Annotated in this window: 36 protein-coding genes and 1 pseudogene; 25 read left to right on the top strand and 12 right to left on the bottom strand. The window is 56.8% G+C overall.

Annotated elements, in window-relative coordinates; all coding sequences use genetic code 11:
* Window positions 1-33 precede the first annotated feature (33 nt).
* Window positions 34-1,632 (bottom strand): ABC transporter substrate-binding protein, encoded by a 1,599-nt coding sequence (locus tag JWR17_RS10600; RefSeq protein WP_299830931.1) that lies wholly within the window; start codon window positions 1,630-1,632, stop codon window positions 34-36.
* 362 nt (window positions 1,633-1,994) lie between these two features.
* Here JWR17_RS10600 and rpmB point away from each other — a divergent pair, with 362 nt between their 5' ends.
* The 4 genes from rpmB (at window position 1,995) to JWR17_RS10580 (ending at window position 5,326) form a co-directional block, all read left to right on the top strand.
* Window positions 1,995-2,231, top strand: a complete 237-nt coding sequence (gene rpmB / locus JWR17_RS10595) for a 50S ribosomal protein L28 (RefSeq protein WP_219063049.1) — start codon at window positions 1,995-1,997, stop codon at window positions 2,229-2,231.
* A gap of 11 nt (window positions 2,232-2,242) precedes the next feature.
* On the top strand, window positions 2,243-2,398 hold the full coding sequence (gene rpmG, locus JWR17_RS10590; protein WP_297835398.1) for a 50S ribosomal protein L33: 156 nt from the start codon (window positions 2,243-2,245) through the stop codon (window positions 2,396-2,398).
* A 211-nt stretch (window positions 2,399-2,609) separates the two neighbouring features.
* Window positions 2,610-4,103, top strand: coding sequence for an aldehyde dehydrogenase (locus JWR17_RS10585; protein ID WP_299830929.1), 1,494 nt, complete (start codon window positions 2,610-2,612; stop codon window positions 4,101-4,103).
* A gap of 77 nt (window positions 4,104-4,180) precedes the next feature.
* Window positions 4,181-5,326 carry an MFS transporter gene (locus JWR17_RS10580; protein WP_299830927.1) on the top strand — a complete coding sequence of 382 codons (1,146 nt, stop codon included), beginning with the start codon at window positions 4,181-4,183 and terminating at the stop codon, window positions 5,324-5,326.
* Window positions 5,327-5,339: 13 nt separating this feature from the next.
* Here JWR17_RS10580 and JWR17_RS10575 read toward each other — a convergent pair whose 3' ends face one another.
* On the bottom strand, window positions 5,340-6,761 hold the full coding sequence (locus tag JWR17_RS10575) for a PLP-dependent aminotransferase family protein (RefSeq protein ID WP_299830925.1): 1,422 nt from the start codon (window positions 6,759-6,761) through the stop codon (window positions 5,340-5,342).
* A gap of 179 nt (window positions 6,762-6,940) precedes the next feature.
* Between JWR17_RS10575 and JWR17_RS10570 the strand changes: the two genes are divergently transcribed.
* Entirely contained in the window at window positions 6,941-7,174 is a 234-nt protein-coding gene (locus JWR17_RS10570) for a DUF1127 domain-containing protein (RefSeq protein WP_299830923.1), read from the top strand.
* Window positions 7,175-7,199: 25 nt separating this feature from the next.
* Here JWR17_RS10570 and JWR17_RS10565 read toward each other — a convergent pair whose 3' ends face one another.
* Window positions 7,200-8,513 (bottom strand): FAD-binding oxidoreductase, encoded by a 1,314-nt coding sequence (locus tag JWR17_RS10565; protein ID WP_299830921.1) that lies wholly within the window; start codon window positions 8,511-8,513, stop codon window positions 7,200-7,202.
* Window positions 8,514-8,661: 148 nt separating this feature from the next.
* Between JWR17_RS10565 and JWR17_RS10560 the strand changes: the two genes are divergently transcribed.
* The gene (locus JWR17_RS10560) at window positions 8,662-9,015 is read left to right on the top strand and encodes a YkgJ family cysteine cluster protein (protein ID WP_299830937.1); all 354 of its coding nucleotides are present in this window, start codon (window positions 8,662-8,664) and stop codon (window positions 9,013-9,015) included.
* A 12-nt stretch (window positions 9,016-9,027) separates the two neighbouring features.
* Here JWR17_RS10560 and JWR17_RS10555 read toward each other — a convergent pair whose 3' ends face one another.
* Window positions 9,028-9,516, bottom strand: a complete 489-nt coding sequence (locus tag JWR17_RS10555) for an Lrp/AsnC ligand binding domain-containing protein (RefSeq protein ID WP_299830919.1) — start codon at window positions 9,514-9,516, stop codon at window positions 9,028-9,030.
* Between the two features lie 155 nt (window positions 9,517-9,671).
* Here JWR17_RS10555 and dadA point away from each other — a divergent pair, with 155 nt between their 5' ends.
* From dadA to JWR17_RS10525, 6 genes are all read left to right on the top strand, one after another.
* On the top strand, window positions 9,672-10,973 hold the full coding sequence (gene dadA, locus JWR17_RS10550; protein WP_299830917.1) for a D-amino acid dehydrogenase: 1,302 nt from the start codon (window positions 9,672-9,674) through the stop codon (window positions 10,971-10,973).
* Window positions 10,945-11,298: a RidA family protein gene (locus JWR17_RS10545; protein WP_299830915.1), complete on the top strand. Its 354-nt coding sequence runs from the start codon at window positions 10,945-10,947 to the stop codon at window positions 11,296-11,298. The genes dadA and JWR17_RS10545 overlap by 29 nt, the downstream gene beginning before the upstream one ends.
* A 126-nt stretch (window positions 11,299-11,424) precedes the next feature.
* On the top strand, window positions 11,425-12,498 hold the full coding sequence (alr, locus tag JWR17_RS10540; protein ID WP_299830913.1) for an alanine racemase: 1,074 nt from the start codon (window positions 11,425-11,427) through the stop codon (window positions 12,496-12,498).
* Window positions 12,499-12,659: 161 nt separating this feature from the next.
* A complete protein-coding gene (locus JWR17_RS10535; RefSeq protein WP_299830911.1) occupies window positions 12,660-13,208 on the top strand; it encodes a cupin domain-containing protein in 549 nt (182 codons plus the stop codon).
* Between the two features lie 190 nt (window positions 13,209-13,398).
* Window positions 13,399-13,827 (top strand): c-type cytochrome, encoded by a 429-nt coding sequence (locus JWR17_RS10530; protein ID WP_299830909.1) that lies wholly within the window; start codon window positions 13,399-13,401, stop codon window positions 13,825-13,827.
* A gap of 221 nt (window positions 13,828-14,048) precedes the next feature.
* Window positions 14,049-15,992 carry an acetyl-CoA hydrolase/transferase C-terminal domain-containing protein gene (locus tag JWR17_RS10525; protein ID WP_299830907.1) on the top strand — a complete coding sequence of 648 codons (1,944 nt, stop codon included), beginning with the start codon at window positions 14,049-14,051 and terminating at the stop codon, window positions 15,990-15,992.
* 102 nt (window positions 15,993-16,094) lie between these two features.
* Here JWR17_RS10525 and JWR17_RS10520 read toward each other — a convergent pair whose 3' ends face one another.
* A complete protein-coding gene (locus tag JWR17_RS10520) occupies window positions 16,095-16,667 on the bottom strand; it encodes a xanthine phosphoribosyltransferase (protein WP_299830905.1) in 573 nt (190 codons plus the stop codon).
* Between the two features lie 46 nt (window positions 16,668-16,713).
* The gene (rep, locus tag JWR17_RS10515) at window positions 16,714-18,723 is read right to left on the bottom strand and encodes a DNA helicase Rep (protein WP_297839002.1); all 2,010 of its coding nucleotides are present in this window, start codon (window positions 18,721-18,723) and stop codon (window positions 16,714-16,716) included.
* Window positions 18,724-18,926: 203 nt separating this feature from the next.
* On the opposite strand from rep, the gene JWR17_RS10510 reads away from it, so the two are divergent.
* Entirely contained in the window at window positions 18,927-20,600 is a 1,674-nt protein-coding gene (locus JWR17_RS10510) for a bifunctional diguanylate cyclase/phosphodiesterase (protein ID WP_299830903.1), read from the top strand.
* Between the two features lie 71 nt (window positions 20,601-20,671).
* Here the strand turns inward: JWR17_RS10510 and JWR17_RS10505 are convergent, their stop codons facing one another.
* Complete coding sequence (locus JWR17_RS10505) at window positions 20,672-22,069, bottom strand: NorM family multidrug efflux MATE transporter (RefSeq protein ID WP_299830901.1); 1,398 nt, start codon at window positions 22,067-22,069, stop codon at window positions 20,672-20,674.
* Between the two features lie 152 nt (window positions 22,070-22,221).
* Here JWR17_RS10505 and JWR17_RS10500 point away from each other — a divergent pair, with 152 nt between their 5' ends.
* Complete coding sequence (locus JWR17_RS10500; protein ID WP_299830899.1) at window positions 22,222-23,142, top strand: LysR substrate-binding domain-containing protein; 921 nt, start codon at window positions 22,222-22,224, stop codon at window positions 23,140-23,142.
* A 190-nt stretch (window positions 23,143-23,332) separates the two neighbouring features.
* Complete coding sequence (locus tag JWR17_RS10495; protein ID WP_299830897.1) at window positions 23,333-25,309, top strand: methyl-accepting chemotaxis protein; 1,977 nt, start codon at window positions 23,333-23,335, stop codon at window positions 25,307-25,309.
* 143 nt (window positions 25,310-25,452) lie between these two features.
* Here JWR17_RS10495 and ehuA read toward each other — a convergent pair whose 3' ends face one another.
* The 4 genes from ehuA to ehuB all read right to left on the bottom strand — a co-directional run bounded on the left by ehuA (window position 25,453) and on the right by ehuB (window position 28,586).
* Window positions 25,453-26,247 carry an ectoine/hydroxyectoine ABC transporter ATP-binding protein EhuA gene (gene ehuA / locus JWR17_RS10490; protein ID WP_299830935.1) on the bottom strand — a complete coding sequence of 265 codons (795 nt, stop codon included), beginning with the start codon at window positions 26,245-26,247 and terminating at the stop codon, window positions 25,453-25,455.
* Window positions 26,248-26,330: 83 nt separating this feature from the next.
* On the bottom strand, window positions 26,331-26,987 hold the full coding sequence (gene ehuD / locus JWR17_RS10485) for an ectoine/hydroxyectoine ABC transporter permease subunit EhuD (protein WP_299830896.1): 657 nt from the start codon (window positions 26,985-26,987) through the stop codon (window positions 26,331-26,333).
* Window positions 26,984-27,643: an ectoine/hydroxyectoine ABC transporter permease subunit EhuC gene (ehuC, locus tag JWR17_RS10480; protein WP_299830894.1), complete on the bottom strand. Its 660-nt coding sequence runs from the start codon at window positions 27,641-27,643 to the stop codon at window positions 26,984-26,986. The genes ehuD and ehuC overlap by 4 nt, the downstream gene beginning before the upstream one ends.
* Before the next feature lie 82 nt (window positions 27,644-27,725).
* Complete coding sequence (ehuB, locus tag JWR17_RS10475) at window positions 27,726-28,586, bottom strand: ectoine/hydroxyectoine ABC transporter substrate-binding protein EhuB (protein WP_299830892.1); 861 nt, start codon at window positions 28,584-28,586, stop codon at window positions 27,726-27,728.
* A gap of 335 nt (window positions 28,587-28,921) precedes the next feature.
* Here ehuB and JWR17_RS10470 point away from each other — a divergent pair, with 335 nt between their 5' ends.
* From JWR17_RS10470 to JWR17_RS10440, 7 genes are all read left to right on the top strand, one after another.
* Window positions 28,922-30,316, top strand: coding sequence for a PLP-dependent aminotransferase family protein (locus JWR17_RS10470; RefSeq protein ID WP_299830933.1), 1,395 nt, complete (start codon window positions 28,922-28,924; stop codon window positions 30,314-30,316).
* A 114-nt stretch (window positions 30,317-30,430) separates the two neighbouring features.
* Window positions 30,431-31,402 carry a hydroxyectoine utilization dehydratase EutB gene (gene eutB, locus JWR17_RS10465; protein WP_299830890.1) on the top strand — a complete coding sequence of 324 codons (972 nt, stop codon included), beginning with the start codon at window positions 30,431-30,433 and terminating at the stop codon, window positions 31,400-31,402.
* A gap of 31 nt (window positions 31,403-31,433) precedes the next feature.
* A complete protein-coding gene (gene eutC, locus JWR17_RS10460) occupies window positions 31,434-32,426 on the top strand; it encodes an ectoine utilization protein EutC (protein ID WP_299830888.1) in 993 nt (330 codons plus the stop codon).
* A 60-nt stretch (window positions 32,427-32,486) separates the two neighbouring features.
* On the top strand, window positions 32,487-33,677 hold the full coding sequence (gene doeA, locus JWR17_RS10455; protein WP_299830886.1) for an ectoine hydrolase DoeA: 1,191 nt from the start codon (window positions 32,487-32,489) through the stop codon (window positions 33,675-33,677).
* Between the two features lie 3 nt (window positions 33,678-33,680).
* A complete protein-coding gene (gene doeB / locus JWR17_RS10450; RefSeq protein WP_299830884.1) occupies window positions 33,681-34,682 on the top strand; it encodes a N(2)-acetyl-L-2,4-diaminobutanoate deacetylase DoeB in 1,002 nt (333 codons plus the stop codon).
* Window positions 34,683-34,751: 69 nt separating this feature from the next.
* Window positions 34,752-36,233, top strand: coding sequence for an NAD-dependent succinate-semialdehyde dehydrogenase (locus tag JWR17_RS10445; protein ID WP_299830883.1), 1,482 nt, complete (start codon window positions 34,752-34,754; stop codon window positions 36,231-36,233).
* A complete protein-coding gene (locus tag JWR17_RS10440) occupies window positions 36,230-37,612 on the top strand; it encodes an aspartate aminotransferase family protein (protein WP_299830881.1) in 1,383 nt (460 codons plus the stop codon). Before JWR17_RS10445 ends, JWR17_RS10440 begins: the two co-directional genes overlap by 4 nt.
* Before the next feature lie 277 nt (window positions 37,613-37,889).
* On the opposite strand, the pseudogene JWR17_RS10435 reads toward JWR17_RS10440, so the two are convergent.
* Window positions 37,890-38,750, bottom strand: a pseudogene (locus JWR17_RS10435) (ATP-binding protein); the annotation flags it as partial.
* A 712-nt stretch (window positions 38,751-39,462) separates the two neighbouring features.
* On the opposite strand from JWR17_RS10435, the gene JWR17_RS10430 reads away from it, so the two are divergent.
* The 3 genes from JWR17_RS10430 to JWR17_RS10420 form a co-directional block, all read left to right on the top strand.
* Complete coding sequence (locus JWR17_RS10430) at window positions 39,463-40,131, top strand: hypothetical protein (protein WP_299830879.1); 669 nt, start codon at window positions 39,463-39,465, stop codon at window positions 40,129-40,131.
* Complete coding sequence (locus JWR17_RS10425) at window positions 40,128-40,304, top strand: hypothetical protein (RefSeq protein WP_299830877.1); 177 nt, start codon at window positions 40,128-40,130, stop codon at window positions 40,302-40,304. The genes JWR17_RS10430 and JWR17_RS10425 overlap by 4 nt, the downstream gene beginning before the upstream one ends.
* Window positions 40,305-40,685: 381 nt before the next feature.
* Window positions 40,686-42,722: hypothetical protein (locus tag JWR17_RS10420; RefSeq protein WP_299830875.1), on the top strand; the 2,037-nt coding region annotated here is incomplete at its 3' end.

The following is a 42,722-nucleotide window of genomic DNA, read 5'->3' as shown; positions in this document are numbered from 1 at the left end:
CGCAGGCAAGCCTGCTCCCACAGGGTAGCACTGTTATTTCAGGGTCACGTGGGAAAAGTCCTGCCGTCCGAACGGACTGACCTGATAACCCTGTACGTCTTTGCGAGTCAGCGCGGCGGCGGTCGGGTGCGCCAACGGCAGCCACAGGGCCTGCTGCTGGATTAGCGTTTGCGCCTGCCGATACAGGTCGATGCGCTGGGCTTGATCACTGGCGGCCTTGCCTGTGGTGATCAGCTTGTCCAGCGTCGGGTCACAGTAGCGCGAGAAATTGGTGCCGGACGTCACCGCCGCGCAGGAAAATTGCGGGGACAAGAAGTTGTCCGGGTCGCCGTTGTCACCGGCCCAGCCCATGAACAACAAGTCATGCTCGCCGGCCTTGGCGCGACGAATCAGTTCGCCCCATTCGATCACCTTGATCTCGGCCTTGATCCCGACCTTGGCCAGGTCGTCCTGCAGCAACTGGGCGCCGGCGCTCGGGTTAGGATTAAGCAGACTGCCAGACGGTCGGGTCCAGATGGTGGTGTTGAAGCCGTCCTTCAGGCCGACTTTGGCCAGCAGTTCACGAGCCTTGGCTGGATCGTGCGAATAGCCGGGCAGGTCTTTGGCGTAACCCCAAGTGTTTGGCGGATAAATGCCGTTGGCCGGTTCAGCTGTGTCTTCAAACACCGCCTTGAGATAAGCCGGCTTATCGAAGGCGAGGTTGATCGCCTGGCGCACTTCAGGCTTGTCCAACGGTGGGTGCTGACTGTTGATCGCCAGGAAAGCCGTCATGAACGCAGCATTTTTGACGACGTTCAGCGCTGGATCCTTGCTGGCAGCCTGAATATCCAGTGGCTTGGGCGACAGGGTGATCTGGCATTCATTCTGCCGAATCTTCTGCAGCCGCACGTTGGCGTCCGGGGTGATGGCGAATACCAAGGCGTCTGCTGCAGGCTTGCCGGCGAAATAATCCGGGTTGGCGGCGTAACGCACCACGGCGTCTTTCTGGAAACGCTTGAACACGAACGGGCCGGTGCCGATCGGCTGGCTGTTGAGTTTTTCCGGGGTGCCAGCCTTGAGCAATTGCGCGGTGTATTCGGCGGAGTAAATCGACGCGAAACCCATGCTCAGGGTCGCGAGGAAGGTCGAGTCCGGGTGTGTCAGAACGAAACGCACCGTGAGTGCGTCAGGTGCTTCGATGCCTTTGATCAACGCCGGCAGTTGCATCGATTGCGCATGCGGGAAGCCGCTTTGGGCGACTTTATGCCACGGGTTGGCCGGGTCGAGCATGCGCTGGAAGCTGAATTGCACGTCTTCGGCGGTCAGGTCGCGCGTCGGATTGAAGTATTCGGTGTGGTGAAACTTCACGCCTGAGCGTAGCTTGAAGTCGTACGTCAGGCCGTCGTCGGAAATTTTCCAGCTCTCGGCCAGACTCGGCACCACCTTGCCGCTTTGCGCGTCGAACTCCACCAGCCGGTTCATCAGCACGTCCGCTGAGGCGTTGGTGGTGGTCAGCGAGTTGTATTGCACGACGTCAAAGCCCTCGGGGCTGGCCTCGGTGCAGACGCTGAGCGTGGTCGCCGCCTGAGCCATCATTGGGCAGAGCAAGGGGGCGAGCAGAAGGGGTAGGGCAGCGAAACGCGTAAGACGCATGGCAATATTCCTGTCAGATAGGGCCCCATCTGCGGGCGCAGTCTGGTAAGGGACTAACCCTAGACTATGCATCGGCGCAGGACAATCGGTCTGGTGCGACGAGTGGTCGATTTCCTGCCGTGGCCCGCAATGACTGAGCCGATGGCCAATAAACAGGCTGCGCGAAAAGGGTTATTTACATGCGTTGTTGTTGCATCGCAGGGTTTCTGGTATAAAGCAGCGCTCTTTTCTAGGGGCCCGGTTCCTTCGTTTGTAGGTGTAGCCGGTAAGACCCCTAAAGAAACGCGGCGCCTGGCGCCAACTGAGAGATTAAGCGGCCAACCCATGCCGGGTTGGGCATGTGGTTTTTAGAGGGCTGAGACATGTCGAGAGTCTGTCAAGTTACCGGTAAGGGTCCGGTGACTGGGAATAACATTTCCCACGCAAACAACAAAACCCGTCGTCGTTTCCTGCCGAACCTGCAGCATCACCGCTTCTGGGTCGAGTCCGAGAATCGTTTCGTGCGTCTGCGCGTATCTGCTAAAGGCATGCGTATCATCGACAAGCGTGGCATTGATGTCATTCTTCTCGAAATCCGTGCCAATGGCGCTAAGGTCTAAGGGAGAAAGTCATGCGTGAATTGATCCGTTTGGTGTCGAGCGCTAACACAGGCCATTTCTACACCACCGATAAGAACAAGCGCACTACTCCGGATAAAATCGAAATCAAAAAATTCGATCCGGTAGCTCGCAAGCACGTGATGTACAAAGAAGCCAAAATCAAGTAATTGATTTTTCCTTCTTACGAAAGAGCCCGCCTGAGAAGGCGGGCTTTTTTGTACCTGAAATTTGTGATTATGTTGAATAAAATGAACGGCAGGTCGCCGTTTCCCCATAAGTGTCAAATATATTGGAAATACCCGGTGCACTTGGTTTAGGGTGATCATTGTTTTTAGCGGATGCCATCCGTATCCAAAAATACAACAGGAGGACACTCGAATGACCACCCTGACTCGTGCTGACTGGGAACAACGCGCCCGCGATCTGAAAATCGAAGGCCGCGCTTACATTAATGGCGAATACACCGCTGCCGTTTCCGGTGCCACTTTCGAATGCCTCAGCCCTGTCGATGGCCGTCTGCTGGCGCAAGTTGCCAGCTGTGATGCCGCTGACGCCCAGCGGGCCGTGGATAGCGCTCGCGCTACCTTTGATTCTGGGGTCTGGTCGCGTTTGGCTCCGGTAAAACGCAAAGCTGCCATGATCCAATTCGCTGCTTTATTGGACGAGCATGTAGAAGAACTGGCGTTGCTCGAAACCCTCGATATGGGTAAGCCCATCAGTGATTCGTTGAACATCGATATTCCAGGTTCGGCTCAGGCCTTGAGATGGAACGGTGAAGCAATCGATAAGATTTACGACGAAGTAGCCGCAACGCCTCATGATCAGTTGGGTCTGGTGACCCGTGAGCCCATCGGTGTGGTCGCGGCCATCGTGCCGTGGAATTTTCCGTTATTGATGGCCTGCTGGAAACTCGGTCCGGCACTGTCTAGCGGTAACTCGGTGATACTCAAGCCATCGGAAAAATCGCCATTGACCGCCATTCGCGTGGCCCAGCTGGCGGTTGAAGCCGGCATCCCGGCAGGCGTGTTTAACGTGTTGCCAGGCTATGGTCACACCGTGGGCAAGGCGCTGGCGTTGCACATGGACGTCGACACCCTGGTATTCACCGGCTCGACCCGCACCGCCAAGCAGTTGCTGATCTATTCCGGCGAGTCGAACATGAAGCGCGTTTGGCTCGAAGCGGGAGGCAAAAGCCCGAATATCGTTTTTGCCGATGCGCCTGACCTGCAGGCGGCAGCCGAGTCGGCCGCCAGCGCAATTGCCTTCAACCAAGGGGAAGTCTGCACCGCCGGCTCCCGCCTGCTGGTCGAACGCTCCATCAAGGATCAGTTTCTGCCGCTGGTGATCGAAGCGTTGAAAGCCTGGAAGCCCGGTAATCCGTTGGACCCGGACACCAACGTCGGGGCGCTGGTCGACACCCAGCAAATGAATACCGTGCTGTCGTACATCGAATCGGGTCACGCCGACGGCGCCACATTGGTCGCAGGCGGTAAGCGCATTATGCAAGAGACGGGCGGTACGTATGTCGAGCCGACCATTTTCGACGGTGTGACCAACGCGATGAAAATCGCCCGAGAAGAAATTTTCGGCCCGGTGCTATCGGTGCTTGCGTTCGATACCGCTGAAGAAGCCATTCAGATCGCCAATGACACGCCGTATGGCCTGGCGGCAGCCGTGTGGACCGCCAACCTGTCGAAAGCTCACCTGACCGCCAAGGCCTTGCGTGCGGGCAGCGTGTGGATCAATCAGTACGATGGCGGTGACATGACCGCACCGTTCGGTGGCTTCAAGCAATCAGGTAATGGCCGCGATAAATCACTGCACGCGTTCGATAAGTACACCGAACTGAAGGCGACCTGGATCAAGTTGTAATCCCGGAACCCCGAGTCAGGCCCTTCGCCAACAAGTTGGCTGCTACAGGCGAAGGCTTTTTATGGATCTAATAAAAAATGCGTTGGGCTACTTATTTTGCTGTCCTGGCTTCGGTGCTGAGCGTCGGCCTGGCCCTGGGTGTCAGCATGCCGCTGGTCTCGCTGCGGCTGGAAACCTGGGGATATGGGGCTTTCGCCATCGGCGTCATGGCGGCGATGCCCGCCATTGGAGTTCTGGCTGGCGCTAGCGTTGCCAGTCGCCTCGCGGCGCATTTCGGCACGCCGCTGCTGATGCGTCTGTGCCTGTGGGGCGGGGCGCTGTCCATTGGTTTGCTCGCCTTGCTACCGAGTTATCCGGTTTGGGTGGTCTTGCGGCTGTTGATCGGGGTGATTCTGACCATCGTATTCATCCTTGGCGAAAGCTGGATCAATCAACTGGTGGTCGAGCGCTGGCGCGGTCGCCTGGTCGCCCTTTACGGCAGCAGTTACGCCCTTAGCCAACTGGCGGGGCCGTTGCTGTTGGGCGTGGTCGGAACGGAGGCCGATTATGGATTTTGGCTGGGCGCCGGGTTGTTAATCGTTTCCCCGTGCTTACTGCTGGGCCGCACTGGCGCTCCCAGCACCGAGGCATGCAACGTGACCTTCAACGACCTGTTCGGGTTTTGTCGAGGGCTACCGGCGATTGCCTGGGCGATTGCGCTGTTCGCCGCATTCGAAGCCATGATCCTGACGCTGCTGCCCATTTATTGCCTGCAACAGGGTTTCACTCCAGAAATCTCGTTGTTCATGGTCAGCACCGTGGTGGTCGGCGATGCATTGTTGCAGCTGCCGATTGGCGCCCTGGCTGACCGGATATCCCGACGAACCCTGTTCTCGGGGTGTGCGCTGATGTTAATGCTGTCGAGCCTGGCCGTGCCGTTGCTCATCGACACGGCATTGATCTGGCCGGTTTGGGTGCTGTTTGGTGCCAGCGCTGGCGGACTGTTTACCCTGTCGCTGATCCTGATCGGCGAGCGCTATCGCGATGACGCGCTGGTGCGTGCCAACGCTCACGTTGCCCAGCTATGGGGTATTGGCTGTTTGTTGGGGCCATTGGCCGCGGGGGCTGGCAGCCAATGGGTTAGCGGTCATGCATTGCCGCTGCTGATGGCGGCAGGCGCGTTAGGTCTGGTGATCCTGTCCCTGCGCCGGGGTGCGTTCGGTGTGCAACCGGCCATGGCCTAGGGGCGAGTGGCGGTCACACGGTTTCGCTCAGCAAGCGCGCTATGGTTGAGCCTACCGTTTTCACAGCGTTTTCAATCTCGGCGGTGGGCTTGGACGCGTAATTCATTCGCAGGCAATTCCGATATTTTCCCGCTGCTGAAAAAATACTGCCTCCCGCCACCTGGATGCCTTGGCCGAGCAACGCGCGGTTCAGGCGTAACGTGTCGAAATCCTCTGGCAGCTCGATCCACAGCATAAAACCACCTTGGGGTCGGCTAACCCGTGTGCCCTGTGGGAAATAGCGCATGACCCAGTCAGTCATTTGATCGCGACTGCGTTGATATTGCCCGCGCATCCGCCGCAAATGCGGTTCGTAATGCCCCTCCTCGAGGAACTCAGCGATGGCCAATTGAGGCTGGGTGGCAGTGCAGCCAGTGCTGATGTACTTCATGTGCAGCACTTGTTCCAAATAACGACCGGGCGCGACCCAGCCAATGCGCACCCCTGGGGCGAGGGTTTTCGAAAACGAACTGCACAGCAGGACGCGGCCATCTTCGTCGTAGGACTTGATCGTCCGCGGTCGCGGGTAGGTGTAGGCCAAGTCGCCGTACACATCGTCTTCAATGATCGCCACGTCATAGCGCTGAGCCAGGGTCAGCAAGGCCTTTTTATGCGCCTCGGGCATGATGTAGCCCAGCGGATTATTGCAATTGGGGGTCAACTGAATGGCTTTAATTGGCCACTGCTCCAACGCCAACTCCAACGCTTCGAGGCTAATGCCGGTGATGGGGTCGGTCGGGATTTCCAGCGCTTTCAAGCCGAAGCCCTTGAGCATCTGCATCACCCCATGGAAGCTCGGTGAATCCACCGCAACGATGTCCCCAGGCTTGCAGATCGCGCGGATGCTGGTGGACAGCGCCTCGCTGCAACCCGTTGTGATCACCAAATCATTGGTCGTGAGCTGGCATCCGGAGTCCAGCAACAATCGAGCTATCTGTTCCCGCAGGCCGTGGGTGCCGTAAATGTTGTCGTAATACAGGCTGGCCATGTCTTGTCGGCGACTGATGGTCGCCAGCGAGCGCAACAATGGCTTCAGCGTTGGGCTGGTGATATCCGGCATGCCACGGCCTAGCTGAATCACGTCCTTGTTCGGCACCACGCGGATCAATTCAAGCACTTGGTCCCACTGGGAAATTTCCACTGGCCGTAGTGCGGGGCGTCCCACGGCGGGCAAGGCAGGGGCTGTGCGGCCTACCGGCACGAAATAGCCCGACTTGGGCTTCGGCGCTGCCAAGCCGTTGTCTTCCAGCAAACGATACGCCTGCTGCACGGTACTCAGGCTTACCCCGTGTTCCAGGCTTAATGCACGCACTGAAGGCAGGCGGTCGCCGGGGCGATAGAAGCCATTTTCGATGCGCTGACCAAGCAGGTCGGCGAGGTTGACGTAGAGGGTCATAGCGTACTCTCGACAGATTACCGTTGCGGTTGACCAGTACAGATTCCAGCAAAATACAGGATTCAGAGCGTCTTACATACATTCTGTATGGAAGAAATTAACATTTTTTGCATCTGTAATGAGTTTGCTTCCTTCGTCATGATTTAGCCATAGGTAAATCGGCAACGGAGGGTAAGAAGATGAACGGGATAAGCGATGTACGGCTGATGCTGCACGGTCAGGAATTGCTGGATGCGCGGGGGCTAGCGATCAATCTGAGCTGCGCGCCAGCGTCCAGCCGCTGGGGTGTTTTCCGCCATCGCTGGGTCACCCGTAAGGTGCTGCTTGAACTGGACGCCGATCAGTTGCGGGACATTGGTATTACCCGGGAGCAGGCCCGTACTGAAGGCTTGAAACCCTTCTGGCGGGTCTGACTAGCCGGCAGATAAATCCGGCTGATCAGCGCAGTTCCTTTAACCTGTGCCACAACATGCCCAGTGCCAAAAGCGGCGAGCGTAGCGCTTTGCCGCCAGGAAAAGTCATGTGTGGCACTTGGGAGAACAGCTCGAACCCACCGCTGTGCTGGCCGCTGATGGCCTCGGCCAGCAGCCGACCGGCCAGGTGCGTAGCGTTCAAGCCATGGCCAGAATAGGCTTGGGCGTAATACACATTGGGATGACCGCTGAGCCGGCCAATCTGTGGCAAGCGATTGGCGCCGATGCCAATCATTCCACCCCATTGGTAGTCGACTCTGGCGCTAGCCAACTGCGGAAACACCTCCACCATTTTCGGTCGCATGTAGGCCGCAATGTCCTTCGGGTCACGTCCCGAGTAATGACAGGCGCCACCGAACAGCAGGCGCCGATCCGCTGAAAGCCGGTAATAATCGACCGTCACTCGTTGGTCGCAGACCGCCATGTTCTGCGGCAACAGCTCATTGGCCTGGGCAAGGCTCAGCGGCTCGGTCGCGATAATGTAGCTGCCAGCAGCCAAGACTTTGCCGCTTAGCTCAGGGTTCAGGTCATTTAGATAGGCATTGCAGCCCAGCACTAGAGTATCGGCGCGCACGGAGCCGCGGGCAGTGTGCACGTGAATGTGCGGGCCGTAATCGATGCGGGTTACCGTGGAGTGCTCATGTATCTGTACGCCCAGCATCTGCGCAACACTCGCCTCGCCAAGCGCCAGGTTCAACGGGTGGAGGTGACCAGAACCCATGTCGACCAAGCCGCCAACGTAACGGTCTGATCCCACCACACGGTGCATTTCGTTTGCTTGGAGCAGCTGCAACTCATGGGCGTAGCCAAGGGCTAGCAATTGCTCAGCCTCTTCGGCCAAGTGAATCAAATCGCGGGGCTTGTTGGCGAGGTCGCAGTAACCCCACGTCAGGTCACACTCGATCTGATACCGCTGTATGCGCTGGCGCACGATGTCTACCGCTTCCAAACCCATTACTTTCAGCTGACGCACGCCCTCGCTGCCGACCACCGAGCTGAATTGTTCCAAACCATGACCGACGCCACGAATCAATTGCCCGCCATTACGCCCGCTGGCGCCCCAACCGATTTTGCGCGCTTCCAGCAAGACCACGCTCAAGCCGCGCTCGGCCAGTTCAATGGCCGTATTCAGCCCGGTAAAGCCGCCGCCCACTACGCAGACGTCAACCTTCAATTCGCCCGCCAGTGCCGGATGATCCGGCTGCGCATGGCTACTGGCGGCGTAATACGAGGCGGTGTGCGGGTCGCTGGCAAGCGGCTGCTGAACGCGGGCGTTCATGTTGTTTTTCCTGTTTGTGATGTTTGGAAATCTTGACGCAGCATAGGCGTCAGCGCTGGCGACGATCAAGGTTCGGCTCGGTGGCGCTGTCCCATGGGGCTCAAGTGAGGCAAAATCCCGCCTGATGTTTCTTTCGGTAATCGCTTCGATGAGCTGCAACAGCCAGAAAATTCGCTTTCTTCGCCAGCAGATCCCGTCATTCGAATGCGTGCCGGGGTGCCACGATTGCTGTGGGCCGGTGACGACGTCATCCGAGGAAATGTCTCGTCTGCCGCGCAAGACTGCCGCCGAGCAAGAGGCCGCGATGGACGAATTGAACTGTGTGCACCTGGGTCCCAATGGTTGCACGGTGTATGAAGAGCGTCCGCTTATTTGCCGGCTGTTCGGTACAACACCAACCTTGCCATGCCCCAACGGCCGCCGCCCGGTGGAGATGATTCATCCCCGCACCGAGAAGATGGTGCATGAGTACATCGCCAGTACCCGTCAGGTTTTAGTCTGAACGCTGCGGGATTTACTCAGGAATTGGCAGACTCAAGCTTTCCTTCACTTCTTCCATGACGATGTAGCTCTTGGATTCGCGCACGTGGGGAAGTTTAAGCAGGATGTCGCCGAGCAATTTACGGTACGACGCCATCTCTGAAATCCGTGCTTTTACCAAGTAATCGAAGTCGCCGGACACCAGGTGGCACTCCAGCACATGGGGTAATTTCAGCACGGCGCGACGGAATTCTTCGAAGGTATCGCCTGACTTGTAATCCAGGCTGATTTCAACGAAAACCAACAGGCTTGCCTTAAGGGCTTGGGGATTCAGGCGGGCGTTATAGCCCATGATGATCCCTTCACGCTCAAGCCTGCGCACCCGCTCGGTACACGGCGTGGTGGACAATCCCACGCGCTCCCCCAGCTCGGTAAATGAGATTCGGCCGTCCCCTTGAAGGATGCGCAAAATATTGCGATCGATTTTGTCCAGCTCACGTTTGGTCTGGTGCTGAGTCCGCATGTGAAACCTCCTCTACGAAAGGCGTTATTGCCGAGAATTATCGCCAAATATAGGTGTTTATATAGTGAAAGGCACTGCCCATTGGTTTTTATACTGGGCATATCTTTGCTCTTAAGCATAAACGTCAGCGGATATCCGCGATTGGGGGATTTATCATGCGAGTTCTGGTCCTTGGTAGCGGTGTGATCGGTACGACGACCGCCTATTATCTGGCTCGCGCCGGGTTCCAGGTGACTGTGGTCGATCGCCAGCCCGCGGCGGCCATGGAAACCAGTTTCGCCAATGCCGGACAAGTCTCTCCTGGCTATGCATCGCCATGGGCGGCCCCAGGCGTACCGCTTAAGGCCATTAAATGGTTGCTGCAGCGCCACGCGCCACTGGCAATCAAGGCCACTGCCAACATCGACCAATACCTGTGGATGGCGCAGATGCTGCGCAACTGCACGGCCAGCCGTTATGCCGTGAACAAAGAGCGCATGGTGCGTCTGTCCGAATACAGCCGTGATTGCCTGGATGAACTGCGTATCGAAACCGGCATTGCCTACGAAGGCCGCAGCCTCGGTACGACCCAATTGTTTCGCACCCAAGAGCAACTGGATAACGCCGCAAAAGACATTGCCGTCCTGCAGCAGTCTGGCGTGCCCTACGAACTGCTCGACCGCGCGGGCATTGCTCGGGTTGAACCGGCACTGGCGGGCGTGACCAATATCCTCGCCGGGGCATTGCGTCTGCCGAACGATCAGACCGGTGATTGCCAGCTGTTCACCACTCGCCTGGCCGAAATGGCCATTAAGTTGGGCGTTGAATTCCGTTTCGGTCAGTCCATTGAGCGGCTGGACTTCGCCGGCGCCCGAATCAATGGCGTGTGGATCGATGGCAAGCTGGAAACCGCTGATCGCTATGTGCTGGCACTGGGCAGTTATTCGCCACAATTGCTCAAGCCGTTGGGAATTCGTGCTCCGGTGTATCCGCTTAAAGGCTACTCGCTGACGGTGCCGATCACTAACCCGGCCATGGCACCAACATCGACCATTCTCGACGAAACGTACAAGGTCGCGATCACCCGTTTCGACAACCGCATTCGTGTGGGCGGCATGGCGGAAATTGCCGGTTTCGATCTGACGCTCAACCCTCATCGGCGCGAAACGCTGGAGATGATCGTCGGCGACCTTTATCCTCAGGGCGGTGATGTGGCGCAAGCCAGTTTCTGGACCGGCCTGCGCCCAACGACGCCCGACGGTACGCCGATTGTTGGCGCCACACCGTTCAGCAACCTGTTCCTCAATACCGGCCACGGCACACTTGGCTGGACCATGGCTTGCGGCTCGGGTCGTTTGTTGGCTGATTTGATAGCCCTCAAAACACCTCAGATCAGCGCTGAAGGCCTCGATATATCTCGCTACGGTAAAACCCGGGAGATCGTAAAACATGGCAATCCTGCGCCAGCTCATCAATGACCGCATGAGTCAGATCGTCGTCCACAACGGCACCGTGTATTTGGCCGGGCAAGTGGCCGATGACATGACCGGCGACATCGAGCAGCAAACCCGCGAGGCATTGGCCAACATCGAGCGCTTGCTGGATTTGGCGGGTACCGATACCTCACGGATTCTCTCTGTGACTATCTACCTGAAAGACATCGATGCGGATTTCGCCGGAATGAACAGCGTTTGGGACAAGTGGTTGCCAAAGGGTAACGCACCGACTCGCGCCACCGTTGAGTCGAAGCTGTGCGAGCCAGAGATCCTGGTCGAACTGTCAGTGGTTGCAGCGCTGCCTTAATTCATTAAGTAAATGCTCTGTAGGAGCCAACGTGTTGGCGAGCTTTTTTGGCGGTGTCAGATACGCCGCTCGCCAACAGGTTGGCTCCCTACAGGTTATCTCTACTCACCTCAGAATCCCGCCGCCATGCGTCCAGCCCGCGCTTTGATCGATCTGCAAGCCCTGCGTCATAACTATCAGCTAGCCCGCCAAACCAGCGGTGCCAAAGCGCTCGCGGTGATCAAGGCCGATGCCTACGGCCATGGCGCCGTGCGCTGTGCCCAAGCGCTGGAAGCCGAGGCCGATGGATTTGCCGTGGCGTGCATCGAAGAGGCGCTGGAGCTGCGCGAGGCGGGGATTCGGGCACCTGTTTTGCTGCTGGAGGGATTTTTCGAGGCCAGCGAGCTGCCACTGATCGTCGAGCACGATTTTTGGTGTGTGGTGCATTCCCTGTGGCAACTCGAGGCCATCGAGCAAGCCAGCATCGCCAAACCGCTAACGGTCTGGCTAAAGCTGGATTCGGGCATGCACCGGGTCGGCCTGCACCCCGCCGACTACATGCCCGGTTACCAGCGCCTGCTCAGCAGTGGAAAGGTCGCGCATGTCGTGCTGATGACCCACTTCGCCCGGGCCGACGAACTGGACTCCACGCGTAGCGACGAACAAGTGGCGATATTCACAGCCGCTACCCAAGGGCTGAATGCGCCGATCAGTTTGCGTAACTCGCCAGCGGTAATGGGTTGGCCAACCATCCCAAGCGATTGGGTGCGCCCCGGTATTTTGCTGTACGGCGCTACGCCATTCGATCAGCCGCAAAGCGTGGCCGCTCATCTGCAGCCGGTCATGACCCTGGAATCGAAAGTCATCTGCGTGCGCGATTTGCCTGCTGGCGAGCCTATTGGTTATGGCGGTGGGTTTGTCACGGATCGGCCGATGCGTGTCGGCGTAGTGGCCTTGGGTTATGCGGATGGTTACCCGCGTCACGCGCCCACAGGCACTCCGGTTGCCATTGACGGCGCGCCGAGCCGTCTGCTCGGTCGTGTGTCCATGGACATGTTATGCGTAGACTTGACCGATGTGCCTCAGGCGGGGCTTGGCAGCCAAGTCGAATTGTGGGGTAAAAATGTGCTGGCCAGCGACGTTGCCGCCCACGCCGGAACCATTCCCTATCAGATTTTTTGTAACCTGCGCCGCGTTCCGAGGCTCTATTACGGCGTCTGACCGGCAGCGATTCGCCGGTGCTGTCCCTCTGTTGATTTCCCCCCGATAAGCGGATGGGACTTTCACCAATTGGTTAGCGGTCGAAGTGTTGTAAATACTGAACGCTATGGCCATCATGACGTTCATTTCGACCACACCTGACCAATAGGGGGACTCCAGCATTGGACGTCGGTGAACGACTGCAATCCATTCGCAAACTCAAAGGTCTGTCCCAACGTGAGCTCGCCAAGCGAGCGGGCGTGACCAACAGCACTATTTCCATGATCGAGAAGAACAGCGTCAGCCCATCGATCAGTTCTCTGAGGAAAGTGCTGGGCGGCATACCGATGTCCATGGTCGAGTTCTTTTCAGAAGAACCGGAGCAGGAAAACCCGACCCAGGTGGTTTACAAGGCCAGCGAGCTGATCGACATTTCCGACGGTGCTGTCACCATGAAACTGGTGGGCAAGGCGCACCCAAGTCGGGCTATCGCATTTCTCAGTGAGATCTATCCTCCAGGTGCAGACACCGGGGATGAAATGCTCGTTCATGAAGGCGAAGAAACCGGAATCATGCTTGAGGGCCGGTTGGAGCTGGTAGTAGGTGCCGAGACGTTCATCCTCGAGGCGGGCGACAGCTATTATTTCGAAAGCACCAAGCCCCATCGCTTCCGTAACCCGTTCGACGAACCGGCGCGACTAATTAGCGCAGCGACGCCGGCGAATTTTTGAATTAAATTACACCCTGTAACGAGAGGCGCGCTTCTCGGACAGAAGCCTGTAGCGTCCATCCCAAGGCCTGAGTTCCGATAATGTCCCCTGCGACTATGGGGTTGTTTCGGAGCTGCCGGCTAACCGTTATACTTGCGTCCGCCCCGAAGCTGTGGACTGGGGCGTGACTAGTCACCATGAGGGTGTAAGCGTGAACCTAATTAATAAGATACTGGCAGTACCCGCCGTCGTATTGGCCCTTTGGGCCGTTGCCGCCCAAGCTACGGTCACTGACGATATTGCCAAACGTCTGGAGCCAGTAGGACAAGTCTGCGTTCAAGGCAAGGAATGCGCAGGGATGGACGTTGCTGCATCGGCTGGCGCTGGCGGCGGGGCAAAAACCCCGGACGACATCATTGCCGGTCACTGCAACGCCTGCCACGGCACCGGTCTGCTGGGTTCGCCGAAAATCGGTGATGCGGCTGACTGGGGCAAGCGCGCCAAAGAACAAGGCGGCCTTGATGGCCTCTTGGCAAAAGCCATCACCGGGGTCAACGCGATGCCGCCTAAAGGCACCTGCGCTGATTGCTCTGATGCAGAGCTGAAAGCCACTATCTCGCAAATGTCTGGTCTGAAATAATTCAGTTCGACAAAAAAGTCGGCCTCGGGCCGGCTTTTTTTTGCGCGGCTTTCCGTCTGAAACCCCTTCAAGCGCGCTCCTGCAGTGGCGAGTTTGCTGCGCGACAGCGCGCAATCCCCTTATAGATGTTTACCAATGAATGAATCGCGGCTCTGTCCTTTGCAGTAAACACCCGGCAAGCTCGGTCCAACCTGAAATCAAGGATGTACCGGGAGGGTTAAATGCCGCAGTCACGCTCCGCTGAACATGCTGTCCAACACGCCGTCGACCAAGTACTCGCGCAACTGCCCGCCCACATCCACATGGGCCTGCCCCTGGGATTGGGCAAACCCAATCTGTTCGTCAACGCGTTGTACGCACGGGTCCGGCAACTGCCCGAGCGGCAACTGACAATTTATACCGCGTTGTGCCTTGGGCGTCCGGAGATAGGCGAGGGGTTGCAGGGCCGCTTTCTTGGACCTTTCGTCGACCAGGTGTTCGGTGATTATCCAGAGCTGGATTTTCTCGCTGCTCTGCACCGCGACAGTTTGCCGTCGAACATTCGTGTCCAGCAGTTCTTCATGCTGCCGGGCAGCTTGCTCAACAGCCACGCCGCGCAGCAGGACTACGTCAGCAGTAATTACAGCCATGCCGCGCGCGACATTAATGCCAACGGCTTGAATCTGGTGGCGCAGCTGGTGGCTCGCGATCCACTGCGCACTGGCCGCGTAAGTTTAAGTTGCAACCCCGACGTGACCCTCGACTTGTTGCCAATGATTGCCAAACGCAGGGCGGCCGGTGAGACCATCCTGTTGCTCGGTCAAATTCATGCCGACCTGCCGTACATGCCCGGCGATGCAGAACTCGACGTGGGTGATTTCGACCTGTTGCTGGAGGACGAAGACCACAGCACGTTATTTTCCACACCCAACATGCCGGTGGGTTTTCAGGACCATTTCATTGGTTTGCACACCAGCACCCTGGTGCGCGACGGCGGCACGTTGCAGATTGGCATTGGGTCCATGGGCGATGCGTTGACCGCAGCATTGCTGGCTCGACACGCGGATAATGGTAGCTACCGGAGCCTGCTCGACGCGTTGGACGCCACCCCCTCTTGGCAAGGGTTGGTCGAGCGTGAGGGAGGTATGCAACCGTTCGTTCAAGGCGTGTATGGATGCAGTGAGATGTTCGTCAATGGTTTGTTGGTGTTGGTCGATGCCGGTATCGTGCGGCGCAAGGTGTATGCCGATATCGACCTCCAGCGCCAGGCTAACGCCGGCACCCTGGACGAGACGTTACACCCCGACGGAGTCATGGTTCACGGTGGGTTTTTCCTCGGACCGCGCAGTTTTTACCAGCGCCTGGGCGAGTTCTCCATGGCGCAGAAAAGCCGTTTCAACATGACGGCAATCAGTTACATCAACGAGCTGTACGGCAACGAAGAGCTCAAGCGCCTACAGCGTCGCGATGCGCGCTTCGTTAACAGCGCGTTCAAAATGACCTTGATGGGGGCGGCCGTCGCCGATCAGTTGGAAGACGGGCGCGTGGTCAGCGGTGTTGGTGGTCAATACAATTTCGTCGCTCAAGCCCATGCGCTGGAGGGCGCGCGCTCGGTGCTGATGTTGCGCAGCTGGCGGGAGTCCGGTGGCGATGTCAGTTCCAATATCGTTTGGGAGTACGGCCATACCACCATTCCCCGGCACTTGCGCGACATCGTGGTCACCGAATATGGCGTCGCGGATTTGCGCGGAAAGACCGACGCGAATGTGATTGAGGCACTGCTGAACATCAGCGATTCACGCTTTCAAACCGGCTTGATCGAACAGGCGCAGAAAGTTGGCAAACTGCCCGCTGATTTTAGACTGGACCCGCGCTGTACCGACAACACCCCCGAGCGACTCCAGGCGTCGCAGGCACGGTATGCACATCTCTTTCCGGAGTACCCGCTGGGGTGTGATTTCAGCGCTGAAGAAAAGGACTTGCTGCGCGCGCTGAACTGGCTGAAAAGCAAATTCAAACTGACCGAGATTGTGCAACTGGGCAAGGCGACGCTGGACGCGCCAGAGCCCGGCGCATACCCCGCCCACCTTGCGCGCATGCAACTGGCAGAGCCACAGGGTTTGAAGGAGGAGCTGTTTCAGAGATTGCTTCTGGCGGGGTTGCAGGCTACAGATTCAGCTATGTGAGATACCGTCTCGCCAACAAGTTGGCTCCTACAGATTATTTTTAAGTCAATAAGTTAAGCGTTGTTTGATAAGAGCCAACGTTTTGGCGAGAGGTCCTTCAGCTCACTCCAAAAACGTAACCACTCCGCCCGTCAACGACTTGACCCTGGCCAAGGACTCGACGCGATAGCCCTGGGCATCCAGTTCAGCGCGGCCGCCCTGGAAGGATTTCTCGATCACGATGCCGATACCAGCAACGCTGGCGCCGGCCTGTTTGATGATTGAAATCAGCGCCTGGGAAGCTTTGCCGTTGGCCAGAAAGTCATCAATGATCAGCACGCGGTCGCTGCTGGTCAGGTGCCGAGGCGAGATCGCGACGGTGCTTTCCACTTGCTTGGTGAACGAATACACCGTCGCCGACAGCAGGTTTTCCGTGAGGGTCAATGACTGATGCTTACGCGCAAAAATCACCGGCACGCCCAGTTTCAGCCCGGTCATAACCGCCGGGGCAATGCCCGACGCTTCGATGGTGACGATTTTGGTGATGCCCGAATCAGCGAACAGCGTGGCGAACTCATTGCCTATCAGCTGCATCAGCGCCGGGTCGATCTGATGGTTTAAAAACGCGTCCACCTTCAGTACGTGGTCTGAAAGGACGATGCCCTCGTCACGAATTTTCTGATGCAGTGCTTCCACGATGTTTCCTCAGGCGGCGCGAATGCGCGCAGTAATTAATCAAGATTCAGCGTTTGAGCATGGCGCGGATATCGGCCAGTGCTGTGTTGCCGCGAACGGCTTTTACTTCCACTGGCGTGTCGTCGTTGCCTTCCCAGGCGAGGTCATCGGGCGGTAACTCATCAAGAAAGCGGCTCGGCGCACAATCGATGATTTCGCCGTATTGTTTGCGCTTGGCGGCAAACGTGAAGGCTAGAGTTTCCCGTGCACGGGTGATGCCGACGTACGCCAGACGGCGTTCTTCTTCAACGGTATCGGCTTCGATACTGGAACGGTGCGGCAGGATTTCTTCTTCCATGCCCATGATGAACACGTATGGAAATTCCAATCCTTTGGACGCGTGCAACGTCATCATCTGCACGCCCTCGGCGTTGTCCTCTTCCTCCTGCTGACGCTCGAGCATGTCACGCAAGACCAGCTTGCCGATGGCCTCCTCGATGGTCATGCCGCCTTCTTCGTCTTTTTCCAGGGTGTTCTTCAGCGCCTCGATCAGAAACCAGACGTTTGACATCCGGTAGTCAGCGGCCTTTTCGCTGGAGCTGTTCTGCCGCAGCCAGTTCTCGTAGTCGATGTCCATGACCATGCTGCGCAATGCCGCGATTGGGTCGTTTTGCGCACATTGCTGACGAACACCGTCCATCCAGCGCTTGAAGCGTTGCAAACGGTCGGTGTAGCGACTGTCCAAGTGTTCGCCCAAACCGATTTCGTCGGTGGCGGCGTACATCGAAATCTTGCGCTCGGTGGAGTAGTTGCCGAGCTTTTCCAGGGTCGTCGAGCCGATTTCCCGGCGTGGGACGTTGATCACGCGCAAGAAGGCGTTGTCATCATCGGGGTTCACCAGCAATCGAAAGTAAGCCATCAGGTCTTTCACTTCCTGACGTCCGAAAAAGCTGTTGCCGCCCGATAATCGATAGGGAATCTGGTGGTGCTGGAGCTTGAGCTCGATGAGTTTGGCCTGATAGTTACCGCGATACAGGATGGCAAAGTCGCTGTAAGGCCGGTCAGTGCGCAGGTGCAGAGTCAGCAGTTCGACGGCCACCCGTTCGGCTTCCGCATCTTCGTTGCGGCAGCGAATCACGCGGATTTCGTCACCGTGACCCATGTCGCTCCACAGTTGCTTTTCAAACGCGTGGGGATTGTTCGATATCAACACGTTGGCGCAACGCAGGATGCGACTGGTGGAGCGATAGTTCTGCTCCAGCATGACCACTTTCAGCGACGGGTAATCGTCCTTCAGCAGCATCAGGTTTTCGGGCCGTGCACCGCGCCAGGCGTAAATCGACTGGTCGTCGTCGCCCACTACGGTAAATTGATGACGGGTACCGATCAGCAGCTTCACCAGCAAGTATTGGCTGGCGTTTGTGTCTTGGTATTCATCCACCAGCAAGTAGCGAACCTTGTTCTGCCACTTTTCAAGAATGTCGGCGTGCTCCTGGAACAGCTTCACCGGCACCAGAATAAGGTCGTCAAAGTCTACGGCGTTATACGCTTTGAGCGTGCGCTGATAATGGGTGTAGACGATAGCGGCAGTTTGTTCCTTGGGGTTGCGTGCGTTCTCCAGGGCTTGGGCTGGCATGATCAATTCGTTTTTCCACGAACCAATCATGTTTTTGATCTCGTCGACTCCATCGTCGCCCGAATACTCTTTTTGCATGATGTCGGTCATCAAGGATTTGACGTCCGTCTCATCAAAAATCGAGAAGCCGGGTTTGTAGCCCAACCGCGCATATTCCTTGCGGATGATATTCATGCCAAGGTTGTGAAACGTAGAAACGGTCAGGCCGCGGCCTTCGCCCGCTTTCAACAAGGTGCCGACGCGCTCTTTCATTTCCCGCGCGGCTTTGTTGGTAAATGTCATGGCGACGATGTGCTGCGCCCGTATGCCGCAATTCTGGATCAAATGCGCGATTTTGCGGGTGATCACGCTGGTTTTGCCGGAGCCTGCACCGGCGAGCACCAAAAGAGGGCCGCCGACATAGTTCACGGCTTCTTGTTGCCGGGGATTGAGTCGGGACATGACGAAAAGGGGTCGCTTGAGAAGTAGCCGGGCATTTTAACAGGATCAAACATTTGTGCGGTCATCGTCTGACACTGTGACGTAGCACGCGATCTAAATTTGCCCGTTTTGTTACTTTCGCGCAGGATGCGCATTGAATGGCTCCTGAACCAGGAATTATCCGCTGTTTCACCAACGATTTTTAGTGAGTCTAGGGAGCGAGCTTGTCAACGCCTGTCCAACCCTTGCGTTTGCTGCTACTGGCCTCAGAGCCAGAGTGGCCGGCTTTGTTGCGCGAGTGCCTGGCTCCTTTGGGGGACACAGTAACGCTGGTCTGCGCCCCGAGTTGGGAGGACGTCAGCAGCCTGTTCGATGACGGAAGAAATGCGGTATTGATGACCACACCCCAATTACAGCCTGCGCCGGGACGCTGTAAGTTGCCGGTGATTATGCTGCTCGACGACGAGCCGTCAGGCCCTCCAGACGGCGTAAGTGATTGGTTGGTGCGCAGTGCTCTTAACGGCGACACGGTTCGCCGTTGCTTGCGGCACGTGCGCGAACGCGGTGTGCTGGAAAACACCCTGCAGCGCTTGGCCGAGCAAGACCCGCTGACCGGTATTGCCAATCGGCAGGGTTTCCAGACCTTGTTGGCCGCTCGTTTGGCCGACAACGACGGGCGCGGTCTGGCTCTTGGGCACCTGGACCTGGATAACTTTCGCCACGCCAACGATGCTTTGGGTCACCAGGCCGGCGACCGATTGATCCTGCAAGTGGTCTCGCGGCTTAAAAGCCAGCTTGAGGCCGGCGATCAGTTGGCGCGACTGGGCAGTGATGAGTTTGCTTTGCTGATCGACACCCGCCGCGCCCCACAACGCGCGGAATGGATGGCCGAACGCATTATCGAAGCCATGGCCGAGCCGTATTGGGTCGATGGCGAAAGTCTGCTGATTGGTTGCAGCCTGGGTATCGCTCACGCACGCGCTCAGGCTGGCGCTGATCCGTTGATGTGGCATGCACACATCGCCATGCAGCAAGCCAAAAGCACTCAGGGCTGTACCTTTCATATCTTCAATGAGCGAATCAACCGCAACGCGCGAAGCCTGGCCGACCTGGAAACGGAACTGCGAAAGGCCTTGCGCCGTGATGAGCTGGAGCTGCATTACCAGCCACGCTTGTCGTTGGGCGATGGTCGTATTGTTGGCCTGGAGGCGTTGGTTCGCTGGCGTCATGCCGAACGCGGTTTGTTGCCACCCAGCGAGTTCGTGCCGTTGGCCGAGCAAAGCGGCTTGATCGTACCACTGGGTTACTGGGTCATTTCACGTGCGCTGCGTGACATGCAAGACCTGCGCGAACGCGGGATTCCTGCCCTGCACATGGCGGTCAATCTGTCGTTCCGCCAATTTCAGGACAGTCAGTTACTTTCCACCTTGAGCCGACTGATCGCCGAACGCGGAGTCGACGCGCGCTGGCTGGAATTTGAATTGACCGAAACAGCGGTGATGCGCCGCAGTGATTTGGTCAAGCAAACCATGGATGCGTTGGGCCGTCTGGGCGTCAGGTTTTCCCTGGATGACTTCGGTACCGGATTTTCGTCGTTCGTGCACCTCAATAGCCTGCCGATCGCTTTGCTCAAAGTCGATAAAAGCTTCGTCGGGGGTATGGAGCTGCGCGAAGAGAACCGCAAGCTGGTTCATGCCATGATCAACCTGGCGCACAACCTCAGCCTCGAAGTCGTAGCCGAAGGTGTCGAGACCCCGGAACAGCTGGCGTTGCTGCGCGACTTCGGCTGTGATCAGGTTCAAGGCTTCCTGATCAGCAAGCCGCTGCCGCTAAATGAGTTGGTGGAGTATTTAACCTTCGGCCAGCATGAAAAGGTCGGTCAAGTGCAAGCCATCTAGAATCACCTGCTGTAGGAGCCAACGTGTTGGCGAGGGCGGCAACGCGGTAATCCGGATAAACCGCGCCACTTTCAGGCCAATACCGCCTCACGCTCCGGCGCTTGGCGCAACAGGCGTGAGGTTTTGCGTTCGAAGGCCACGATCAGCGCCGATGCCGCGCACGCCAGGCCCAGTGCCAACCCCCACCACACGCCAGTTGCTCCGCCGTTGGCGTAAAAGCCAAAGGTCCACGCCGCAGGTGCGCCCACCAGCCAATAGCAAGCAAGGCCAATCATGAACGTGGTCTTGGCGTCTTTGAACCCGCGGATCGCACCCATGGCCAGCGTCTGAGCGCCGTCGAACAATTCGAACCATGCAGCGATCGCCAGCAATTTCACGGTGAGTTCGATTACTTCGCGGTTGGCCGGGTTGGCGGAGTCCAGAAACAGGCCGGCTACGAAGTAGGGCGCCAGCCAGAACAGCAGCCCAAAGCCCAGCATCATCAATGAGCCAAACGCGATACCCACACGCCCGGCCAGGCGCGCTTGCTGAAGATTGCCGGCCCCATAATGGGCACCGATGCGCATGGTCATCGCATAGGAAATCCCCACCGGAATCATGAACGCCATCGATACCGATTGCAGGGCAATCTGGTGCGCAGCCATTTGTGAGCGACCCATGGCGCCCATGCAAAACGCCGCAAATGTGAACAGGCCGATTTCGACCGCATAGGTCCCGCCAATGGGTAATCCCAAACGCCATAACTCTTTCAGGTACGTGAGCGAAGGGCTCATCAGGCCTTGGCAGATAGGATAACGAGCGTAAGCAGAATGCCGATGAATGTGCAGCGCCAACAGCAAGGCCATGCCGTTGGCCACCAGTGCGGTGACCAAACCGATGCCCATCAACCCCAAGTGCGGCAAGCCAAACAAGCCATGTATCAGCGCATAGTTGAAGCAGAAGTTCGCAACCACGCCGCCAATACTGATAACCATGACCGGTCCTGCACGTCCCAAGGCACTGGTGAACCCGCGCAACACCATAAAGCTCAACAAACCGGGGAGGGCGAGGGGAAGAGTGAGCAGGAATTCACCTGCTATGTGTACGTTCGATGGGGTCTGGCCAAGCCGGAGCAAGATCGGCTCAAGGTTCCACAGCAGCGTGGCCGCGATCAGCGCCATGCCCCACGCCAGCCACAGCCCGTTTTGAGCCAGACGAACCACGCCGAGCAGATCGCCCGCTCCGTGACGTATCGCCACAAGCGTCCCAACGGCAGCGATAACGCCCACGCAAAAGAACGCAATCAAGTTATAGCTCGCCACGCCCAGCCCGCCGCCCGCCAAGGCATCGGGGCCTAAGTGTCCCATCATCACGGTGTCGGTAAATACCATGAGCATGTGCGCCATCTGCGATGCAATCAGCGGCCCGGCCAAGCGCAGGATAGTCCTGAGCTCATTTATCCAAGGGGCTTTGATAGCGGCAGATTGCATGGAGATGCTCGGTGTAAGGGTTTTCTGAGTCGTTGATTCTCGGCGCTTAACGAACTAGACACAAAGGGATAAAACCGATGCGTGGCATGAGTAAAACTCATCTGATGGCGGATCAGGTACAGTAGTCGAATGTCGCTTCAGGAGTGCTGTGTATGTCTCGTAGTCTCGCGCCGCTTTATGCGCTTCGTGCATTTGAAGCTGCTGCGCGCCACAGCTCCTTTACCCGGGCCGCCGAAGAGTTATCAATCACCCAAAGTGCGGTCAGCCGTCATATCCGCACCCTGGAAGAGCACTTTGCGTGCCGTTTATTTCAACGTAGCGGCCGCAACCTGCAACTAACTGAGGCAGCACGGTTGCTATTACCCGGGGTGCGCGAGGGTTTTTCAGCCTTGGAGCGGGCCTGCAGCACGTTGCGTGCAGAAGATGGCGTCCTGCGCATGAAAGCACCGTCTACGCTTACGATGCGTTGGCTGCTGGCGCGTCTGAGTCGCTTCCGTCATCTGCAGGTCGGCAATGAAGTGCAACTGACCAGCGCCTGGATGGACATCGAAAGCGTTGACTTCACCCAAGAGCCATTCGATTGCGCCGTGTTGCTCAGCCGCGGGCATTTTCCAGCGGACTGGGAGGCGACTTATCTGTTTCCTGAGCTGCTGATTCCAGTCGGAGCGCCGACCTTGCTTGAAGATCAGCCATGGGATGTTGCACGTTTAGCCAGCGCTGAATTGCTGCACCCCACGCCGGATCGCCGCGATTGGCGCAGTTGGTTGGAACGCATGGGTCTGTTGGACCAGGTTTCATTGAAAGGTGGGCAACTTTTCGACACCCTGGAGCTTGGCATGATTGCCGCAGCCCGAGGCTATGGGGTGTCCATGGGGGATTTGCTCATGGTCGCCGAAGACGTGGCTCAAGGACGTCTGAGCTTACCTTGGCCTACGGCGGTGGTCAGTGGCGAAAACTACTATCTGGTCTGGCCCAAGACTCGCCCCGGTGGTGAACGCTTACGCCGTCTCAGTGATTTTCTTCAGGGGGAAGTGCAGGCAATGGATTTGCCCACGGTTGAAATCCTCAAATAGACGGGGGTTGTGGTCCAGCCGTCGGGTCAGCGCATCGGAGAGCCGTTTGTTGTAGGACTCAAGTATTATCCACGTCAGCCGAATCCGTATATGCAGAGCTTTTCAGAAGCGTCCAAGGGATTTTCCATTTACATTTTGCTGAGCCGCCGACGGCATTAAAACCCCCGTCGCTTTCCAGCCAGGAGCTTTCATGTCAGAACCCCGAGCCCGTATCGCGACGCAGTTGGGCATCGCCCTGGCGATAATCCTGGCGGTAGTCATTAGCGGCAGTACCGTCTTTGCCTTGCGCTCTCTGGATACCGCAAATCTGGAAATTCGTGAAGAACACATGGCCAGCGAGGGTCGCTTGCTGGCAGACCAACTGAATACCTTCCACAGCAGCTTGCGCGAAAGCACCCTACGCCTGAGCGGACTGTTCGACAAACGCTTCGCCAGTGGTTTGACCCTTCATGCAGAGAGCCCGGTAACCGTCGCCGGAATACAAACGCCCGGCTTGACCCTGGGCGATCATGTGCTGAATGGCGACTTCACCGAAGTCGATAACTTCAAGCAGTTGACGGCTGGCGTAGCAACGATTTTCGTACGCAGCGGCGACGACTTTATTCGAATCAGTACCTCCCTGAGCAAGCAGGACGGTACGCGGGCCATCGGCACGTTGCTCGACCACAAGAGCCCGGCTTACGAGCGTTTGATCGCAGGCCAGGGGTACGTCGGTCGAGCCTTGTTGTTCGAGCGTTACTACATGACTCAGTACAGCCCGGTGCGTGATGGCAGCGGCAAGGTTATCGCTGCGTTGTTCGTCGGTTTCGATTACACCGATGCGCAAAACGCCCAGTTCGAAAACCTGAAGAATTTTCGTATCGGCAATACCGGTTCGTTGGCGTTGCTTGACGAACAAAACCACTGGCTGGTCGCGCCCGCCGGGGTCATGGATTTAACCCAGGCGACCGAAAGTCTGGCTGACATTATCAAACGCCCGGGCGTGGGCCAGTTCTGGAGCAATAGCGCACAGGAATTTTATACCGTAGCCGCGCCGTTTGCCGGCGGTCCGTGGACGGTGTTTGCCAGCATGCCGGAAGCCGAAATCAATGCAGTGACCTGGAGCGTCGGTACGCAATTAGCCATCGGCAGCTTGTTGGCCATGTTGATCGCTGTCGGCGCTGCGATAGGGCTATTACGCCGCAAATTGCAGCCGTTGTCAGACCTTGTCCGTCAGGCCGAAGCGTTGGGCGCTGGCGATCTAAGTGCGCGGCTGGATGTCGCTAGCCACGACGAGATTGGCCAATTGGCCCGTAGCTTCAATCAGATGGGTCAGGCGTTATCGACCATGGTTGCGCATATTCGCAGCGCCGCTCAAGACGTCAGCGGCCGCGCCCAGGCGTTGTCCGGTTTATCGGGCGGGGCTTACGAAGGCATGGCGCAACAGTCGGGGGAAATCACCAGCATGGCGGGGGCGGTAGAAGAGTTCAGTGCCACCTCGCTGAACATCGCTGACAACATGGGCAACACCGAGCGTCTGGCCCAGGAAAACGCCCAGCAAACACGCATTGGTCGGACGTCGATGGATGAAGCATCGACTTCGCTTGAGCAAATTGCTGCGTCGTTGAAGGGCACGGCCAGCGTGATCGACACCTTGGGTCAGCGCTCGCAGGAAATCGGAAGCATCGTCGGTGTGATCACTTCGATCGCTGAGCAGACTAATCTGCTGGCGCTTAACGCAGCGATTGAGGCCGCACGTGCTGGCGAGCAGGGTCGTGGTTTTGCTGTGGTTGCCGATGAAGTACGCAACCTCGCTTCACGTACCCGGCAAGCCACCGACGAAATCTCTGGCATGATCGCCAGTATTCAGCAAGAAACCAGCAACGCTATCAGCACCATGGAGCAGGGCAACGCATTGATGCAGGAAGGTCTTTCCCGCAACGCCAAAGTCGCCGCCGCACTGGCTCAAATCGACGAACAAAGCCGCTCCGCGGGCCAGCAATTCGCCGCCATCACCACCGCCACCCAAGAACAAAGCAGCACTGCAACCTTGCTCAGCAGCAACTTGCAAAGCATCGCCCTGGCCAACAGCGAGCAGCGTGAAGTGGTGTCTAACCTGGCGATCACTGCCAAAGAACTGGACGAACTGGCTGCGGCATTGCGTAAGGAAGTAAACCGGTTTCGCTGAGTTCCGGATTGCCAGGCCCCGTGGGAACAAACGTATTGGCGATGGTCACGACGCGGTGCCGCAACCAGACCGCGCTGCCCTTTTCCCGAATAAATTCGGTCCTACAGATGTCTCGGCACGACGGTGTTGAGCGATCCACCTGCTCAATTCGCCTCTTTAACGGCGCTCAAAAATGCAGAGGTCCGTTCTTCACGCGGCTGTTCAAAGAGTTGCGACGGCGTCCCTTGCTCGTGGATCTGGCCTTTGTAAAAGAAGCACACCCGATCGGCAAACTCTCGGGCAAAGCCCATTTGGTGGGTGACCATGATCATCGTCAAGCTGTGCTCATTGCCAAGCTTGCGGATAACATTAAGCACTTCGCCGCACAGCTCCGGGTCCAGTGCTGAGGTCACTTCGTCGAACAGCATCACCTTTGGCCGCATCGCCAACGCCCGGGCAATCGCCACCCTTTGTTGTTGGCCGCCTGATAACTGCGACGGGTAATGGTCGAGCTTTTCGCCAAGCCCCACCAGTTCCAGCAACTCCACTGCGCGCTCACGGGCTTCGCTGGTTTTCAAGCCCAGCACATGCACTGGAGCTTCCATCACGTTGTGCAACGCGGTCTTGTGCGGAAACAGGTTGAAGCTTTGGAACACCATGCCGATCTTGCCGCGCACCCGGCGAATGTGTCGGTCATTAGCCGGCACCAACAGACCGCCGCGACCCGGCATGTGGGTCAAGGATTCGCCGTCGACTTGAATCTGGCCTTCGTCGATACCCTCCAGGGTCATGAGTACGCGTAGCAGCGTAGATTTTCCCGAGCCACTGGGGCCGATGATGGCGACTTTTTCCCCAGGCGCGACGTCAAGATTCAACTTGTCCAAAACCGTGAAGCTGCCATAACGCTTGGTCACGTCCTTGAAGCTGACCAATGGCTGTGCCGTGGAGAAAAGGGGCATGGAATGGGTCTCGTGAGGTTTTGCCGGCGTCAGCGTGTTCAGTGGTGAGAGCGCTGCCGCCGAGGTCGATGCAGGAGAAGTCATTAGCGTAGCTCCATGCGCAATTCGAGGCGCCGTACCAGGTAGGCCAGAATGACGCTCAAGGCCAGGAAGAACAGACCAACCATAGTGATCGGCTCTAAATAACGAAACGTTTCTGATCCGATGTTTTTTGCTTGCTGCATGATTTCCACCACGGTAATCGCCGACAGCACCGGGGTGTCCTTGAGCATAGCGATCAGGTAGTTGCCGAGCGGCGGCAGAATAGGCTGCAGCGCCTGGGGCAAGATGATATTTCTATAAGCAATGTAGGGACTCATATTCAACGCGGTGACCGCTTCCCATTGCGCGCGAGGTACGGCGTCCAGCCCGCCACGGTAAACCTCTGCGATATAACAGGCGTAATGCACGCCGATACCGACGACACCCACTTGCATCGCGCTCATGCTCAGGCCGTAGTTGGGCAGCACGTAATACAGGAAGTACACCTGAATCAGCAGCGGCGTGCTGCGAATGAACTCAATCGTCAGCGTCGTCGGCCACGACAGCCAGATACGTTTGCTGCGCCTGCCAATGGCAAGGAACAGCCCCAGCACAATGGCGATCATGAAGCCGATCAGCGTGATTCCCAGCGTATTAACGGAGGCCCGCAACAGATCCGGCAGTATTTGCAGTGCGTAATGCCAGTCGAACAGGTTCATGACAGTCCTCCGCGCATACGGCCACGGCTCAAGCGGCGTTCCAGGTAGCGCATGCCAAAGTTGATGGCCTGGGCCATGACGAAGTACATCACCAGCGCCAAGCTAAAGATTTGCAGGGTTTCGAAGGTCGCTTGATCCAGTTGGCGAGCGCGAAAACTCAGGTCCGACAAGGTAATCAGCGATACCAGGGAGGTGTTTTTCAACAATTCGATGAGCAGATTGGTGCCAGGCGCAATCGCGGCCAACAGAGCTTGAGGCAGGATGATCCGGCGAAAGCGCTTCGCTTTGCTGAAGTTCAGAGCAATCGATGCCTCGTATTGGCCTTTGGCAACCGAACTGATGGCGCCGCGCATGACTTCCGCACCGTAGGCGCCGATGTGCAAGCCCAGGCCGACGATCGCCACGGCAAAGGGGCTGAGCTCGATGTTGAACGGTGGTAGTGGCAGGACGAAGAACAGCCAGAACAACTGCACCAGCAGCGACGTGCCACGAAATAACTCGATGTAAGCGACGGAGAACCAGCGAAGTGGCGTCCAGGGCGATAAGCGTCCCAACGCTGCGAGAATGGCGCTGACGATGGCCAGTATCGAGCCATAGAACGTGACCTGGAGCGTGACCCAGGCACCTTGAAACAACAGCGGAAGTAATTCACCCATGGTTCGACCTGAGATTCCGGTTTACGCAGGGAATGGGCGCTGTGCATGAGCACAGCACCCCTCGTATTTCACGCCCGACCGATCAAGGTTGGCCGCAAAGCTCTGCAGCAGTCTTGGTGGTGATGTTGCTTTTGTCGAAACCGAATGGCGCGACCGCTTTAAGGTGAGCCTCGGTCCCCAGCCATTTCTTCAACTCTGCGTTGACCGCGTCACGCAGGTCTTTGTCTTCCGGACGGAAGGCAAGGGCGCCGTAACCGATGTGGGAAGGATCGTCTTTGAATTCGGTCATGGCCTCGACCTTGTCACCGCCTTTGCCCGCCAGGCCCTTCATGGTCAGTTGCGTGCCCACCGCTGCATCGGCACGCCCGGCGCGCACGGCCTGCAGCTGCGCAGTGGTATCCGGCACCTGCAGGATTTGCGAATCCTTGACCCCGCTATCACGGGCATATTGCAGGTTTACGGTCCCGGCCATAATCGCCAGCTTCACGTCAGGATTCTTGGCGACGTCTTCATAGCTGTGGAGGTTTTTCGGGTTGCCCTTGGCGACCAATAATGCGTCCGGCAACTGGTACTGCGGGTCGGTGAAAATGACCTGTTTGCAGCGCGCTGGAGTGATGTACATACCCGCAGCGATCACGTCAAAGCGACCGGCCCGTAGTCCGGGAATCAACGAACCCCATTCGGTCAGCACGCCTTCGACCTTGCTGATGCCCATTTTGGTGAAGATGATCTTGGCGATTTCAGGGGATTCGCCGGTGACCTTGCCGTCTGTTTCGGTGTAGGCAAACGGCGATTCGTTGGCGTAGCCGATACGAATGGCGCTGTTCTGTTTGACCGTTTCCAATGTCGTAGCGGCCTGAACGCTGGCCGCTAGACCGAATACCGCACAAGCCACGAACAGGCGACGCAGAGGGGTGGTGACGCTGTGTGCAAAGTTGCTCATCGATAAAATCTCCTGTTTCTTGTGGACCCGTTGTAAACGGCTCTGTGTTAGGAGGCAGTGACGCTAAGAGCAAACGTACCGGAGCCGTCTTTTTGAAGTCGGTCGGACGGCGGAGCCGTTCCAGTACAAGCCGAGACGTAGGACTGCGGGTGATGGCAGTTTTGCTCCGGCTTGGATTCGAGCATACAAAAGGACTGCCCCTCAGTGTATTGCACTAGGACAATTGCCTGCGGCGTATTCTCGGGGGATGCTGTGCACCTTGGTTTTGTTCCCTATAAAGGGCCATTTGAGCTGGTACGAAGCCAGACCTTTTAAATGAGGACGTTCAGGCAATGATGGAGCAATGGCGAGCAGCCCTGGATCAAGCCCGAGGCGGCGAATCCAAGTACAAGATCCTGGTGCAGGCGATTGCCAGTGATATCGAAAAGGCCGTGTTGGTAGACGATCAGCGGCTGCCACCACAGCGGCATGTGGCCGACGCCGTAGGTATCAGCGTGCAGACTGTCACCAATGCTTATAAGGAGTTGGAGCGCCAGGGCCTGGTACGTTGCGAGGTCGGGCGCGGCAGTTTTGTCTCGCGACGTATGAGCGATCGAGTTGCGACCTACATACTTGACAGCCCGGAACGAGCCCTGGTGGATTTCTCTACCGCACGGATCATGCACACCCGCGAGCACGACCGCTTTTGGCGCGACACCTGCGCCGAGCTCAGTCAGGAAGAAGACCAGCCATGGATTCGCGCCTGTCGCCCCATAGCCGGTTTCGAGTCTCATCGAGAAGCCGCATCGCACTGGATCGGTCGCCAAGGGCTGAAGGTCGAGCGTGACAATATCCTGATCACCAACGGCGCAGCCCACGGCATATTTCTGGCGTTAGCGTCGCTGGCGGGGCCGGATGACATCGTGCTGTGCGAAGGTCTGACTGATCATGGCGTGATCGGCAGCTCTCAGGTCCTGGGGTTTACCCTCAAGGGTCTTGAGATGGATCGCTTCGGCATTGACCCTGAGCATTTCGAGGACATGTGCAGCAACGAGCGGATTACCGCGTTAGTGTGCACACCCAATCTGAACAATCCTACTACCAGCCTGATGCCCGATAAGCGCCGAAGGGAAATTGCCGACATCGCCCGGCGTTTCGGTGTGCATATTATTGAAGATGACGTTTATGGACCCTTGCTTGACGAGCGTCGCGCGCCACCCATCAGCCACTACCTGCCAGAGCTGTCGTTTTATTGCACCAGCATGACCAAGTCGATTTTGACCGGGATGCGTATTGGTTTTCTTACGGTGCCGAAACGTCTGGCCCTGCGCACGGAAAGCATCCTGCGAGTGAATAGTTGGATGGCAACGCCGATGATGGCGGAAATCGCCGCCCGCTGGATTCGAGACGGTCGCGCCGATACCTTGTTGCGCATGCAGCGTAAGTTGCTCAACGGGCGACAGGCAATGGTCAGCGAGCACTTGGGCGAGCACATTCTTGGGCAGCATCCGAACGCGTTGAATGTGTGGTTGGGCGTTCCGCCCCATTGGGAGGTGGACAGTCTGGTGCGGACGTTGCGTCAGCGCCATATCGCGGTTGCATCGCCCGATCCGTTCACTGTACGAGGCGTGTCCAGGGCGCGGGGTGTCAGATTGTGTGTCGGTGCTGAGTGCAGTGACGACGAAATGCGTGAGGCCTTGATCGGTATGCACGAGATTTTCGGCCAGTACCCGAGTATTCATGACTTTTAATTGCGTTGCCCTGTCGATGCATGAAAAAGATTTTCCATCAAATTGCCCTAGTACATTCATCAGCACAATTTTGCGCTTTTAGACTGCGACCAACACCAAGGTCGGGACGCAGTCATGCCAGGTTTGCAGCTCAACGATGTCTATCTCGCTCGCCAGCGCATTGCGTCTCTGGTTCGGGTGACGCCGCTGGAATATTCGCCCAGCCTTTCCAGGCTCATGGGCGTGGCGGTGTACCTGAAGCTGGAATCGCAGCAGATTACCGGTAGTTTCAAGCTGCGCGGTGCGAGCAATGCGGTTGCGCAACTCGATGCAGCAGCCAGAGAGCGGGGCGTCGTTGCAGCTTCCACGGGTAACCACGGCCGCGCTCTTGCTTACGCCGCATCCCGACTGGGCGTAAAGGCCACCATTTGCCTCTCGCATCTGGTCCCTCAGAACAAGGTTCAGGCGATTCGCGATCTAGGTGCGCAGGTATGCATCGTCGGGCAGTCTCAGGACGATGCCCAGCGTGAAGCCGAGCGTATTTCAGCGGTTGAGGGCGCTGCCCTGCTGCCACCGTTTGACCATGCGGCGGTCATTGCCGGGCAAGCCACCCTCGGCCTGGAAATCATCGAGCAGCTTCCCGATGTGGCCCAGGTACTGGTGCCCTTGTCTGGAGGCGGTCTGTTCTGCGGCATTGCTCTCGCTCTGAAAGGTGTTAACCCCGCTATTCGCCTGCACGGCATCAGCATGCAACGCGGCGCAGCCATGCACGCCAGCCTCGAAGCAGGACATCCCGTAGACGTTGAGGAGTTGGCGACCTTGGCTGACTCCCTTGGCGGCGGCATTGGTTTGGACAATCAATTCACTTTCACCATGACCCGCGACCTGTGTGACCAAGTGCATCTGGTCGACGAGGCATCCATCGCTAACGGCATTCGCCATGCGTACTTCGAAGAGCGGCAAGTGGTGGAAGGCGCGGCAGCGGTGGGTATTGGCGCGTTGCTGGACGGCTTGATCGAACGACGCGGTCCCATTGTCGTGGTGGTGAGCGGGCGCAACGTCGATGTTCAGCAACACCAGCGCGTGTTGGCGGGAGCCAATGAATGAGTGATCTTATTTTCGTGGAAGGAGCGCTGTGATGGCCGAAGTCATTCTGTTAAGCGAAGCCGACCTGCGCGCTTGCATCGCATTGGACGTGGACAGTATCGACGCCATTGAGCGGGCTTTCTTTTTGCTGGCAACTGCGGCCGTAGCGATGCCCCCGATCCTGCGCCTGGATATCCCCGAGCACAATGGCGAGGTGGACGTGAAAACCGCCTATCTGCCTGGCCTTGATCGGTTCGCGATCAAAGTCAGCCCTGGTTTTTTTGACAATCCCACGTTTGGGCTGCCGAGCCTCAACGGCATGATGATGTTGCTCTCGGCCCGGACCGGTTTGCTCGACGCCTTGCTGCTGGATAACGGTTATCTGACCGCCATCCGCACTGCGGCTGCGGGGGCCGTTGCTGCACGCTGGTTGTCTCGGGAAGACAGCCGTAGCGTCGCACTGATTGGCGCCGGTGAGCAGGCAGGTTTGCAATTACAGGCCCTGCGCCTGGTGCGACCGATCAGCGAGGTGCGCATCTGGGCGCGGAACGCGGCAAAGGCCGAGGCCTTCGCTGCCGAGCTCCAATATGGTGGCGCGCTGAGTGTCCGAGTGTGTTCCAGCGTGGACGAGGCGATGGAGGGTGTCGACATCGCCGTCACCTCCACGCCGAGCCGCGAACCATTGATTCAACCCCGCCATCTCCACCCTGGCCTGCATATCACAGCCATGGGGGCCGATGCCGAGCACAAGAATGAAATTGCCCCAGCAGTGCTGGCAAACGTTGACCTCTACGTTGCTGACCGCCTGAGCCAGACCCGGTTATTGGGTGAGTTGCATCACGCGTTGCAAGCAAATGCTGTCAGCGACGACACCCGCTTCGTCGAATTGGGCCAGGTGGTCGCTGGTCAGCGACCGGGTCGCAGCGATGACCGACAAGTCACCTTGTGTGACCTCACAGGCACCGGCGCGCAGGACACCGCCATCGCCAACCTGGCGTTTGAACGAGCGTTACAGGCTGGCAAAGGATTTCGTTTCGGTGGTTGAGCGCCGCGCCATGATTTCAAAACAACTTCAATCAGTGCGTCATTTAGAGAGGGCATCTGCATGTCTCAGATAGTCGTCAATCTTCCCTTCTCACGGGAGGAATACGCCCAGCGTCTGGCCAAAGTCCGCCAGTCCATGCAAGCGCAGGGTGTTGAATTACTGTTGGTCACCGACCCGTCGAACATGGCCTGGCTGACCGGCTATGACGGTTGGTCGTTCTACGTGCATCAGTGCGTCTTGGTGGCGCTGGACGGCGAACCGGTCTGGTACGGGCGAGGTCAGGACGCCAATGGCGCCAAACGCACGGTATTCATGCAGCACGACAACATTGTCGGCTACCCGGATATCTATGTGCAGTCCCGGGAGCGGCACCCGATGGACTACCTGTGTAAGGAAGTCATTGCCCCGCGTGGCTGGAGTTCGCTCAACATCGGCGTGGAAATGGACAACTACTATTTCAGCGCCGCCGCCTACCTGTCGCTGAAAAAACATCTGCCCCACGCGACCCTGGTGGACGCCGTCGGGCTGGTGAACTGGCAGCGGGCCATTAAGTCGCCGAAGGAAATCGAGTACATGCGCATTGCCGCGCGCATTGTCGAAAAAATGCACGCGCGTATTTACGAGCGTATTGAGCCGGGGATGCGCAAGAACGAGTTGGTGGCTGAAATCTACAGCACCGGCATCCTCGGTGCAGACGGTCATGGTGGTGATTACCCGGCTATCGTGCCACTGCTACCCACCGGAACCGACGCCAGTGCGCCACACCTGACATGGGACGACACGCCGTTTGCAAAGGGCGCCGGCACCTACTTTGAGATCGCCGGTTGCTACAAGCGTTATCACTGCCCGCTGTCACGAACGATCTATCTGGGCAAACCGCCGCAGCATTTCCTCGACGGCGAAAAGGCAGTGGTCGAAGGCATCGCCAAAGGGCTGGAGGCGGCCAAACCGGGCAACACCACGGGGGATGTGGCCAAAGCATTTTTCTCAGTGCTGGAGAAATTCGGCATTCATAAAGACAGCCGTTGCGGTTACCCGATCGGGATCAGTTATCCGCCAGATTGGGGCGAACGCACCATGAGCCTGCGTCCCAGCGACACCAGCGTGTTGCAAGCGGGCATGACCTTTCACTTCATGCCGGGACTTTGGATGGACGATTGGGGCCTTGAGATCACCGAAAGCATTTTGATCACTGAAACCGGTGTCGAGACGTTGTGTAACGTCCCACGCCAGCTGTTCGTGAAGGACTGATCAATGAAAGATTTATCCGACAACCCCATCAGCGCCACGGTGGACTTCAATCGCGACGGCGTGCAGCACGGCTTTCTCAAACTGCCGTACTCCCGGGACGATTCGGCCTGGGGCGCAGTGATGATTCCGCTCAGCGTTATCAAGCGCGGCAATGGTCCCACGGCGTTGTTGACTGGCGGCAATCATGGCGATGAGTACGAGGGGCCGGTGGCCCTGAGTAAGCTGGCGCAGGGTCTGGGTGCGCAAGAAGTGAGCGGTAGGGTCATCATCATTCCTTTCATGAACACCCCGGCGTTTCATGCCGGGCGCCGTACCTCGCCCATCGACAAGGGCAATCTCAACCGTAGCTTTCCGGGCAAGCCCGACGGCACTGTCACGGAGAAGATCGCAGATTATTTCCGCCGTACCTTGCTGCCCTTGGCGGACATCGTGCTGGACATCCATTCCGGCGGACGGACCCTGGATTTCTTACCCTTCGCGGCGTGCCATGTATTGCCGGACAAGCAGCAGCAGGCGCAGTGCGAAGCGGGCATGCAGGCGTTCAACGCGCCGTTCAGCATGCGCATGCTGGAGCTGGACGCCGGAGCAATGTACGACACCGCCGCCGAGCAGCAGGGCAAGATTTTCGTCACCACTGAGCTGGGCGGCGGCGGCTCGTCCAACGCCCGCAGCGTGGCGATTGCCGAACGCGGCGTGCGCAATCTGCTGGTGCATGCGGGAATTCTTGAGGGCAAGGTCGAGCTGCAAGCGACCGTGATGCTTGATATGCCGGACGGCAGTTGCTTTGTCGCCAGTGAGCATGACGGGCTGCTGGAGATGTGCCGCGATCTCGGTGATCGGGTTCGTAAAGGTGAGGTTGTCGCGCGAATTCACGACATCAAACGCACCGGCGTGGCACCCGTGGAATATCGCGCGGGGCGCAGTGGGGTGCTGGCGGCCCGGCATTTTCCGGGATTGGTGCAATGTGGCGACACAGTGGCGGTCATTGCTGACGTGTTGAGCTGACCTGCGGTGCTGATTAGCACACGTCTCTGGAATCCAAGAGTGGGTGTTTGCTTCATAGAGGTGTCATTGATGAATATTCAACACGCCAAATTGTTTAAGTCGATGTGCTACGTCGATGGTAAGTGGCTCGACAGTTCAAACCAGGTGGACGTCTGCGACCCGGCAACGCAAATGCTGATTGGCCGGGTGCCGATGCTCGACCAGACTCAGATCATTTCCAGCATAGACGCCGCACATCGGGCTTTTCCCGGCTGGCGTGCAATGAGTCTGGATGCCCGGAGCAAGATCTTGCGCCGCTGGGCCGAGCTGATACTGGAGCATGCCGAAGAACTGGCGCAAATTCTGAGTCGCGAGCAGGGCAAACCGCTGACCGAGTCCCGTGGGGAAATCGCCTACGCCGCGAGTTTTATCCCATGGTTCGCCGAAGAAGCGCGACGGCTGTACGGGCAGAATATTCCCAGCCACATTCCAGGTGCACATTTAGGAACGGTGAAAGAACCTGTTGGCGTTTGCGCGTTGCTGACGCCATGGAATTTCCCCTCGGCGATGATTACCCGCAAAGCCGCTGCCGCATTAGCCGCAGGCTGCACGGTGGTGATCAAACCGGCCCATGAAACACCGTTTTCAGCGCTGGCTCTCGCCCAACTTGCCCATGACGCCGGGTTCCCGGCAGGCGTTATCAACGTTGTACTGGGCGAGCCGCAAATGGTCATGGAAACCCTGGTCAGGAACTCCCGAGTACGCGCGGTCAGTTTTACCGGCTCGACCAGGGTCGGCAAGCTGGTGCTGCAAGCCGCCGCGCAAGACGTGAAAAAGGTGGGTTTGGAATTAGGTGGCAACGCGCCGTTCATTGTTTGCGCCGATGCTGATTTGGATCACGCAGTAAAAGTCGCGGTCGAGGCCAAGTTCCAGACCTCGGGTCAGGATTGCTGCGCGGCTAATCGGATCATGGTCGAGCGCCCGGTTTATGAAGCGTTTCTGACTCGTTTTGCGGCCGCAGTGCGGGACTTGAAGGTCGGTCCCGCCACCGTGGATGGCATCGAGCAGAAAGTCCAGATCGGCCCGTTGATGCACCAGGCGGCCTTCGACAGTACCGCCCAGCGGGTCGCTGACGCCGTGAAACTCGGTGCGCAGCGCTTGGTAGGTGGGGAAGGGCACGCGCTGGGTGGGCTTTTCTTCCAGCCCACCGTGCTGGCGAATGTGACGCCGCAGATGCGTATCTATCAGGAAGAAAACTTTGCGCCAATTGCCGGGGTCATGCCGTTTGACACGCTTGATCATGCGGTGCAGATGGCCAACGACACCGAATACGGTCTGGCCGCCTACATCTGCTCCAACCGGCTGGACGTGATCTACCCGCTGATCCGCCGTCTCGACCACGCAATGGTGGCCGTCAACGGCGTCAAGTTCACCGGCCACCCGATTCCGTTCGGCGGCATGAAAGCCTCGGGCCTCGGTCGCGAGGGTGGCAGCGACGGCTTCGAGCCGTTTGTGGAAACCAAATATTTTTGCCTGCATCACCAAGGGCAGTTCTCAGGAGAACCCGCATGAGCCAGGATTACACTTCGCTGTTCGAACAAGACCGTGCGCACTTCATGCACCCCTCGACCCACGCCCACGATCATGCCAGCGGCGAGATCAAGGGACGGATTATCAAAAGCGCTTCGGGTATTCGCATTCGTGACCACGAAGGCCGCGAATTCATTGACGCCTTTGCCGGCTTGTACTGCGTAAACATCGGTTATGGTCGGACCGAAGTCGCTGAGGCAATTTACAAGCAGGCTAAAGAGCTGGCGTATTACCACACCTATGTCGGCCACTCGACCGAAGCGATCATTGAGTTGTCGAGTCGCATCATGGACTGGGCGCCGGAAGGCATGAAAAAAGTCTATTACGGGTTATCCGGCTCTGATGCCAACGAAACCCAGATCAAACTGGTGCGTTACTACAACAACGTACTGGGCCGTCCGCAGAAGAAGAAAATCATTTCGCGTGACCGTGGCTACCACGGCTCGGGCATCATGACTGGCAGCCTGACTGGCCTGGCGTCGTTCCATCAGCACTTCGACCTGCCTGCTGAAGGCATCAAACACACCGTTTGTCCGCATTGGTACCGCAAGGCGCCCATCGGCATGGATGAAGCAGCGTTCGCTCTTTATTGCGCAGATGAGCTGGAAAAGATGATTCTCGCCGAAGGTCCGGACACCGTGGCCGCGTTCATTGGCGAACCGTTGATGGGCACCGGCGGCATTATTGTTCCGCCAAAAGGTTACTGGGCCGCGATCCAGGCGGTGCTGAATAAGTACGACGTGCTATTGATCGCTGACGAAGTGGTCTGCGCATTCGGTCGGTTGGGATCGAAGATGGGCAGTCAGCGCTACGGCATGAAGCCGGATTTGATCACCACCGCCAAGGGACTGACCAGCGCTTACGCGCCACTTTCTGCGGTGATCGTCGGTGAAAAAGTCTGGAACGTGATTGATGAGGCTTCCGTCAGGGACGGCGCCATGGGCCATGGCTGGACCTATTCAGGCCATCCGATCTGTGCGGCGGCCGCACTGGCGAATCTGGATATTCTTGAACGGGAGAACCTGACTGAGAATGCTGAGCAAGTCGGCGCCTATCTGAATACTCGTCTGCGCGAGGCGTTGAGTGGCCACCCATTGGTGGGAGAAGTGCGTGGCGATGGCATGTTGGCGGCGGTGGAGTTCATGGCCGATCGCGAACAACGCACTCCATTCGATCCTGCGCTCAAGGTCGGGCCGAAAGTATCGGCAGCCTGTTTGGCGCGCGGAATGATTGCCCGGGCAATGCCCCACGGCGACATTCTGGGTTTTGCGCCTCCGTTAATCCTGACGCGGGCAGATGCGGATTTGATCGTTGGAATCGCCAAAGAGGCAGTGGATGAGGTCGCGGCTGGCATCCTGTAACTAACCGGTGTCGGCTGTGTCCGGTCAATCGTCTCGCCAACACGTTGTCTCTTATCAAACAACGCATAACTTACTGACGTAAAAATAATCTGTAGGAGCTGCCGAAGGCTGCGATTCGACCGAGAACCGGTCGCCCTCGTTATACCGCTGAAGGGGTGCCGGTCGCCCGCGACCCTAGCCTGTCGCAGCCTTCGGCAGCTCCTGCACGTTTTGTGTTTGCTGCGCGACAGCGCGGCGTCGAAGACATGGCGGACCCTCCTACAGGTCTCGGTACACCTCAATTACTCGCAGGCCGATACTGCAACGCCTCCGCCAAATGATGCCGGGCAATCGCAGCAACTTGCTCCAGGTCCGCCAAGGTGCGCGCTACTTTCAGCAGGCGGTGTGCGGCCCTGAGAGACAGCGTCAGGCGCTCGCAAGCAGTTTCCAACCAGGCTTCGTCATCCGCCAACAGCGGACAATGTTTACGCAGGCCCGGCATGTCGAGGAAGGCATTGGCGCAGCCTTGGCGGGTGTGTTGCCGCTGGCGAGCCTGAGCGACGAGCACGGCGGCGCTGGCAGTGTCGTCTCCGGTTTGTGGGCCGGGATTGAGCGAGGTGATTTCCCGGGCAACGGTCAGGTGCAGGTCAATGCGGTCCAGCAACGGGCCGGATAATTTGTTGCGGTAGCGTAAAATCTGGTCCGTCGAACAGCGGCAACGACCGCTGGGCTCGCCCAGATAACCGCACGGGCACGGGTTCATTGCGGCGACCAACTGAAAGCGCGCAGGAAAGCGCACTCGGTCACGGGCGCGGGCAATGACGATGTGACCCGACTCAAGTGGTTCGCGCAGTACCTCAAGTACCTTGCGGTCGAACTCGGGCAGTTCATCCAGGAAAAGCACGCCGTGGTGGGCGAGGGTGATTTCTCCCGGCTGGGGTCGACTGCCACCACCCACCAAGGCCGCACCGGAGGCCGAATGATGGGGTTGCCGAAACGGCCGCAGCGGCCAACTGGTCAGGGGCGATTGACTGGCAACCGACTGAATCGCTGCCACTTCTAGCGCCTCATGTTCGTCCAGGGGCGGCAACAAACCAGGCAGCCGACTCGCCAGCAGGGTTTTCCCGGTGCCCGGAGGTCCGCTAAACAAGAGTTTGTGTATGGTTACAAAACATAAGGCTTACCCAGCCGCCTCGGCGTGGCCTGCTGGACATCGCCTGACCCGCCACTGGTATCCAGCACTGAGTTGTCCCATCCATGCCGTAGGGCACATACAGCTCGTTACAGTGCCAAGTGATGAACGTAGTTCACATATGATCATAGGAAGTTACGGTGTAGTTGAGACATAAATAAAGAACAATAGTGAAATTAACCATCTTGCCTACACCTCAGTACATATAAGGCGTTCAGGAGATTTGCGGAAATAACGCACTAAAATAAACGAAATAAATATTGACTTTGGTTAGGGTACTACTTGTAATTTAGAAATTACATGGTATAATAATATACAGAGAGAGTTTATTACACACACTTCCCTTCCCGCACTACACCAACTTCCAGAATACAGATCCCCAAGTTTAATATCCTTGGCGGATTCGTTTAGACAGGGTTTTTCAGAATGACCCCCAAGCGCTCCACCGAGTAGCGCTGTCGAAACTTGCAAAGGTGTTTCCCTACACCTTGAGTTACCCATTCCATAACTTTAATGACGCTCTGATCGGCCGTCAGGAATATTAATTACGTTCTACCCTTCGCTACAAACTACGATGCTGACATGCATACTCTTATGGCAATAGTCTAATCCTCTATTGCCATCTTTTTTGTTCGGACATTCTTATTCTCACATACCGCTAACCCAAAGGAGGCCATACATGGCTAATCCAGTTACACGCCCCTGTGTTGTCTGCGATGCACCAATGCAAACATTAAGAGCGAGCAAGCAAACTTGCAGTCATCGCTGTTATATGCAGCAGTCGCGAGCAGCAAAACGTAAACCAGTTGACTTAAACATTAACATTAACAACACCCCAACTATAAATAAAGGAATAAACACTATGCCGTCAGTATTACAAAAGTTCGATCAAACAGAGTTAGACGCTCGTAAATCCGTTGTTCAAGTTAACTACTCAGTTAGAGCAGATGGACATGGGCACTTTGAGCAGCGCTATGTCACAGGTGCCCTACAGCGCTTCATGAGTGGTTCAATTCAGGAAGGGCTGGATACATATCGCGAGAAGCTTAACGTTGGATATACAAACTCTCAGGTGTTCTCTCGCGTCCATAGCGGACACATGATTGAATACACTTTATATAAACCAGAGTGTATGCAGCAAGAAGACTTAGCGCAGGAATACGCCTTTGTTGAACAGCGATACCGTGAAGAGATTGAAGCCTTCAATGGTGCAGTTATTGAAAAGGAAATCGAAGCACAGATTCGAATTGAGAACAACCGCAAACAGAAGCTAGAAGATGAACAAGCGGCGAAAGACCGTACCCGTATAGCACAAGAAGTTAGAGCAGCATTAGGAGCAGCATTATGATTGATGAGTTAACACGTATTCTTTTAGAGAAATACGACCCAGCAAAACTACTAAGCCTTGAAGCCATTGAAAACGTCTTAATTCCTACATCATTAGAAGTTGAGAGGGAAGTTATCGAGCAAGTGTTGATTCATAAAGCGGCGTCAACTTCGCACTTGGCTATGTGGTCTTAATATGAACTCACTTAATCAAAGCATCACCGCACTGGTTCATAACAGTGGAACACATTATGCAGTGATAGAGCTAATCGGAACTGTAAATGTAAAGGCGTTCCAGAAGTTATACCGTGAATACGTAGCTCGCTATTTTGGCCCAACAATTACATTCGCCTCTGTTTGGTTCACTACAGAGAGAGGTGTAATGTTCACAGTGAGTGGACATCGTGCAGCGCTTGACGCATTACCGCTAATGTTGCAGCAAGGGATTCAGAAAGAATTATTCAACGCAGTTGAGGTGTTTTACGAAGGTCACGGACAGTTATCGTTCATCCGATCAATTCATAAGGCTCTTCTATTGTATGTGAAAGTTGGTAGAAGCTACGGGAGTCATAAATAATGAGTGGATTGAATGAAGAGATTGCCCAGTTAACGGGTAAGTTAGTATTTGACGTTAAGACTGCACCCTTACAAGCGTTTCTGAGCTTGATGGAGCGTGCATCTATTCAGATGAAAGCGCTTGGTAGGGAAGCAGCAGAGTTGCAAAAGAAGCTGGACTTTAAGTTAGGTGTACGTGGTAGTAATACAGACAGAGCAAAGCTTGATAGTTCTATTGCAGCGTCAGCAGCTCGTGAATTGAAACTTGAATTAGCAATTCAGAAAGCGAGACGTGCAACATTCGCCGCAGAGCTACAGGGACAGAAACTAACGAGTGCTGGAACCAAAGAGTCATCATTCTTAGCCACACAAGCATTGAAGGATAAGCAATACGCTGCTGTACTCGCCTCTAAGGAAGCAAGAGCCGCAACGGACCAATTGAAGACTCAAGCACAGGCGATAAGAAACGAAGCGGCCATTACTGCTGCTAAGAATAAACAAACTCGACTTGAGGCTATGTTAGCCACACAGAACGAGCGCACTGCTCTGCTACAGCAAAAGAGACAGCTTGGCCTGTCCACCATGCAACGGATGGAAGAGAGCTTGCAACGCTCAAGGGAAGCCGGTCAACGCAGTGTTGAAAAGCATCTAGCCAGTGTTGAATCCCGCAAGCTGAGAATGGCCCGCCAAGACACGAAAGCCCATCAGCAAGACGAACGTTTCAACTGGGCACAATCTCGCCAAGCCAATTGGGCAGCTAACGCCGCGAAGCAGGGTGAATCATCCGGTGGCCTGGGAATGAGTGTTGGACTTGGTGCCGCTGCTGCTGTTGCGTATGCTATTGGTAAGGCGGCCAGTTTGGTTAACGAACGTATACACGAGCGCCAAGAGTCTACCTCAGACACTCAACAGTTCGACTTTGCACTGATGGCTGTCTCGGAGAACTTAGCGAAACGCAAAAAATTAAACGAAGCATACATTAGAGACTCTAAATCTTTTGGAATGGCAGTTAATAAAGATACTGCAAGAGAGTATTCAAATTCCGCTGCTGGCCTGATGAACCACGGATATGACGATAATGCGGCTGCAACTACATTGCACAACCGTATGGCTGTATTCCGCGCTGCTAACTTAGACCCGGAATCTACACAGCGTGTCAATTACCAAATGAGCCACGTAGTTGCTAAAGGCTATGCATCTGGTATCGACTACAAAGCTTTGACAAACAACTTAGGTTCTAAACTCGCTGGTGATATCGACGTAGGGGCTGCAAAGTATTTAGGGTTCAAGGGTAAGGACGAAGACGCTAAAGCGTTTATGTTGGCAGCTCAGAAGAAACGTGAGATTACGCCCAAAGCATTAGATGCAGGTTTTGCATATACAGCTGTTAAGAACAAGGATATTGTGGAGCGCCACGCTGGGTCCATTGAGGCTAATGCACAAAATCTTGAGACTGATAAGTTTCTCCAGACAGACAGGCAGCAGCAAGACTCCGATCTGGTTAAAGCGATCAATGATCGGCTTGATTCCGAGCGTGAATTAGTTAAAGCAACGCAGGGATTGTCTGAGGTATCACGCAATTTAGACATAGCTTTCACCAGACTGGAAACAGGCGCTATGCGTTTGCTGGCTGGCCGTAACCTTGATAACACAGTCAAGACCCAAGACCAGCTATCCAACGATGTGGGTGCAGGAGGCACTATCGAAGGCTACGGCGGAATCGACCCAAGAGACTTGGGAACACCTAAAGAGGCTGATGGTAGCCACAAGGGTATGAAAGACCCCGTAGATAGATTGTGGAACTGGATGACAGGTAAAGATACTGGACCGAAAGAAGGCGACTTCACAGGTAAGTTAGATGGCGTTGCAAGTAACGCCGCTGGACAGATACCTTATGACACGTCCGGTTTAGATATGAGCCACCTCCCAGGTTTTGGTAAACATCTATCAGACTTCATGACATCCGATTATGGTCAACAAATTGCCAACTTGTCCAGCGGACCGGGCAATAACCCTTACACATTGGATAGTCCACAACAGATGCAATTTGCTACAGCC

The organism is Pseudomonas sp. (assembly GCF_028293835.1).
In the GTDB taxonomy this organism is placed as follows: domain Bacteria; phylum Pseudomonadota; class Gammaproteobacteria; order Pseudomonadales; family Pseudomonadaceae; genus Aquipseudomonas.
This window is presented reverse-complemented; position numbering and strand designations above follow the sequence as displayed.

Coding starts and splice junctions, on each gene's coding strand:
- JWR17_RS10580 (WP_299830927.1), top strand. CDS start 4,181: ATGCGTTGGGCTACTTATTTTGCTGTCCTGGCTTCGGTGCTGAGCGTC.
- JWR17_RS10555 (WP_299830919.1), bottom strand. CDS start 9,516: ATGCGGACTCAGCACCAGACCAAACGTGAGCTGGACAAAATCGATCGC.
- alr (WP_299830913.1), top strand. CDS start 11,425: ATGCGTCCAGCCCGCGCTTTGATCGATCTGCAAGCCCTGCGTCATAAC.
- dadA (WP_299830917.1), top strand. CDS start 9,672: ATGCGAGTTCTGGTCCTTGGTAGCGGTGTGATCGGTACGACGACCGCC.
- doeB (WP_299830884.1), top strand. CDS start 33,681: ATGAAAGATTTATCCGACAACCCCATCAGCGCCACGGTGGACTTCAAT.
- JWR17_RS10560 (WP_299830937.1), top strand. CDS start 8,662: ATGAGCTGCAACAGCCAGAAAATTCGCTTTCTTCGCCAGCAGATCCCG.
- JWR17_RS10430 (WP_299830879.1), top strand. CDS start 39,463: ATGGCTAATCCAGTTACACGCCCCTGTGTTGTCTGCGATGCACCAATG.
- JWR17_RS10470 (WP_299830933.1), top strand. CDS start 28,922: ATGGAGCAATGGCGAGCAGCCCTGGATCAAGCCCGAGGCGGCGAATCC.
- JWR17_RS10525 (WP_299830907.1), top strand. CDS start 14,049: ATGCCGCAGTCACGCTCCGCTGAACATGCTGTCCAACACGCCGTCGAC.
- JWR17_RS10600 (WP_299830931.1), bottom strand. CDS start 1,632: ATGCGTCTTACGCGTTTCGCTGCCCTACCCCTTCTGCTCGCCCCCTTG.
- JWR17_RS10570 (WP_299830923.1), top strand. CDS start 6,941: ATGAACGGGATAAGCGATGTACGGCTGATGCTGCACGGTCAGGAATTG.
- JWR17_RS10445 (WP_299830883.1), top strand. CDS start 34,752: ATGAATATTCAACACGCCAAATTGTTTAAGTCGATGTGCTACGTCGAT.
- JWR17_RS10440 (WP_299830881.1), top strand. CDS start 36,230: ATGAGCCAGGATTACACTTCGCTGTTCGAACAAGACCGTGCGCACTTC.
- rep (WP_297839002.1), bottom strand. CDS start 18,723: ATGTCCCGACTCAATCCCCGGCAACAAGAAGCCGTGAACTATGTCGGC.
- ehuC (WP_299830894.1), bottom strand. CDS start 27,643: ATGGGTGAATTACTTCCGCTGTTGTTTCAAGGTGCCTGGGTCACGCTC.
- JWR17_RS10500 (WP_299830899.1), top strand. CDS start 22,222: ATGTCTCGTAGTCTCGCGCCGCTTTATGCGCTTCGTGCATTTGAAGCT.
- JWR17_RS10545 (WP_299830915.1), top strand. CDS start 10,945: ATGGCAATCCTGCGCCAGCTCATCAATGACCGCATGAGTCAGATCGTC.
- ehuA (WP_299830935.1), bottom strand. CDS start 26,247: ATGCCCCTTTTCTCCACGGCACAGCCATTGGTCAGCTTCAAGGACGTG.
- JWR17_RS10575 (WP_299830925.1), bottom strand. CDS start 6,761: ATGACCCTCTACGTCAACCTCGCCGACCTGCTTGGTCAGCGCATCGAA.
- JWR17_RS10425 (WP_299830877.1), top strand. CDS start 40,128: ATGATTGATGAGTTAACACGTATTCTTTTAGAGAAATACGACCCAGCA.
- ehuB (WP_299830892.1), bottom strand. CDS start 28,586: ATGAGCAACTTTGCACACAGCGTCACCACCCCTCTGCGTCGCCTGTTC.
- eutC (WP_299830888.1), top strand. CDS start 31,434: ATGGCCGAAGTCATTCTGTTAAGCGAAGCCGACCTGCGCGCTTGCATC.
- JWR17_RS10495 (WP_299830897.1), top strand. CDS start 23,333: ATGTCAGAACCCCGAGCCCGTATCGCGACGCAGTTGGGCATCGCCCTG.
- rpmG (WP_297835398.1), top strand. CDS start 2,243: ATGCGTGAATTGATCCGTTTGGTGTCGAGCGCTAACACAGGCCATTTC.
- rpmB (WP_219063049.1), top strand. CDS start 1,995: ATGTCGAGAGTCTGTCAAGTTACCGGTAAGGGTCCGGTGACTGGGAAT.
- eutB (WP_299830890.1), top strand. CDS start 30,431: ATGCCAGGTTTGCAGCTCAACGATGTCTATCTCGCTCGCCAGCGCATT.
- ehuD (WP_299830896.1), bottom strand. CDS start 26,987: ATGAACCTGTTCGACTGGCATTACGCACTGCAAATACTGCCGGATCTG.
- JWR17_RS10505 (WP_299830901.1), bottom strand. CDS start 22,069: ATGCAATCTGCCGCTATCAAAGCCCCTTGGATAAATGAGCTCAGGACT.
- doeA (WP_299830886.1), top strand. CDS start 32,487: ATGTCTCAGATAGTCGTCAATCTTCCCTTCTCACGGGAGGAATACGCC.
- JWR17_RS10565 (WP_299830921.1), bottom strand. CDS start 8,513: ATGAACGCCCGCGTTCAGCAGCCGCTTGCCAGCGACCCGCACACCGCC.
- JWR17_RS10585 (WP_299830929.1), top strand. CDS start 2,610: ATGACCACCCTGACTCGTGCTGACTGGGAACAACGCGCCCGCGATCTG.